The sequence below is a fragment of the Streptomyces sp. MGP-P1 genome (assembly GCF_057766565.1).
In genome coordinates this window covers 1021548-1078235 of record NZ_JBYMEM010000006.1, presented here as the reverse complement: position 1 = coordinate 1078235, position 56688 = coordinate 1021548, and the positions used below count along the sequence as shown (strand labels likewise).

The following is a 56688-nucleotide window of genomic DNA, read 5'->3' as shown; positions in this document are numbered from 1 at the left end:
ATACGGCGTTTTCGCAGGTAGTTGCGTATGCGTCGGCTGCTGTATCCCTTGTCGCCCAGGAGATGGTCGGGCCGGTTGCGTGGTCGGCCCGGGCCCGGACGGCGAACCCTGATCTGCGCGAGGATCTGCTCGAACTGCGTGCAGTCGTTGATGTTGCCGCCTGTGACGACGAAGCCGAGCGGACGGCCGCGGCCGTCGCAGGCGAGGTGAATCTTGGTCGTCAGTCCGCCACGGGATCGTCCGAGGGCGTGAGTGCGTGCCGCTTCTGCAGGGCTTGCCCCTTTTTACGGGCGTCGGCCGCGTGCTGATGAGCGCGGGTGATCGTGGAGTCCACCGACACCAGCCAGTCAACATCCCCAGCCGCTTCCTTTTGAGCCTGAACGGCTTCAAGCATCCGCGTGAACGTGCCATCGAGCGCCCACCTGCGGAAACGTGTGTACAACGTCCGCCAGGACCCGTATCTCTCCGGCGCATCACGCCAGGCCGAACCGGTCCGAAGCTTCCACGCGATCCCGTTCAGAACCACCCGATCGTCCCGCCGGGGCCGCCCCGTGCCCGTTCGCGGAAGCAGCCCCGACAGGACGTCCCACTCTTCGTCTGAGAGCTCATGTCGCCGCACCATGCGTAACATGATGCCCCATCAACAAGCTTTGAAGACAGGCCCTAGGCCCTGTCGTCGAACTCCCGTCGTCGCCCGGAGGGCGGCCCTGGGGGGTCAGGTGCGTGCTCTCGGCGTGCCGGGCGTACGTCCTCGTACTGGGCGTACTCGGGCGTGGGCCCGGTGCGGCGAGAGTGCGTGCATGGCGCCGCGGGGCAGACGGAAGTTCGACGACAGGGCCTAAGGGTGCCGGTCAGACCGCTTCGGCGGTCTCCGGCAGCTGTTCGTGGAGCAGCTCGGTGAGCCGGGCGACGTCGGCGACGTCGCCGAAGTCCCTGGCAGCGGTGTCGACGGTCTTGCGCAGGCGGGTGTTCACCCGCTCGGAGCGGACCTTCTTGGCGATCTTCAGGGCCCGGGCGGCGAGCACCGTGGACTGCTCGGGCTCCCGCTGGAGGAGATGGACGGTGGCCATGCCGATGAGGTTGAGCGCGTACGAGCGCTGGTGCTCGTCGTCCTCGCCGAACAGCTCGACGGCCTTGTCCATGACGGGCTGGGCGAGCGAGGCGTACGTGGGGCTGCGGCCGGCGACATAGGCCAGGTCACGGTAGGAGTGGGCGTTCTCCCCGTTCAGCTCCGCCTCGGAGAAGAAGCGGATCCAGTCGGGCTCCGGCTCGCCGTCGAGACCCGCGTCCAGGAAGGTGTCCTCGGCCATCCGGACGGCACGCTTGCACTTGCTGGGCTGGCCCATGTTGGCGTAGGCGCGGGCCTCCATCGCATACAGCATCGCCTGCGTACGGGAGGTGGCGCAGTCGCGGCTGCCGTACTGCGCGAGGTGGATCAGTTCCAGGGCGTCGTCGGGGCGGCCCAGGTGGATCATCTGGCGGCTCATGCTGGACAGGATGTAGCTGCCGAGCGGCTTGTCCCCGGCTTCCTTGGCGGCGTGCAGGGCGAGCACGAAGTACTTCTGGGCGGTGGGCTGGAGGCCGACGTCGTAGCTCATCCAGCCCGCCAGCTCGGCCAGTTCGGCGGCGCAGCGGAAGAGGCGCTGGGCGGTGGGACCCGGCTGGGGCTCCTGGAGCAGGTCGGTGACCTCGTGCAGCTGCCCGACGACGGCCTTGCGGCGCAGGCCGCCGCCGCACTGGGCGTCCCACTGCCGGAACATCGCGGTGGTGGACTCCAGCAGGTCCAGCTCGGGCCGGGAGAGCCGGGAGGGGCGGTGGGCGGCGGACGGCGGCTCCGGTTCGCCGGGGCTCTGGGCGGGGACGGGCACCAGCCAGCGCTGCATCGGCTCGATGAGGGCGGGCCCCGCGGCCAGCGCCAGCGAGCTGCCGAGGAAGCCGCGCCGGGCCAGCATCAGGTCGCTGCGGGAGAACTCGCTGAGCAGGGCGACGGTCTGGGGGCCGGCCCAGGGCAGGTCGACTCCGGCCACCGAGGGTGACTGGTGGGCGGTGCGCAGCCCGAGCTGTTCGATGGCGACGACGGCGCCGAAACGCTCAGAGAACAGCTCGGAGAGGATGCGCGGGATCGGCTCGCGCGGCTGCTCCCCGTCGAGCCAGCGCCGCACCCGGGAGGTGTCGGTGCTGATGTGGAGGGCGCCCATCTGCCGCGCCCGCCGGTTCACCTGACGTGCCAGCTCGCCCTTGGACCAGCCACTGCGCACGAACCACGACCCCAACTGTCCGTTGGGGCGCTTCCCGGCATCCGTGTCGCCTGCGCCGCTGCCACTCACTGGAACGCCCCCATCCCGCCGAAACCTCATCGCGCGAACCAATATCAGAATGCCGTGCGTCGGTGCTGTCCGTACGGGAGTTGAAACCCCCAGCGACGTCATCGGTATCACCGACATCACCGAACAGAAAATCGGATTGCCCGCGGCATACCCGTGGGTGCACATACTCCCAGGGTTCGTGTACCGACGGTAATCCTACGATCACCCCTCCCGCGAGGGGGATTGAAGAAACGCCACCATTCGCCACCCCTTCGAATGAACCCGACTGCCGCTGGGCGCGCTTGACTTGAGCAACCAGGACCGAGGGCGAGCGGATGGAAGCACTCAGGGGCGCGCACTCCGTGGCGCACTCCCTTTCGCACCACCGCGCACGCCACTCGATCGAGTTTCAGCGACGGAGGGTTACCCGGGCAACGCGGGTCGTAACCACCGGCGAGCCGGACCCGTTGGAGGGTGCATGGGCTTCACGATCGGCGGCATCCGGGAGATGCGTTCCGGTGCGCGGCGACGCCACCGCGGCACCGAGGGCACGTCCGTGGCCGAGTACACGGGGCTGTGGGGCTGGGCGGTGACGCCCGGGGCACGGGCCGAGGCCGGCGCCTGCTCGTGCGGCGAGCCGGCCTGCCCGGCCCCGGGGGCCCACCCGCTGGACTTCGCCCGGGAGGTCCCGGCGGGCACCGGACTGGACCACGCGTCGGACGCCTGGGCCGAGACGCCGGGAGCGGCGATGCTGCTGCCCGTGGGCCGTGCGTTCGACGTCCTGGAGGTCTCGGAGCAGGCAGGGCGGCACGCTCTGGTGCGGATGGAGCGGATGGGGCTGCCGTCGGGGCCCGTCGCCGTCACGCCGACCGGGCGGGCGCAGTTCCTCGTCGCCCCCGGGGCCGCCGCCGAGCTGCCCGAGCTGCTCTACCGGATGGGCTGGGACGACGCGGGCCTCGATCTGCGCGCCCTCGGCCCCGGGGCCCACATCACCGCCCCGCCGTCCGACCTCGGCGGTCTCGGCCCGGTCCGCTGGCTGCGGCCCCCGCTGCTGGACACGGCGGCGGCTCCCCCGCAGGCGCGGCTGCTGCTGGGGACCCTGGCGTACGTCTGCCACCGCTCGTAGCGCTCGCGGCGAGGACGGGAGAACGGCGGACGGGCGGCGGGCTCCTCACAGGAGCCGCCGCCCGTCCGCCGTACCGGAGGTGCGGTGGGTCAGTCGCCGATCAGGGCGTCCACGAAGGCGCCCGGCTCGAACGGGGCCAGGTCGTCCGCCCCCTCGCCGAGGCCGATCAGCTTCACCGGTACGCCCAGCTCGCGCTGGACCGCGATGACGATGCCGCCCTTGGCGGTGCCGTCGAGCTTGGTGAGGACGATGCCGGTGATGTCCACGACCTCCGCGAACACCCGGGCCTGGACGAGGCCGTTCTGTCCGGTGGTGGCGTCCAGGACGAGCAGGATCTCGTCCAGCGGGCCGTGCTTCTCCACGACGCGCTTGACCTTGCCCAGCTCGTCCATGAGGCCGGTCTTGGTGTGCAGCCGGCCCGCGGTGTCGATGAGGACGACGTCCGCGCCCTCGGCGATGCCTTCCTTGACCGCGTCGTAGGCGATCGACGCGGGGTCGCCGCCCTCGGGCCCGCGGACCGTGCGGGCGCCGACCCGCTCGCCCCAGGTCTGGAGCTGGTCGGCGGCGGCGGCGCGGAAGGTGTCGGCCGCGCCGAGCACCACGCTGCGGCCGTCGGCGACGAGCACCCGGGCCAGCTTGCCGGTGGTGGTGGTCTTGCCGGTGCCGTTGACGCCGACGACCATGACGACGCCGGGGGTCTCGGCGCCGCCCTCGGTCCTGACCTCGCGGTCGAAGTCCGGGCCGAGCAGCGCGATCAGCTCTTCTCGGAGCAGGGTGCGCAGGTCCTCGGGGGTGCGGGTGCCGAGCACCCGGACGCGCTCGCGGAGCCGCTCGACGAGTTCCTGGGTGGGGGCGACGCCGACGTCGGCGGTGAGGAGGGTGTCCTCGATCTCCTCCCAGGTGTCCTCGTCGAGGTTGTCGCGGGAGAGCAGGGTGAGGAGCCCCTTGCCCAGCGAGTTCTGCGAGCGGGCGAGCCGGGCCCGCAAACGGACGAGCCGGCCGGCGGTGGGCTCGGGGACCTCCAGCGCGGGCGGCGCGGGGGCCTCGGCCAGCGGGGCCTCCTCCGCGGGCGCGGTGGCGTCCGGGAGGCCGACTTCGTCGATGGTGCGCCGCGCTTCGTCGCGCGGCGTCTCGGCCTCCTCGCCGACCTGCGGTTCGGCGGGAGGAGTGATGGTCGGCGCGCTCGGCGGCGGGGGCGGCAGCTTCTTCTTCTTGCGGCTGCCGACCACGAGCCCGCCGACCAGGCCGACAGCGACCAGGGCGATGACTACAGCGAGGATGACGATTTCGACGAGTTCCATAACCCGTCCAGTATCGGCCACGGCCGTGCCGCGGGCGCGGCCCCTGCTGGCCCCCGGCGATCCATCGCGGCCAAATGCACCTTTTGGCGGTAATTCGAACGGCGCCCCCTACACTTCTGACGCTGAGCCAGCTACGGTGCCGCCGCCCGCCAGATGTCCGCCTGCCCGCACGCACGCTGGGCGGAGTACGGCGAGCACCTGCCGCACGAGGCGCGGACGTACACCTCATGGCAGTCCGAGGACATCCGCTCGGCCGTCCGGGCGGCGACGACGGTGGCGGTGCTGCGGGCGGAGGGGGTGTACCGGATCGTCACGTCGGACGAGCCGAAGGCCCTGGAGGCGGAGAGCCTGGTGCTGCACCCGCTGTGCGGCGGGATGCCGGTGGAGGAGGGATGGCGCGGTCTGCGGCTGTTCTGCGAGGCCCCGGAAAAGCCGGCTGCCCCGGCTCGGTGAGCCGGGGCAGCGCGGTTCGAGGAGAGGGGCAGCGGGGATTCAGCCCATCTCTTCCAACGCCTTGCCCTTGGTCTCCTTCACGAACTTCAGCACGAAGGGGATCGAGAGCACGGCGAAGCAGGCGTAGATGATGTACGTCCCCGAGAGATTCCACTCCGAGAGGCTCGGGAAGCTGGCGGTGATCGCCCAGTTGGCCATCCACTGCGCGAACACGGCGACGCCGAGGGCGGCCGCTCGCAGGCGGTTCGGGAACATCTCGCCCAGGAAGACCCAGACGACGACACCCCACGACAGGGCGAAGAAGAGCACGAAGACGTGGGCGGCGATCAGGGCCACGACGCCCTGCGTTTCGGGGAGTTTGCCGTCGACCAGGTCCGCGGAGAACGCCCATGCCTCGACCGCGAGCGCGACGGCCATGCCGACCGACCCGACGAGGGCGAGCGGCCTGCGGCCCACCCGGTCGACCAGCACCATCGCGATCACCGTGCCGATGATGTTGATGATCGACGTGGTGAACGAGTAGAAGAACGAGTCGGTCGGGTCGATGCCGACGGACTGCCACAGCGTCGCCGAGTAGTAGAACGCGACGTTGATGCCGACGAGCTGCTGGAACATCGACAGGCCGATGCCGACCCAGACGATGGGCAGGAAGAAGAAGCGGTTGCCGAGCAGGTCCTTGAAGGAGGACTTGTGCTCGCGGTGCATGGCGGTCTCGATCTCGGCCACCCGGGCGTCCAGGTCGATGTTCTTGCCCTCGACCTCTTCGAGGATCTTGCGGGCTTCGGCCTTCTTGCCGACCGAGATGAGGAAGCGCGGGGACTCGGGGATGGCGAAGGAGAGCAGCCCGTACAGGATGGCCGGGACGACCATCACGCCGAGCATCCACTGCCAGGCCTCCAGGCCGAGGATCTCGCCGCGCTGGTCGCCGTCGGCGATCTGGAGGACGGCGTAGTTCACCAGCTGGGAGATGGCGATGCCGATGACGATCGCGGCCTGCTGGAAGGAGCCGAGCCGACCGCGGTAGGCGGGCGGGGAGACCTCGGCGATGTAGGCCGGGCCGATCACGGAGGCCATGCCGATGGCGAAGCCGCCGATGATGCGCCACATCGCCAGGTCCCAGAGGGCGAACGGCAGGGCGGAGCCGATCGCGCTGGCGGTGAAGAGCACCGAGGCGATCTGCATGCAGCGGATGCGGCCGATCCGGTCCGCGATCCGGCCGGCGGTGGCGGCGCCGATCGCACAGCCGATCAGCGCGATGGCGATGACCTGGGCGAGCGTGCCGGAGCCGATGTCGTACCGGTCGCGGATCGCCTCGACGGCCCCGTTGATGACGGAGCTGTCGTAGCCGAAGAGGAAGCCTCCCATCGCCGCGGCGGCGGTGATGAAGATGACATGGCCGAGGTGGTCCGGATGGGCCGCCCGGGCCCCGGACTCGGGTCCGTTCGCAGTGCTGGTCACGTGAACTCCTGATGCCTGGCCGCAAGTCAGACGTGGGGGGTGAGCCTTCCCAGTGGGGCACAACATTCGGCCCGCCACCACTTGAAGGCGTAATCAACTTTGCAGAGGTTATGTCTTCAAGAAGCGAAGTCAAACAGCGGGTCGATCCGATCTCGATCCGCGTGTACCCAGGAGTGCGCAAAAGGTGCGTTGGACTTCTGATGATTCGGCAAAAAGTCAGCGCAGCCGTTGGCTGATGACCTTCGAGACCCCGTCGCCCTGCATGGACACGCCGTACAGCGCGTCGGCGACCTCCATCGTCCGCTTCTGGTGGGTGATCACGATCAGCTGGGAGCTCTCCCGGAGCTCCGCCATGATCCGGATCAGCCGCTGCAGGTTGGTGTCGTCGAGCGCGGCCTCGACCTCGTCCATCACATAGAACGGGCTGGGCCGGGCCTTGAAGATCGCGACCAGCAACGCCACCGCCGTCAGGGACCGCTCGCCGCCCGACAGCAGGGAGAGCCGCTTCACCTTCTTGCCCGGCGGACGCGCCTCGACGTCCACCCCGGTGGCGAGCATGTTGCCCGGGTCGGTCAGGACGAGTCGCCCCTCGCCGCCGGGGAAGAGCCGCGAGAAGACCCCCTCGAACTCACGGGCGGTGTCCCGGTAGGCCTCCGTGAAGACCTGCTCGACCCGCTCGTCGACCTCCTTGATCACCTGGAGCAGATCGGCCCGCGTCTTCTTCAGGTCTTCAAGCTGCTCGGAGAGGAACTTGTGCCGTTCCTCCAGCGCCGAGAACTCCTCCAAGGCAAGCGGATTCACCTTCCCGAGTTGCTGGTACGCCCGTTCGGCCGACCGTAGCCGCTTCTCCTGCTCGGCCCGCAGATACGCCTTCGGCCGGTTACGGGGATGCTCCGGGTCCTCCGGCAGCTCCTCGCCCTCGGCGGCGGGCGACGGGGGCACGAGCTGGTCCGGCCCGTACTCGGAGACCAGCCCCGCGGGCTCCACACCCAGCTCCTCCAGGGCCTTCGCCTCCAGCTGTTCGATCCGCAGCCGCTTCTCAGCGCCCAGCACCTCACCCCGGTGGACCGAGTCGGTGAGCTTGTCCAGCTCGCCCTTCAGCCCCCGGCCCCTATCGCGCTCGACGGCCAGCTCACGCTCCCGCTCGCCCTTCGCCGCCTCGGCCGCCGTCCGCTCCTGCTCGGCCCGTACGAGGGAGACCTCGACGTGCGCCAACAGCTGACGGGCGCCCGAGGCCACTGCGGAGGCCACCTCGGCCTCGTACCGCAGCCGGGCCCGGCGCTGTTCGGCACGGGCGCGCGCCTCCCGTTCGACGCGGGCGGCCCGGTCCAGCGCGTCGGCGCGGCCGGCCAGCGCCTTGACCCGCTCCTCGTGGGTACGGGCCTGGAGCCGGGCCTCCATCTCGGTCTGGCGGGCGTTGGCCCCGTCGGCGGCGAGCCGGTCCCGCCGGGACGTGTCGGGCTCCTCCTCGGCCGGGGCCTCCTCGGCGACCAGCAGCCGTTCGGCCAGCTCCTCGGCCTCCTCCGTCGCCCGCTCCAGGGCCTCCTGGGCGCGGGCGGCGGACGCGGTCATGCGCTCGGCCTCGCCGGCCGCGCCCCGCGCCTGCCCGGCGAGCCGCCCGAGCTGCTGGGCGAAGCCGGACTTCTCCCGTTCGGCCGCCCGGCGGCGCTCCCCCAGCTCCTCGACGAGCGCGGTCCACTCCGTGCGCCGCTCCCCCGCCAGCCGCTGGGCCTCGGCGAGCTCCTCGCACCGCACGGCCAGGTCCGCCAGCTCGGCGGCGGCCTCGTCGACGGCGGCCTGCACCTCCAGGAGGCTGGGCGCCCCGGCCGACCCGCCGTGGGCGAAGTGGGCGGAGAGCACGTCGCCCTCAGCGGTCACCGCGGTGACCCCGGGGTGCGCGGCCACCAGTTCCTCGGCCTCCTCCAGCGTCCCGACGACCACCATGTCCCGTACGAGGCCGCGTACGGCTTCGAGCAGCGCGGCGGGCCCGCGCACCAGGTCGGCGACAGCGGGAGCGGCCAGGACGGTGGTCGTCCCGGCACGGCCCGCCGGGTGTGCCGCGGCGTCCGCGCCGCTCCGCGCCGCCGACCCGGGTTCGGTGCCCCCCTGCGCGGGCAGCACGGCGGGGGCGGGCTCCTCCGCGGCCTCCCGCACGGGTGCCTGCTCCGGTACGTGACGGGGCGCGGCGGGGCTGTCCGCGAGGTCCGCGTTTTCCATGCTTTCCGCGCCCAGCAGCATCGCCGCGCGCCCCGCGTCCCGTTCGCGCAGCAGCCGGATCGCCGCGGCGGCCGTGGCCGGGTCCGTGACGGCCACGGCGTCCGCCGCCGTGCCGAGGGCGGCGGCGACCGCGATCTCGTGACCGGGCTCGACGGTCAGCAGTTCGGCGGCCGGGCCGAGGAGTCCGGCCAGCTGGTCCCGGGCCCCGAGCAACGCGCCCGTACCGTCCTTGCGGCGCAGCCCCAGGGCCAGCGCCTCGTGCCGGGCGGCGACCGCCGCCCGCCTGCGCTCGGCGGCGGTCGCCTCGTCGCGCGCCGCGCTGTGGGCGGACCGGGCCTCGGCGAGGGCCTGCCGGGCCTCCTCGTGGCGGACGGTCAGCTCCGCGTCGGCGCCCTCCACCCCCTCGACCTCGACCTTGAGCTGCTCGTACTCCTCCTGGGCGCTCGCCGCGCGCTCCCGCGCCTCGTCGCGTGAGGCGGCCAGCCGGTCGATCTCGGCCTGTGCCGAACCGGCCCGGCCGCGGGCCGCGTTGACCTGGCCGTTGAGCCGGGCGAGCCCTTCGCGCCGGTCCGCGATGGCGCGGGCCGCGTCCTTGAGCCGACGCTCCTCGGCGGCCAGCTCGCGTTCCAGGTCGGCGCGGTGGGCGACGGTGTCCTCCAGCGCGTGTTCGGCCGCCTCCAGGGCCGCCGTCAGCTCCGCCTCCTGCTCACGGATCCGGGCGGCCTCGCGCTCCAGGTCCTCGGGGTCCCGGCCCCGGCGCTCCTCCGGGGGCGCCTCGGAGGCGCTGCGGACCCGGGCGTCGGCCAGCGAGATCGTGCCGCGGACCCGCTCGGCCAGCTGCGACAGCTCGTACCAGGTCTGCTGGGCGCGCTGGAGCCGGGGCGCGAGCCGGCGCACCTCGCCCTCCAGCTCGGCCTCGCGGGCGAGCGCCGTCCTCAGCTCGGCCTCGGCCGCGTCCTTGCGCTTCTTCAGCTCCGCCTCGTCGGCGATCTCGTCGCGCAGCGCGTCCCGCAGGGTCACCAGGTCGTCCGCGAGGAGCCTGAGCCGGGCGTCGCGCAGGTCGGCCTGGATGACGGCGGCCCGACGGGCGACGGCGGCCTGCCGACCGAGCGGCTTGAGCTGGCGGCGCAGTTCGTCGGTGAGGTCCTGGACCCGGGCGAGGTTGGCGCCCATCGCGTCCAGCTTCCGCAGGGCCTTCTCTTTCCGCTTGCGGTGCTTGAGGACGCCCGCGGCCTCCTCGATGAAGGCCCGGCGGCCCATCGGGTCGGCGTGCAGCACGGAGTCCAACTGGCCCTGCCCGACGATGACGTGCATCTCGCGGCCGATGCCGGAGTCGGAGAGGAGTTCCTGGATGTCGAGCAGTCGGCAGGTGTCGCCATTGATCTGGTATTCGCTGCCGCCATTGCGGAACATGATCCGAGTGATCGTCACCTCGGCGTACTCGATGGGCAATGCGGCGTCGGAATTGTCGATGGTCAGCGACACTTCGGCGCGGCCGAGCGGGGGCCGCCCGGTCGTCCCGGCGAAGATCACGTCTTCCATCTTGCCGCCGCGCAGGGATTTGGCGCCCTGTTCCCCCATGACCCAGGAGAGAGCGTCCACCACATTGGATTTGCCGGATCCATTGGGGCCGACGACGCAGGTGATCCCCGGTTCGAACCGCAGGGTGGTGGCGGACGCGAACGATTTGAAACCACGCAGGGTCAGGGCCTTGAGGTGCACGCCGCCGGACTCTACCTTTCGCTCTCGGTTTCGCTGATGAAGGTGCAGGGCACATCAGACGGTAAGCGAAGGCCGGTACGTCCGGGGCGGGGGGCGGGCAAAGAAAAAGGGACGCCGAGGCGTCCCTGTGAATCTTGCTGGTGTCTGCGTCGATCCAGCTGCCGGTCCTGCGCGGTGCATCGCAGAACGACCGGACAACGACGTCCCCGGCGCTGCGGGGACCCCGGTGTTCGGGGACGGCGATCCGTGACGCGAGACGAATCAGAGAGGTTCCGAGGCTACTGAGCGTGCCCGGCCCGACCGGCCCGAGGGGGCCAGGGTGGTCAGGTCAGCGCAGGCTCGCCCTGGGGTACGTCGATGTCGATGCTGTCGAGCAGCGACTCTTGGTGCTGGGCGGCGGCGTTGAGCGCGTCGTTCTCGTCCTGGATCCGGTTGAGCTCGGATTCCAGGTCCTGGACGCGCTGCTGAAGCCGTCGCATCTCGGCGAGGAGTCGCGGGTCGGAACCGCCGACGTAACCGAGAAGCGCCTTTGCCATGATGGATGGTCCTCCACAATGAGTGACCGACCGATGCGGTGTGGGTCGTCTGGGGATCGCACCCGCGGTGCTCGGCAGGGCTCTGTCACCACTGCGGTTCTGCTGCTAATCAGCTCTACCGAACAGCTAAGGTGCGCGGGGTTTTCAGCGTCTCACCAAAAAGTTTGACGGTCAACACGATCACACCCTGTGCACCCGGGCGTCCCGGGGGCGCGCCGCCGGACGATCATGCGGCGCGGCTCTCCTGCGGGACCCCGAGGGGTACGCGGATCTTCGTCAATGCCGCAGCCTCGCACGACATCCCGTATCTGGCAACCATCGGCCGCGGTCGGCTCCCGTCGCAGGTCATTTCGGGTGCGGAGCCGGAGCGGGCGTTCCTGTGACCGTTCGGTACGCGGCGTTCACCGAGCGGATCGGACGGTCCGGCGCGGGGCTCGATCAGCGGATGGCGAATCCGTTGTATCCGCCGCGCGGGGTGTCCCAGATCTCAGTGACTCCATCCACGCGCCCGGGTGTGTCGTCGGACCGCAGCCAGTCCAGCAGACGGTGGCAATTCTCACGCGGCCCTTCGGCCACGATCTGCACCCTGCCATCGTCGAGATTGAGGGCGAACCCGATGAGACCGCCGATCTCCAAAGCATTTGCCCTGGTGAACCAGCGGAAGCCCACTTGCTGTACTCGGCCGCGTACCCAGACGACGAGGCGCGCTTCTTCGTTCATGCCCGAACGCTAACCGGCCAATAGCTCGTGAAGCACGCCGCCCCCTTTCGGCCATGGGCTACAGTCCCGTCGGAACAGCCTCACTCGATCGGGTGAGCATCGGGTGGGTGTCAGGTGTCGACCGAAAAGTCGATCAAGCGGCGACATATTCACCCCCCGCGTGCCACCGAATTCGATCAACGGGGCAGTCGAGCGACGTCGCCAGGGCGTCCGGAGTACCAGAAAGGCACAGCGCATGGGACGCCACCGACGATCCGCCGCAGGCCCCGCCGCTGAAGAACCCGCGGCCGGGGGCGCTTCGCGACGCCGGGGCACGCGCCGCAAGAAGTCCGCCGTGCCGATCCGCACCGGACTCCTCGGCGTCTCGGCGGCCGTGGCCGTCGGCGCGGTCGCCGTCGCCTCGGGTCTGATTCCCGGCGGCGACACCTACACCTCCGGCAACACCACCGCCGCCGACCAGGTGCGCACCGGCGGCGCTCCGGACCTGCTGACACAGGGCGGCAGCTCCACCGCGCCGGCCGACCGGTCCGCCTCTCCGACCGGCCGGGGCTCCGAGCGCCCCGAAGCGCCGAGCGAGGCTCCGTCGAAGACACCGTCCAAGACGCCCTCGAAGACGCCGTCGAAGTCGGCCCCCGCCACGTCGAAGAAGCCGGCGGCCACCCCGTCCGAGAAGTCGAAGGCGCCCACCTCGGCCCCGAAGGCCCCGGAGAAGGGCAGCGCCCCGGCGAGCAAGGCCCCGGCCTCGCCGAAGACCTCCTCCGCCCCGCCGCCCAGCAAGAAGCCGAGCCCCTCCCCCACCGACGCCTCCGCACGCAGCGAGGTGCTGGCGCTGGTGAACGAGGAGCGCGCCAAGGTCGGCTGCTCCCCGCTGAGCACCAGTGCCCCGCTGACCTCGCTCGCCCAGAGCTTCAGCGAGGACATGGCGGCCCGCGGCTTCTTCGACCACACGGACCCGGACGGCGACACTCCCTGGGACCGGGCCGCGCAGGCCGGCGTGCAGGGGCTCGGCGCGGAGAACATCGCCCGGGGCCAGGCCGACGCGCAGGCCGTGATGGAGGGCTGGATGAACAGCGAAGGCCACCGGGCGAACATTCTCAACTGCGACTACAAGACCATCGGCATCGGCGTCCACGAGGGCTCCGGCGGCCCCTGGTGGGTCCAGAACTTCGGCTTCTGACCCACCTCCACGGTCCGCTTGCTCACGCACAGCGCTCCCTCGGGGTGAGCACTGTGCGGGAGTAAGCTTCTGTCATGGCCAGCGATACGGACCGCCTCGCGTTCGACGTCTTCTCCCGGGGGTGCCCCTCGCGCTCCACGCTGGAGCACGCCACCGGGCGCTGGGGCAGCCTGACACTCGGTGCCCTGCACGAGGGAAGCCTCCGGTTCAACGAGTTGCGCCGCCGGGTCGACGGGGTCAGCGAGAAGATGCTCTCCCAGACCCTCCACGCGCTGGAGCGGGACGGGCTCGTCCGCCGGGAGGCCCAGCCGGTCAACCCGCCCCGGGTGGACTACGAGCTCACCCCGTTCGGCCGCGAGGTCACGGAGAAGCTCCTCGGGCTGATCCGGTTCGTCGAGGGGCGGATGGACGACGTGCTGGCCGCCCGTACGCGTTACGACGAGGCGCGCGGCGGTCGCTGACAGCGCGGGCAGTAGTAGCTGGAGCGGTTCATCCAGGCGCGGCGGCGCATCGGGGTGCCGCACCGGTGGCAGGGCTCGCCCTCCCGGCCGTACGCGTCGAGCGACCGGTCGAAGTAGCCGGACTCGCCGTTCACGTTGACGTACAGGCTGTCGAAGCTGGTGCCGCCCTGGGCGAGTGCCGCGTTCATGACGTCGCGCGCGTGACCGAGCAGCTCGGCGGACCTGGGGCGGGTCAGGGTCGCGGTCGGCCGGTCGTAGTGCAGCCTGGCGCGCCAGAGCGCCTCGTCCGCGTAGATGTTGCCGACCCCGCTGATCAGCGACTGGTCGAGCAGGGCGCGCTTGACCGTCGTACGGCGCAGCCGCAGCGCGGTGTGGAACGCGGCGTCGTCGAAGAGCGGGTCGAGGGGGTCCCGGGCGATGTGCGCGATGGTGTCCGGCAGGCCGTCGGCGGTGTTGTCGTGCAGCGAGAGCCCACCGAAGGTGCGCTGGTCGACGAAGCGCAGCTCGGTGCCGAGCGCGTCGTCGAACCGCATCCGGATCCGCAGGTGCTTCTCGTCGGGCGCGTCCGCCGGCCGCACCAGCAGCTGCCCGCTCATGCCGAGGTGTCCCAGCAGCGAGGCGGAGGCCTCGTCGATCGGCACCCAGAGGTACTTGCCGCGGCGCATCGCCGCCCCGAAGCGGGCTCCGCGCAGCCGGGCGGCGAAGTCGGGGCCGCCCGCGAGGTGCCGGCGGACCGCGCGCGGGTGCAGGACCTCGACCTCGCCGACGGTGCGGCCGCTGACCCAGCGTTCGAGGCCCCGGCGGACGACTTCGACCTCGGGCAGCTCAGGCACGATGCACTACTCCAGACACGACGACGGTGGTACGGGAGCGGGTCTTCCGGAGAGACCGCTCCCGGGACAGGGAAAACCCCCCGGTGCGCATGGCACCGAGGGGTTCCCGTTTCGCTTCAGGCCGGAGCGGCGTCCGTGTGCGGCGACGGATCGGCAGGGGTGTCGGCGACCCCTCCGTCGGCCGCGGACTTCTCCGCGGCCAGCCGTGCCTCCGCGGCGGCGCTGATCTCACGCCAGGCGGACTCGGCCGCCTGCTGCTCCGCTTCCTTCTTGCTACGGCCGGTGCCGGTGCCGTACGAGACACCACCGACGCGAGCGGCAGCAGTGAAGGTCTTCTCGTGATCCGGACCGGTCTCCGTGACGAGGTACTCGGGGACTCCGAGGCTCTCGCTCGCGGTGAGCTCCTGGAGGCTGGTCTTCCAGTCCAGGCCGGCACCGAGGTTCGAGGACCTGTCGATCAGCGGGTCGAAGAGCCGGTGGACCAGCTCCGAGGCCGCGCTGAGGCCCTGGTCGAGATAGACCGCGCCGATCACTGCTTCCAGTGTGTCGGCGAGGATGGAAGCCTTGTCCCGGCCCCCCGTGCCCTCTTCACCACGGCCGAGCCGGATGAAGGAGCCGAGTTCGAGGCCGCGGCCCACTTCCGCAAGTGCACGCGAGTTGACCACCGCGGCCCGCAACTTGGCCAGCTGGCCTTCGGGCAGGTCGGGGTGGGTGCGGTACAGCGTGTCCGTGACCACCAGGCCGAGCACCGAATCCCCGAGGAATTCGAGCCGCTCGTTGGTGGGCAGACCGCCGTTCTCGTATGCGTACGAACGGTGGGTCAGCGCACGCACCAGAAGGGCGGACTCGAGGTGATACCCGAGCCGCCCTTCCAGAAGCGTGTGGGACGAGGCTGTGTTGACGTTGTCTGCCTGCTTCTTGGCGCTGGACAACTCAGACATCGGGCCTCTCACCAGCCGCTCAGACCTCGAGGACCTGGCGCTTGTTATAGGTGCCGCAGCTCGGGCACGCAATGTGCTGGAGCTTGGGCTCCTGGCAACGCTCGCACGAAACCAGGGTGGGGACCGCAGCCTTCCACTGCGACCGGCGGTGGCGCGTGTTGCTGCGCGACATCTTCCGCTTCGGAACAGCCACGGCTACTTCTCCTGCTTCTCGTCGACGCCAGGTTCGGCGCCGCCCATGTTGTCCTTCTCGCCGTCCTGAACGGTCTCGGCGAGTCCTTGCAGTGCCGCCCAACGAATGTCGAGGGCGTCGTGGTGGTGGTCCGGATTCTCGTCCAGCCTGATTCCGCATTCGGAACACAGACCGGCGCAGGTCTCCTTGCACACCGGCTGCATGGGCAGTGCGAGCACTACCGCGTCACGCAGCATTGACTCGAGGTCGAACAAGCCGTCCTCGAGGAAGAACCTGTCCTCGTCGTCCTCGGCGTCGTCGGCCGGCTCCGCCGCACTGCTGCGGCCCCGGTCATCGGCGTCAGGGTACGAGAACATCTCCTGGAAATCCGCGTCGACCTCTACGGTCAGCGGCTCCAGACACCTTACGCACTCCCCCTCGGCGGTTGCACGGGCGGTGCCTGTGACAAGCACCCCTTCCATGACCGATTCGAGGCGGAGGTCCAGCTCCACGGGTGCGCCTTCCGGCACGCCGATGACGCCGTCGATGCCCAGGACCGGTGAACCGGGTGCGTCCACCGTGCGGGTCAGCCGCTTCAGGGCACCGGGACGCCGACCCAGCTCGTGCGTATCGAACACGAGAGGATTGCGGTGGTCGAGGTGGCCGTTCAGGGCTTTTCCTGCTTTCGAAATCATGGGTGTCGTACTGCGAAGGAAGGGCCGTCTACGGTCCGGGGACGAACCGTCTCCGTTCCGTGGACGAAACGGGCAGCCGAGATCGCGGACCTATGTGCGACCGAGGATTCAGGATACTGGACGGACCGCTCAGCACCCAATCGGGTCGGCCCGCCCGGAATCAGCGGCCCTGTTCGTACCGGCGCAGCTGTTCCAGGTCGATCATGCTGGTGTCGAAGAGACTGGTCTCGTCCAGCGCGCCCCCGCCCTGCTGGTCGGCCGCCTGCGGCTGGGGCTGCTGGGGCTGGGGCTGGGCCTGCTGGGGCCATCCGTAGTCCGGCTGGGTCCCCGGCTGGGGCGGGTACCCGTTCGGGTCGTAGCCCCCCTGCTGCTGGTACGCCGCGTACGGGTCGGGCTGCTGCTGGTAGCCGTACGCGTCCTGGACGCCCTGCTGGAGCGGCTGCTGCTGCGGCTGCTCCTGATAGCCGTACGCCGCTTGCGCGTAGCTCGGCTCGCTCCGCGGCGGCGCGGGGTACTGGGGCTGGTGGGGCGGCTGGGGCGCCTGGCGCGGTTCCGGGACGAGCTCGGCGAGGCCGGCCAGGTAGTCGGCGTCGCTGGTGTGGCCCTGGTCACCGGCGGCGTCCTGGGCGGCCATGTGCGCGCCGAGGTCGTCGCTGGCGACCCGGCCGTGCAGCTTCTGGCGGCCCCGGCCGACCGCCTCCAGGGTCTTCGCGAGAACGGCCTCGAACGCGCCGAACTTGGCGTCGACATAGGCGTCGGCCCGCTGCCGCAGGGTCTCCGGGTCGGCGCTGCGCTCGGGGGCCTCGGCGAAGTCGGGGTCCTGATAGCCCTGCTCGTCCAGGCCCTGGCCGCGGCCGAGGAGCTTCTCGCGGCCCCGGTCCACGGAACCGATGGTCTTGGTGAGGACGACCTCGAAGTTGGCGAGCTTGCTGTCGACGTAGTCGTCGGCCTCGGCCCGGACCTCCTCGGCCTCGCGGCGGGCCTCGGACAGGATCCGGTCGGACTCGCTCTGCGACTGGCGGGCGATCTCGGTCTCGGAGATCAGCGAGGCGCGCTGGGCGTGGGCCGATTCGATGATCCGCTCGGCCTCCTGCCGGGCCTGCACGGCGAGCTGCTCATGGCCGCCGATCAGCTCCTGCGCCTGGGCGAGGGAGCCGGGCAGGGCCTGGCGCACCTCTTCGAGCATGGCGAGCAGCTCGGCGCGGTTGACCACGCACGAGGCCGACATGGGCATGGATCGGGCGCTCCCGACCGCTTCGACGATCTCGTCGAGCTTCTTCTGCACGTCCACCGTGTGCTCGCCACTCTCTGCTGCTCTGTTGAAGCTGCTGCTCCGTTGGAGACGGACGGGACGACTGTAAGGCCAGTCGGCCGCCGCCCGACACCTGGTGACGGGCCGTCAGCGGCTCAGCGTTCGCCCAGCCGCTTCACGAGCGCCTCGTGCACGGCCGGCGGCAGCAGGTGGGAGACATCGCCGCCCCAGGTAGCCACCTCCTTGACCAGCGAGGACGACAGGAAGCTGTACGTCGGATTGGTGGGCACGAAGAGCGTCTCGACGCCGGAGAGGCCGTTGTTCATCTGGGCCATCTGCAGCTCGTAGTCGAAGTCGCTGACGGCCCGCAGGCCCTTCACGATCGCCGGGATCTCCCGCTGCTTGCAGAAGTCGACCAGCAGGCCGTGGAAGGACTCCACCTCGACGTTGCCGAAGTCGGCGGTGACCTCGCGGATCAGCTCGATCCGCTCGTCCACGGTGAACAGCCCCTTCTTGGACTGGTTGATCATCACCGCCACGTGCACCACGTCGTACAGTTTCGAGGCTCGGCCAATGATGTCGAGATGTCCGTTGGTGATGGGGTCGAACGACCCCGGACAGACGGCGCGGCGCACTGTGATTCCCTCGCTCTCCGGTCCGGTCATCGTGCGTCTTCGCACGTAGCGGCGGCGCGACCGTACCAAAGCGTTCCCTCGCCGTAGCGACGGGACCGCAGTGGCTCGAATCCGGCGGGCCAGCCGAATTCTCCGCCCCGGGTGCTGCGTTCCACGGTGACGAGCACATCGTCGCCGAGCCACCCCTGAGCACGGAGTGTGAGCAGGATCTCGCGAAGATCGTCGTCGGTGACGGCGTACGGCGGGTCCAGGAAGACGATGCCGTACGGGTCGGCGGGCGCCGGTCCTGTCACGATCTGCTCGGCTCTGCCGGTGCGGACCTCGGCGCCGGGGAGGCCCAGGGTGCGGACGTTGTCGCGGACGGTGCGGACGGCCTTCGGGTCGGCCTCGACGAGCAGGGCGTGGACCGCGCCGCGGGAGAGCGCTTCGAGGCCGACGGCGCCGGATCCGGCGTACAGATCGGCGACCCTGGCCCCCTCCAGGGTGCCGAGCAGTGCTTCCCAGGTCGAGAAGAGGCCCTCGCGCGCACGGTCGGAGGTGGGGCGGGTGCCGGTGCCGGGCGGGACGGCCAGGCGGCGTCCGCCGGCCGAGCCGGCGATCACGCGGGTCATGGGTGTCGGGTCCTCGGGGTCGGGGGCGTACGGCGCACGGGCCGTCGACGGGTCGGTATCGGGGTCGGTATCGCGCGCTGTGCGCGTGCCGTGCCTCCACGATAGGCCGGTCGGCCCGCACCGGCCCGACCGGCAGGACGCCCCGCGCCCTCACCCCTTGTCGAGATACTCCTCGCGGTCCTTGTCCAGGAGTGCGGCCAGCACCGTGCGCAGCTCCGGCAGGTGTTCCAGCTCGGGGTCGGCGGCGACGATCCGGGCGGCCTCCTCCCGGGCGGCGACGATCACCTCCTCGTCGTCGATGACGGTGAGCATCCGCAGCGAAGAGCGCACTCCGGACTGGGCCTGGCCCAGCACATCGCCCTCGCGGCGCTGCTCCAGGTCGATGCGGGAGAGCTCGAAGCCGTCGAGGGTGGCGGCGACGGCGGAGAGCCGGGCGCGGGCGGGGCTCGCCTCGTGGGCCTCGCTGACCAGCAGGCAGAGCCCGGGGGCGGAGCCACGGCCGACGCGGCCGCGGAGCTGGTGGAGCTGGGAGACGCCGAAGCGGTCGGCGTCCATGATCACCATGGCGGTGGCGTTGGGGACGTTGACCCCGACCTCGATGACGGTGGTGGCGACCAGGACGTCGACGTCCCCGGCGGCGAAGCGGCGCATGACGTCGTCCTTCTCGTCGGGGTGCATCCTCCCGTGCAGCACCTCGACGCCCAGTCCGGTCAGCGCGCCCTTGCGCAGCTCGTCGGCGATCTCCAGAACGGCGAGCGGCGGGCGCTTGTCCCCGTCCTCCTCGGGTGCCTGCTTCTTGGCCTTCGCCTTCTTCCCGCCCTTCCCCTCCGCCTCTTCCGCGTCGTCGCCGATGCGGGGGCAGACCACGTACGCCTGGTGGCCGTTCTCCACCTCCTCGCGGACGCGTTCCCAGGCGCGGCTGAGGAAGTGCGGCTTGTCCTTGGCGGGAACGACGTGGCTGGCGATCGGGGAGCGGCCGGCCGGGAGCTGGTCCAGGACGGAGGTCTCCAGGTCCCCGAAGACGGTCATCGCGACCGTACGGGGGATGGGGGTGGCGGTCATGACGAGGAGGTGGGGCGGCTGTTTGCCCTTGGAACGGAGAGCGTCGCGCTGTTCCACGCCGAAGCGGTGCTGCTCGTCGACCACGACCAGGCCGAGGTCGTGGAACCGCACCTTGTCCTCGATGAGGGCGTGGGTGCCGATGACGATGCCCGCCTCGCCGGTGACCAGGTCGAGCAGGGCCTGACGGCGGGCCGCCATGCCCATGGACCCGGTGAGCAGGACGACCTTGGTGCCCCGGTCGGAGCTGCCCAGCATGCCGCCCTCGGCCAGCTCGCCCATCATCTCGGTGATCGAGCGGTGGTGCTGCTGGGCGAGGACCTCGGTGGGGGCGAGCATCGCGGCCTGGCCGCCGGCGTCGACCACGGTGAGCATGGCGCGCAGCGCCACCATCGTCTTCCCCGAGCCGACCTCGCCCTGGAGGAGGCGGTGCATCGGGTGCTCGGTGGCCAGGTCGTCGAAGATCTCCTTGCTGACCTTCTCCTGGCCCTCCGTGAGGGTGAAGGGCAGCTTGGCGTCGAAGGCGTCCAGCAGGCCGTCCGCGACGGGCCGTCGGGCGACGGCGGGGAGTTGGGTGTCGGCGTAGCGGCGGCGGGCCAGGGCGACCTGGAGGACGAACGCCTCGTCCCACTTGAGCCGGGCCCTGGCGTCCTCGACGTCCGCCTTCGTCTGCGGGCGGTGCGCCTTCAGCAGCGCCTCGGGCAGTGAGGTGAGGCCCCGGCCCTCTCGCAGGGCGGCGGGCAGCGGGTCCACCGCGTCACGCGCGCTGGGCAGTACGGCGTCGACGGCCTTGGCGATCCGCCAGGAGTCGAGCTGCTTGCAGGCCGGGTAGATCGGCAGCAGCCGCCCCGCGAAGGCGTCCACGGCCTCGGTCGCCTCGTCGGCGTCGGAGGCGTCGAGCAGTTGGTACGTGGGGTGGGCGAGCTGCATCTTGCGGTTGAAGACGGAGACCTTGCCCGCGAACATCGCCTGGCGGCCGGGGAGCAGCTCCTTGTGCGGCTTGTGGACTCCGTGGCCGAAGAAGACCAGCTGGAGGCGGCCGCTGCCGTCGGTCAGGGTGACCTCCAGGCGTTTGCCCCGACCGTTGTTGAACATCAGGATCCTGGCGTCGGCGACCTGGGCGAGCACCGTGACGTGCTCGTCCAGCGGGAGGTCGGCCAGCGCGGTCAGCTTGCCGCGCTCCTCGTACCGCCGCGGGTAGTGGTGCAGCAGATCACCGACCGTGTGCAGGTCGAGGTGTTCGGCCATCACCTTCGCGGTGGCTCCGCCGAGCAGCTTCTTCAGAGGTTCATCGAACGAGGACACGCGATCCATTGCACACCACGGCACTGACAGCTGTCCGCCGGGCGCGGCCCGTGCCGCGGATTCCGGGCTACTCGACGCCGATGAGCAGCGGTGCGCGCTGGTGCCCGCCCCGGTAGACGACGGTGTCCACGGCGAGGTAGCCCTCGCGCACGTGCTCCTCCAGCGCGTCGGCCAGCGCGTCGGGGACGTCCTCGCCGAGGACGAGGGTGACCAGCTCGCCGCCCGCCGCCAGCATCCGGTCGAGGACGGTACGGGCGGTGGCGGGGACGTCGGCGCCGATCACGGCCACGTCGCCGTCGATCAGGCCGAGGATGTCCCCGGCCTGGCAGATCCCGGCCATGGTCCACGACTGGCGCTCCGCAACGGCCAGTTCGGCGTAGCGGGTGGCGCCGGCGGCGGCGGTCATGGCGACCACGTCCTCGTCGAAGCCCCGGTCGGGCTCATGGACGGCGAGGGCGGCGATGCCCTGGACGGCGGCCCGGGTGGGGACGAGGGCGACCCGGACCCCCTCGCTCCTGGCCTGTTCGGCGGCCGCGGCGGCGGTGTGGCGCAGAGCGGCGTCGTTGGGCAGCAGCACCACCTCACGGGCGTGGGCGCGGCGGATGGCGTCGACCAGTTCGCCGCTGGCGGGCGGTTCGCCGGGGCGGGCGATCACCGTGGTGGCGCCGGCCTCGGTGCAGAGCCCGGCCAGTCCGTCGCCGGGGACCACGACGACGACGGCGCGCTGGGTGGGTTCGGCCTGGACGCGGCGGTCGTGGCCGCTCTCGGTGGCGAAGTGGGTGATCCGGATGCGGTACGGCCGCCCGGCCTCGACGCCCGCCTCCACGGCCGCCCCGGCGTCGTCGACGTGGACGTGGACGTGCCAGAGCCCGTCGCCGCCCACCACGACCAGGGAGTCTCCGAGCGCGTCGAGCCGGGTGCGCAGCCGGGCCACCTGCTCGTCACGGGCCTCCAGGAGGTAGATCACCTCGAACGCGGGCCCGGCGCCCCGGCCTCGGGGCAGTCGAGCACCCCCTCCCCCGACGGAGCGTCTCCCTCCACCGGGGTGCCGCCCACCGGCAGGCCCACCACGGAGCCGCCGTCCACGGGCGCGGGCGTCCTCCCGGGCCCGGTGCGGGGCCCCCGTGCCGGAGCCTGCCCGGTCACGGTCTCCACCAGCGCGCCCAGGACCGCGACCAGTCCCCGGCCCCCGGCGTCGACCACACCCGCCCGGCCGAGGACGGCGAGTTGCTCGGGCGTCTTCGCGAGGGCCGCGCGCGCGCCGTCGTACGCGGCGTGCACGACGGTGCGCAGGTCCGGATCCTCGCCCTCGGCGGCCTCGGCGGCAGCGGTGGCGACGGTGAGCACGGTGCCCTCGACGGGGTGGGCGACGGCCCGACGGGCGGCGTCGGCGGCCCGGCTGAGGGCGAGGCGCAGGTGCGCCGCGTCGCCGCCGTCGGCCAGCACCCCGGCCATGCCGCGCAGCAGCTGGGCCAGGATGGTGCCGGAGTTCCCGCGGGCGCCGATCAGGGCGCCGTGCGCCATGGCGCGTACGGCGTCGGCGGTGGCGGGCGCGGTGGCTCCGGTCTCGTACGCGGCGAACACCGCTTCGACGGCCGCGGCGGCGGACTCGACGGTCAGATAGAGATTGGTGCCGGTGTCCCCGTCGGCGATGGGATAGACGTTGATCGCGTCGATCTCCGCGCGCTCCCGGCCCAGGGCCTCCAGGGCCAGTGAGCACCACGTGCGCACCGCGACGGCGTTCAGATCGTCGGGGAGCTGCGGCACCGATGGTCCTCCTCGATCGGCCGTGGCGACGGACTGCACCGCAGGTTAGCCCGCCTGTCGGGGTTCCGGCCCGGACAGGGGGCGGGCGGGGCGGGGGGCCGACCCGTGGTAGTTTCGTATCTCCGAAGCAGTCGTTGTATGCTGCTCCGGTTGCCCGATGAGAGTCGGGCCATTCCTCCGGTACCGCCACTTCAGTCAAATGATTCCGGCGCGCCGGATTTCACTGTAAGTGCATCTGAAGTCTTTGGAGTGACCCGTGGCTGCCAACTGCGACGTTTGCGGCAAGGGGCCGAGCTTCGGCAACAGCATTTCGCACTCGCACCGCCGTACGTCCCGTCGCTGGAATCCCAACATCCAGCGCGTGCGTGCCGTGGTCGGTCGGACGCCGAAGCGGCTCAACGTCTGCACCTCGTGCATCAAGGCCGGCAAGGTCGCGCGCTGACGTCCCCGTCGTAGCGCAGCCTGCCGGTTGCCCAAAAAGCCGGTCCACCTCGGTGGACCGGCTTTTTGCTGTGCTCAGGGGCTGATCAGGGAGCCGGAAGGGCTGCTCAGGAAGCCGGATCGGCGGCCGGGCGGGTCCGCCAGCCGTGGTCGACGGGGCCGATGCCGCCGCCGAGCGGGAAACCGGCCTCGATCGCGCCGGTGACGTACGTCTTCGCGTCCCGTACCGCCGTGGGCACGTCCTTCCCGAGCGCGAGCCCGGAGGCGATGGCCGAGGCCAGGGTGCAGCCGGTGCCGTGGGTGTGGCGGTTGTCGTGCCGGGGGGCGCGCAGCCAGTGTTCCGCGCTCCCGTCGGTGAGCAGGTCCACCGCCTCACCGGGCAGATGGCCGCCCTTGATCACGACCCAGCGCGGCCCGAAGGCGAGGATCTCCTCGGCGGCCCGGCGCATCCCGCTCTCGTCGGTGACCGTGACCCCGGTGAGCTGGGCCACTTCGTCGAGGTTCGGGGTGGCGACGGTGGCGACGGGCAGCAGCTTCGTCCGTACGGAATCGAGGGCTTCGGCGGCGAGCAGCGCGTCGCCGTGCTTGGAGACGCCGACCGGGTCGACGACGACGGGGGCCTCGGTTCCGGCGAGGAGTTCGGCGACGGTCTGCACGAGAGCGGCGGAGGCGAGCATTCCGGTCTTCACGGCCTGGACGCCGATGTCGTCGACGACGCTGCGGTACTGGGCGCGTACGGCTTCTACCGGAAGCTCCCACGCGCCCTGGACGCCGAGGGAGTTCTGTGCGGTGACGGCGGTGAGCACGCTCATGCCGTGCACGCCGAGCGCGAGCATCGTCTTCAGATCGGCCTGGATCCCCGCACCGCCGCCGGAGTCTGATCCGGCGACGGTGAGCACACGGGGCGGTACAGCGGTACGTATGGGCATACGCAGCAATCTAACGCTCACGTGCTCGGCGGGGTGTCCTCGATGGAGCCGAAGTGGTCCCAGCCGCCCTTGCTGGTCCAGGGCGCTCCGTCGACGGTGACCTGGGGCAGGGCGGAGGGGTTGAGGACCTCGCCGATCACCTTCCAGCGGGCGGGCAGCTTCACGTCCGGCGGGAAGGTCGCCACGATCGCGTGGTCCTCCCCCCCGGTCAGCACCCACTGGAGCGGGTCGACGCCGACGGCCTGGCCGATGTCGGACATCTGCGAGGGGATGTCGATGAGGCCGGAGCGCAGGTCGATGCGGACCTTGCTGGACTCCGCGATGTGTCCGAGGTCCGCGACGAGACCGTCGCTGACGTCGGTCATCGCGGTGGCGCCGAGCCCGGCGGCCGCGGGGCCCGCGTGGTACGGCGGTTCGGGGCGGCGGTGGGCCTCGACGAAGGCGCGGGGCGAGCGGAAGCCGCGGGAGAGCACGGCGTATCCGGCGGCGGACCAGCCGAGCCAGCCGGTGACCGCGACGACGTCGCCGGGGCGGGCGCCGCCCCGGGTGACCGGTTCGTGGTTGCGCAGGTCACCGAGGGCGGTGATCGCGACGGTGATCGTGTCACCGCCGACCACATCGCCGCCGACCACGGCGGCGCCCGCCACCTGGCACTCGTCGCGCAGCCCGTCCATCAGCTCGGCGGCCCAGGTGACGGGGAGGTCGGCGGGGACGACGAGGCCGAGGAGCAGCGCGGTGGGCACGGCGCCCATGGCCGCGATGTCGGCGAGGTTCTGGGCGGCGGCCTTGCGGCCGACGTCGTACGCCGTCGACCAGTCGCGCCGGAAGTGCCGGCCTTCCAGCAGGATGTCCGTACTGGCCACGACCCTGCGGTCGGGGGCGGCCACGACCGCGGCGTCGTCGCCGGGCCCCAGCCGTACCGCCGGAGTGGTGGTGAGCCGGGACGTGAGCTCTCTGATGAGCCCGAACTCCCCCAACTCGCCCACGGTTCCCTTCACCGAGTCTCACCTCTCCTTTATCGCCCCGGACACCCGTCCGGGCCCCCGGTCGCGAGCCGTCTGTGCTGTCGGTACCGTCAAGAGATACGTCAACTTCTGCGCCCTGTACGCCACGCTGTGGACGCCATCCGGCCCGTAGGTCTCCCCGTGGCCCGCGGCAACGCGATAACGTGGCGTCCCTTTCCCCCACATGATCCTCGTGGCCGCCCTGGAGGTTCCGTGGTACAGGCGTACATCCTCATCCAGACCGAGGTGGGCAAGGCGTCGATCGTCGCCGAGACCATTTCCAAGATCCCGGGAGTCATCCAGGCAGAGGACGTCACCGGTCCGTACGACGTGATCGTGCGGGCCCAAGCAGACACGGTCGATGAACTCGGCCGCATGGTGGTCGCCAAGGTGCAGCAGGTGGACGGCATCACACGAACCCTGACCTGCCCGGTCGTCCACCTCTGACCCCCGTCTAGGCTGGGCCGGTGACGTCATCCGCCCGCCGTTCCCCCCGCTCGATACTCCTCGGTCCGTCCGCTGCCGTGCTCGTGCTGGCCGCGGCGGGCTGTTCTCCCGGCGACGCGGGGCCCTCGATCACGGTTCCCACGCCGTCCTCCAAGGCCGCGGCGTACTGCGAGGCCCTGCACGAGGAACTGCCGAAGACCATCCTCGAACTGGAACGCAGCGACCCCTCCCCGGCTTCGGAGCTGACCGCCGGCTGGGGGGACGGGGCGATCGTACTGCGCTGCGGGGTCCCCCGGCCCGCCAAGATGGACGACCCCCAGTCACAGGGCGTCGAGGCGGACGGGGTGCAGTGGATGCTGGAGGAACCCGAGGACTCCGGTCCCCGGTTCACCACCACGTACCGCAAGGCGTACGTCGAGGTCACGATGGACTCGACGTACGCCCACGACATCACGCCGCTGGCCTCGTTCGCCGGCCCGGTCTCCAGGACGGTACCGAGCAAGTTCTGAAGGCCGTCGGCCTCGTCAGCGCAGTCCGGTGGAGCGGCTCAACGCGGCCTGGATCAGCCGGTCGACCAGTTCCGGGTAGCTGACGCCGCTCTCCTGCCACATGCGCGGGTACATGGAGATCGGGGTGAAGCCCGGCAGGGTGTTGATCTCGTTGATGACGAAGGAGCCGTCCTCGGTGAGGAAGAAGTCGGCGCGGACCAGACCCTCGCAGGAGACGGCGTCGAAGGCGGCGACGGCGAGCCGCTGGACCTCGGCGGTCTGCTCCTCGGTGAGCGGTGCGGGCACGAGCCCGGCGGCCGAGTCGATGTACTTGGCCTCGAAGTCGTAGAAGTCGTGTGCGGTGACCGGCGGGATCTCGGCGGGCACGCTGGCGCGCGGGCCGTCCTCGAACTCCAGCACCCCGCACTCGATCTCGCGGCCGCGCAGCAGCGACTCGACGAGGAACTTCGGGTCGTGGCGGCGGGCCTCCTCGATCGCCTCGTCGAGTCCTTCGACGGAGTCGACCTTGGTGATGCCCATCGAGGAGCCGCCGCGGGCGGGCTTGATGAACAGCGGCCAGCCGTGCTCGCCGGCGAAGTCCACGATCCGCTTGCGGGCGGCCGCGGGGTCGTTGTCCCACTCGCGAGGGCGGACGACCTCGTACGGTCCGACCGGCAGGCCGAAGGAGAGGAAGACGCGCTTCATGTACTCCTTGTCCTGGCCGACGGCGGAGGCGAGGACACCCGCGCCGACGTAGGGCACACCGGAGAGTTCGAGGAGACCCTGGAGGGTGCCGTCCTCCCCGTACGGGCCGTGCAGCACGGGGAAGACGACGTCGACCTCGCCCAGCGCCTTGGGCACGGAGCCGGGTTCGCTGTAGAGGACCTCGCGGCTGCCGGGGTCCACGGAGAGCACGACGCTGCCCTCGGCGGACTCGGTGAGCCGGTCCACGTCGGGGACCTTGCGGTCGGTGATGGCCATGCGTTCGGGATCGTCGGCGGTGAGCGCCCAGCGGCCGTCCGTCGTGATGCCGATCGGCAGGACGTCGTACGTGGTCCGGTCGATGGCCCTCATGACGGCGCCGGCCGTGACGACCGAGATGCCGTGTTCGGAGCTGCGGCCGCCGAACACGACAGCCACGCGGGGCTTGCGGCGCTGCGGCACAGGGCTCTCGGCGCGCTCAGGGCTCTGGGGGAGGTTCTCGCTGCTCATATCGCGATGAGCGTACCTGCTGGTAAGGGAGACGTCAGCGTCGCTCGGCCTTGGCACTCCGCGACATCAGCTCCTTGACGGCGACGACCGGGGACTTGCCCTCGTGGACGATCGAGACGACGGTCTCGGTGATGGGCATGTCGACCCCGTGCCTGCGGGCCAGGTCGAGGACCGATTCGCAGGACTTGACGCCCTCGGCGGTCTGCTTGGTGACGGCGATCGTCTCCTGGAGCGTCATGCCGCGGCCGAGGTTCGTGCCGAAGGTGTGGTTGCGCGAGAGCGGCGAGGAGCAGGTGGCCACCAGGTCGCCCAGGCCCGCGAGTCCGGAGAACGTCAACGGGTCCGCGCCCATGGCCAGGCCCAGTCGGGTGGTCTCGGCGAGGCCCCGGGTGATGAGGGAGCCCTTCGTGTTGTCGCCGAGGCCCATGCCGTCCGCGATGCCGACGGCGAGGCCGATGACGTTCTTCACGGCGCCGCCGAGCTCGCAGCCGACCACGTCGGTGTTGGTGTACGGCCGGAAGTACGAGGTGTGGCAGGCGGCCTGGAGGCGCTGGGCGACGGACTCGTCGGCGCACGCGACGACGGCCGCGGCGGGGCGTCGCTCGGCGATCTCCTTGGCCAGGTTGGGTCCCGACACGACGGCGATGCGGTCGGCGGAGACCTTGGTGACGTCCGCGATCACCTCGCTCATCAGCTCGGCGGTGCCCAGCTCGACGCCCTTCATCAGGGAGACCAGGACGGTGTCGGGCTCCAGGTGCGGGGCCCAGTCGGCGAGGTTGGCCCGCAGCGTCTGGGAGGGCACGACGAGGAACGCGAACTCCGCGCCGCGCAGGGCCTCGGCGGCGTCGGTGGTGGCTCGGATGGAGTCGGGGAGCGCGATGCCCGGGAGGTAGTCCGGGTTGGTGCGGGTGGTGTTGATGGTCTCGGCGACCTCGGCGCGGCGGCCCCAGAGGGTGACCTCGCAGCCCGCGTCGGCGAGGATCACGGCGAAGGCCGTACCCCATGAGCCGGTTCCGAAGACGGCTGCTTTTACGGGGTGCGTCACGTGGGTCCCTTTCCCTGGGCCCTGCGCCGTTGTTCAGCACGGGCTTTGCGGTGATCGTAGAGCTCGGCGGGCGCTTTCTCGCCGCGCAGGTCCTCCAGCTCGCGGGTGACCGCCGCCATGATGACCTCGGTCACCTCGCGGAGCACCTCGGGGGTCGGCTCCAGACCGTGGAAGCGGCTGAGGTCGACGGGCGGCCCGGCCTGCACCTGGAGCGTCTTGCGGGGGAACAGCCGGAACTTGTTCTCCTTGGCGTAGGGCGGCATCGCGAGGTTGGCGCCCCACTGGGCGACGGGAATGACGGGCGCCTTGGTCATCAGGGCGACCCGGGCGGCCCCGGTCTTGCCGGCCATCGGCCACATGTCGGGGTCACGGGTGAGGGTGCCCTCGGGGTAGAAGGCGACGCACTCACCGCGCTCGATGGCGTCGACGGCGGCCCGGAAGGCGTCCAGGGCGTTGGTGGTCTCGCGGTAGACGGGGATCTGGCCGGTGCCGCGCAGCATCATCCCGACGAACGGGGTGCGGAAGAGGCCGGCCTTCGCCAGGAGCCGCGGCACCCGCCCGGTGTTGTACTGGAAGTGGCCGTAGGAGAGCGGGTCCAGATAGGAGTTGTGATTGACGGCGGTGATGAATCCGCCGTCGGCCGGAATGTGTTCCATCCCCCGCCAGTCGCGCTTGAACAGAACCACCAATGGCGGCTTGGCGATGACCGCCGCCAGGCGGTACCAGAAGCCGATTCTGCGGCGGGACACTCGGACACCTTCCTTAGGGATTCTCGACCTGCAGCCTGGCTACTGGCGGTCAAGTCTCGCCCCAGGCCCCTGCTCTGTCGAGAACACCGTACGCCTCACGTTCGGTAGCGGACCTCCAGGTTGTCGTACCGGCAGGCGAGAATAAGTGCTGACGCGTACGGAGGGGGAGATCGCCACGAACACCGATCCGGCCGGGCCCTGGTCCCTGGTCGTTCCGCTGAAGCCGCTCGCACGGGCCAAGAGCCGCCTGGGGCAAGCGGCGGGCGATGCCGCGCGGCCCCGGCTGGCCCTGGCGTTCGCCCAGGACACGGTGGCCGCGGCGCTGGCCTGCTCCCTGGTGCGGGATGTGGTGGTCGTCACGGACGACGCCGTGGCCGCGGCGGCTCTTTCCGCGCTCGGGGCGCGGATCGTGCCGGACGCTCCGGCGGCCGGGCTCAACGCCGCCCTCGCGCACGGCGCACGCTCCGTGCGGGCCCTGCGGCCCGCCACCGCGGTGGCGGCGCTCAACGCGGATCTGCCGGCACTGCGCACCGAGGAATTGGCGCGGGTGCTCGATTTCGCTTCCGCTTTTCCCAGCGCTTTTCTCCGGGACGCGGCGGGAATCGGAACGACATTTCTGGCCGCCGCGCGCGGTGCGGAATTCCGTCCGGCTTTCGGCGGCCCGTCCGGGGCCCGGCACCTGGCGTCGGGGGCGGCGGAAATAGCGCTGTCCGGCGTCGACTCGGTGCGCCGGGACGTCGATACGGGCGAGGATCTGCGGGTCGCCCTGGCCCTGGGGGTGGGCCCGCACACGGCGCGGATCACGGCCGCGGCCGCCCCCTTCCGTGACCGATAGGCTGCCGCCCATGCAGGCGACCTCGTACACGTACGACCCCGAGACCCGCAGCGGCAGCGTGCTGCTGGACGACGGCACCCCGGTGGACTTCGACGCCCCGGCCTTCGACGCGGGCGGTCTGCTGCTGCTGCGTCCGGGGCAGCGGGTGCGGATCGAGGGCGAGGGCGAGGGAGCGGACCTGCGGATCACCCTGGTGACGCTGCAGACGTTCTGACCCCGCCCCGACCGGAGCGGGACCCCTGGGCCGAACGGGGCCCGCAAAGCCCGCGGGCCGGGCTCCCCCGGAGGGGAGCCCGGCCCGGCGCGTTGTGATGAGCGAGCGGGTGCCCGGTCTCACTTCTTGCGTGCGGTGGCCTTCTTGGCCGTGGTGGTGCGCGCCGTGGTCTTCTTCGCGGGCGCCTTCTTCGCCGTGGTCTTCTTGGCGGGCGCGGTCTTGCTGGGCGAGGCCTTCTTGGCGGTCGTCGCGGCCTTCTTCGCCGGAGTCGCCTTCTTGGCGGCCGCGGAGGCCTTCTTGGCCGTCGCGGTGGTCTTCTTCGCGGTGACCTTCTTGGCTGCGGCGGTGGTCTTCGCCGGAGTCGCCTTCTTGGCGGTGGTCTTCTTCGCGGTGGCCTTCTTGGCGGCCGACTTCTTGGCGGCGGCGGCCTTCACCGTCGTACGGGCGGCGGAGGATCCGCCCGAGAGGCTGCCCTTGGGGGCCTTCTTGACGGCCACGTCGTTCTTGGGGAGCTTCTTCGAGCCGCTCACCAGGTCCTTGAAACCCTGGCCCGCGCGGAAGCGGGGCACCGAGGTCTTCTTGACCCGGACGCGCTCACCCGTCTGCGGGTTGCGGGCGTACCGGGCCGGGCGGTCGACCTTCTCGAACGAGCCGAAGCCGGTGACCGAGACACGGTCCCCGGCGACAACGGCACGGACGATCGCGTCGAGTACCGCGTCGACAGCGTCTGCGGCCTGCTGACGGCCGCCGACCTTGTCGGCAATCGCTTCTACGAGCTGCGCCTTGTTCACGTCTTCCCCTTCGGAGACATTGCCAGAACGAAAGTGTTCAAGCTTTTTCGCACGTTAGGCAGATATATACCGCAAATCAAACACGAAACGGGCTAATCACCCTAGTGCCGCAACGAAGTCGACCGATGCGCAGTTCCACGTGTCAGTCACCTTCGGGGAATCGGCCCTCATCGAGGTCCTTCATCATCCGGTCCAGACGCCTTGCCGCGTCCGGGAGATCGTGCTTCGCCGCGGCCGTGACGACCAGCAGCTTCCGGGTCAGCGCCATCCGTACGCTCTCCGGGACTTGCAGTGCACGCACCTTCGCGTGCGCTTCCTTCAATCGGTCGGCGACTTGGCCATAGAGCTTGAGTTGGCTGTCGCGTTCCATGCACCGATTGTGCCATCTGGGGCGAGTTGTCGCCCGACGGGGTCTCAACAAGCGACTGCGCCCCCTGCCGGGAGGCAGGGGGCGCAGTCCTGGAAAAGCGCTGCTCAGGCGGCAATGGTACGCGGCTTGAAGGCGGGCCTGGCCGCCTCGTACGCGGCGATGTCCGCTTCGTTCTGAAGGGTGAGGCTGATGTCGTCGAGGCCGTTGAGCAGTCGCCAGCGGGCGTTCTCGTCGAGCTCGAAGTCGGCGGTGATGCCCTCGGCGCGTACCTGGCGCGTCTTCAGGTCGACGGTCACCTCGACGGTCGGGTCGGCCTCCGTCAGCTCCCAGAGCGCGTCGACGACGTTCTGCTCCAGGACCACGGTGAGCAGGCCGTTCTTCAGCGAGTTGCCCCGGAAGATGTCGGCGAAGCGGGAGGAGACGACGGCCTTGAAGCCGTAGTTCTGCAGGGCCCAGACCGCGTGTTCGCGGGAGGAGCCCGTACCGAAGTCGGGACCGGCGACCAGGACCGAGGCGCCCTGGCGCTCGGGGCGGTTGAGGACGAAGTTCTCGTCCTTGCGCCAGGCTTCGAAGAGCCCGTCCTCGAACCCGTCGCGGGTGACCTTCTTCAGCCAGTGCGCGGGGATGATCTGGTCGGTGTCGACGTTGCTGCGGCGCAGCGGAACGGCCCGGCCGGTGTGCGTGGTGAATGCTTCCATGGCTATCGGACTCCGGCGGGGGTACGGGCGTCGGACAGGTCGGCGGGCGAGGCCAGATGGCCCAGCACCGCGGTGGCGGCGGCGACCTGGGGCGAGACCAGGTGGGTGCGGCCGCCCTTGCCCTGCCGACCCTCGAAGTTGCGGTTCGAGGTGGAGGCGGAGCGCTCGCCGGGGGCCAGCTGGTCGGGGTTCATGCCGAGGCACATCGAGCAACCCGCGTGCCGCCATTCGGCGCCGGCCTCGGTGAAGACCTTGTCCAGGCCCTCGGAGACGGCCTGGAGCGCGACCCGGACCGAGCCGGGGACGACCAGCATCCTTACACCGTCGGCGACTTTGCGGCCGTCCAGGATCGAGGCCGCGTTACGCAGGTCCTCGATGCGGCCGTTGGTGCACGAACCTACGAAGACGGTGTCGACGTTGATGTCACGCAGTGGCTGCCCGGCGGTCAACCCCATGTACTCCAGGGCCTTTTCGGCGGCGAAGCGCTCCGAGGCGTCCTCGTACGAAGCCGGGTCGGGGACGTTGGCCGACAGGGGCGCGCCCTGGCCGGGGTTGGTGCCCCAGGTGACGAACGGGGCCAGTTCGGTGGCGTCGATGACGACCTCGGCGTCGAACACCGCGTCGTCGTCGGAGCGCAGGGTCTTCCAGTACGCGACGGCGGTGTCCCAGTCCTCGCCCACGGGGGCGTGGTCGCGGCCCTCGAGGTAGTCGAAGGTGGTGGCGTCGGGGGCGATCATGCCCGCGCGGGCGCCGGCCTCGATCGACATGTTGCAGATGGTCATCCGGGCCTCCATCGAGAGCTTCTCGATGGCGGAGCCGCGGTATTCGAGGATGTAGCCCTGGCCGCCGCCGGTGCCGATCCGGGCGATGATCGCCAGGATCAGGTCCTTCGCGGTGACCTCGTCGGGCAGTTCGCCCTCGACCGTGATGGCCATGGTCTTCGGGCGGGCCAGCGGCAGCGTCTGGGTGGCGAGGACGTGCTCCACCTGGCTGGTGCCGATGCCGAACGCCAGTGCGCCGAACGCGCCGTGCGTGGAGGTGTGGGAGTCGCCGCAGACCACGGTGGTGCCGGGCTGGGTCAGACCCAGCTGCGGGCCGACCACGTGCACGACGCCCTGCTCGACGTCGCCCAGCGGGTGCAGCCGGACGCCGAAGTCCGCGCAGTTCTTGCGCAGGGTCTCCAGCTGGATGCGCGAGACCGGGTCGGCGATCGGCTTGTCGATGTCGAGGGTCGGGGTGTTGTGGTCCTCGGTGGCGATGGTGAGGTCGAGGCGCCGCACCGGACGTCCGGCCTTGCGCAGCCCGTCGAAGGCCTGCGGGCTGGTCACCTCGTGCAGCAGGTGCAGATCGATGAAGAGGAGGTCGGGCTCGCCCTCCGCGCGCCGGACGACGTGATCGTCCCAGACCTTCTCCGCGAGTGTCCTACCCATCGCTTTCCCTCCGGCCGGCTTCTTCGCCGGCCCAACTAGAGATTCGGTGCGCCTCCGTCCGGACCCCCGTGCGGGGCGGTGGCTACGAGCCGTTGTGCGGCCGCCCGTACAGGTTCGCAACTTCCGCCGAAAATTGAACTTGCGTTTCACAGAGTGAGACGGGAGTATCGTCGTATGGACAACTCTAGCGGCGTCGGCGTTCTCGACAAGGCAGCTCTGGTATTGAGCGCCCTGGAGTCCGGTCCGGCCACCCTCGCCGGGCTGGTCGCGGCGACCGGGCTCGCACGACCCACGGCCCATCGACTGGCCGTGGCACTGGAACACCACCGGATGGTGGCGAGGGACATGCAGGGCCGGTTCATTCTCGGCCCCCGGCTGTCGGAACTGGCAGCCGCGGCGGGCGAGGACCGCCTGCTGGCCACGGCCGGACCGGTGCTCACCCACCTGCGCGACATCACCGGCGAGAGCGCGCAGCTCTACCGCCGGCAGGGCGACATGCGTATCTGCGTGGCCGCGGCGGAACGGCTGTCCGGACTCCGGGACACGGTGCCGGTCGGCTCGACCCTCACGATGAAGGCGGGTTCCTCCGCCCAGATCCTGATGGCCTGGGAGGAGCCGGAGCGCCTTCACCGGGGGCTCCAGGGCGCCAGGTTCACGGCGACGGCGCTCTCCGGCGTACGGCGACGGGGCTGGGCCCAGTCGATCGGCGAGCGGGAGCCGGGCGTCGCCTCGGTCTCGGCACCGGTGCGCGGCCCGTCGAACCGGGTGGTCGCCGCGGTCTCGGTCTCCGGGCCCATCGAGCGGTTGACCCGCCACCCGGGGCGGATGCACGCCCAGGCGGTCATCGACTCGGCGGCACGGCTGAGCGAGGCCCTGCGCCGCACGGGCTGACGCCGCACACCCACTTCCTCGTGACCGAACTTCCCGAAGGCCGCCCCAGCGTCGTGGCGGCCCTTTTCCTTTTCCGGGACTCCCCCACGGGGCGCAACCACCGTGTAGGGCGGGCGACTTGGCACGGGGCATCCCACTCCGGACAAGCGGGAAGGCCCCCCACCGAGGTGAAGGGCCTTCCCGTACTGCTCTGTTGTACCCCCGACCGGATTCGAACCGGCGCTACTGCCGTGAGAGGGCAGCGTGCTAGGCCGCTACACAACGGGGGCGTGTTCACTGCTGACTTGCGCTGGGCTACCAGGACTCGAACCTAGAATGACGGTACCAGAAACCGTAGTGTTGCCAATTACACCATAGCCCATGGTGTGACAAGTACCCCCGACCGGATTCGAACCGGCGCTACTGCCGTGAGAGGGCAGCGTGCTAGGCCGCTACACAACGGGGGCCCTAGCGATCCTGCATCGAGAGCGATGGGTGCGACCCATGATGTTCTCGCGGGAAGGATCTGTACCCCCGACCGGATTCGAACCGGCGCTACTGCCGTGAGAGGGCAGCGTGCTAGGCCGCTACACAACGGGGGCTTGTCCTGCTGATCTTGCTCGTACTGCTTGGTCTTGCGCTGGGCTACCAGGACTCGAACCTAGAATGACGGTACCAGAAACCGTAGTGTTGCCAATTACACCATAGCCCACTGAAACGCAACCCCTGGAGGGGGTTTCATCTCTGTCTGCGCTTCCCGGCCGGATCTTTCGGCCCGCTCGGGCGGCGCAGAAAGAACATTACCCGAAGGTGTCCGGCGCTCCAAAACGGGTATGGCCCGCCAACAGCCCGGGGAGCTGGTCGAGCCCGGTGATCGTCACGAGATCCGGCCTCCCGCCGCTGCTCCGCCGGTCGAGCCAGATACCGGTCAGCCCGGCGGCGACGGCTCCACCGGCGTCGATGTCGGGCTCGTTGCCGACGTACGCCACCTCGTGCGGCTCCAGCGCGAGCGCCTCGCAGGCCGCGTGGAAGGCGGCGGCCTCCGGCTTGGCGATCCCCAGCTCGACCGCGCAGACCATCGCTTCGAAGCGGTCCCGGATGCCGAGCGCGGTCAGCTTGTGCTGCTGGTGGTCGGTGTTGGCGTTGGAGAGGATTCCGTGGCGGTAGTCACGGGCCAGCAGGTCGAGCACCGGCAGGACGTCCGGGAAGAGCGCCCAGGCGGCCTCGTAGTGGGCGGCGTGGCGGCCGAACCACGCCTCGGCCTCGGCATCCTCCAGATCGCGGGAGAGGAACTCCCGCACCCGGTCCCGCCGCTGTCCTCGGAAGTCGGTCTCACCGGCGGTCATCCGGGTCCAGTGCCGCACGCTCAGCGCCTTCCAGGCGTCGAGGGCCACCTCGACCGAGGCGTACGTCTCGGGCAGCCCCTCACGCTCCAGGTGCTGCCGCATACCGATGCGGTCGGCATTCGCGTAGTCGAAGATCGTGTCGTCGATGTCCCAGAGCACGGCGCGGATCGGCATGGATCTCACGGTAGCCGCAGGCGGTCGGCCGAGAAGGCGGAAAGGCCGAGGAGGGCCGCAGCCGGTCGGCTGCGGCCCTCCTCGGGGGTGTCCTGTCGCTTACGCGGTCAGCTTCGCCAGCGCGGCGTCCACGCGGGCCAGGCTCCTGTCGCGGCCGAGGATCTCCAGGGACTCGAAGAGCGGCAGGCCGACGGTGCGGCCGGTGACGGCGACGCGGACCGGGGCCTGCGCCTTGCCGAGCTTGAGACCGTGGGCCTCGCCGGCGGTGAGGACGGCGTTCTTCAGGGACTCCGGGTCGCTCCAGTCGGCCGCTTCCAGGTTGGCGCGGGCGGTGGTGAGCAGGGCCGCCGGGTCGCCCTTCATCGCCTTGGTCCAGGACGCCTCGTCCTCCACCGGCTCGTCGAGGAAGAGGAAGTCGACGTTGTCGGTGATGTCGGAGAGCACCGTGACCCGGGTCTGGGCGTACGGGGCGATCCGCGTCCACTTCTCGGCGTCGAACGCCTCCGGGGCCCAGGGGGCGAAGGGGGCCCGCAGCCACGGGCCGCAGGCCTCGGTGAAGGCCTTCACGTCCAGCATGCGGATGTGCTCGGCGTTGATGTGCTCGCACTTCTTGAGGTCGAAGCGGGCCGGGTTGGCGTTGACGTCCTTGATGTCGAACGCGGCGACCAGCTCGTCCATCGAGAAGATGTCGCGGTCCTCGGCGATCGACCAGCCCAGCAGCGAGAGGTAGTTCAGCAGCCCCTCGGGGAGGAAGCCGCGCTCGCGGTAGAGGTTGAGCGAGGCCTGCGGGTCACGCTTGGAGAGCTTCTTGTTGCCCTCGCCCATGACGTACGGCAGGTGGCCGAAGGCGGGGGTTTCCTTGGCGATGCCCAGCTCGATGAGCGCCCGGTAGAGGGCGATCTGGCGCGGGGTGGAGGAGAGCAGGTCCTCGCCGCGCAGGACGTGGGTGATCTCCATCAGCGCGTCGTCGACCGGGTTGACCAGCGTGTAGAGCGGGGCCCCGTTGGCGCGGACGATGCCGTAGTCCGGGACGTTCTCCGGCTGGACGGTGATGTCGCCGCGGACCAGGTCGGTGAAGGTGATGGCCTCGTCGGGCATCCGGAAGCGGACGATCGAGCTGCGGCCCTCGGCCTCGTACGCGGTCTTCTGCTCGGCGGTGAGGTCGCGGCAGTGGCCGTCGTAGCCGGACGGCTTCCCGGCGGCGCGGGCGGCGTCGCGGCGGGTGTCCAGCTCCTCGGTGGTGCAGTAGCAGGGGTAGGCGTGTCCGGCGGCGAGCAGCTTCTCGGCGACGTCCTTGTACAGGTCCATCCGCTGCGACTGGCGGTAGGGGGCGTGCGGGCCGCCGATCTCGGGGCCCTCGTCCCAGTCCAGGCCCAGCCAGCGCATCGAGTCGAGCAGCTGCTGGTAGGACTCCTCCGAGTCGCGCGCCGCGTCGGTGTCCTCGATCCGGAAGACCAGGGTGCCCTGGTGGTGCCGGGCGAAGGCCCAGTTGAACAGCGCCGTCCGGACCAGGCCCACGTGGGGGTTGCCGGTCGGGGAGGGACAGAAACGTACGCGATAGGGCCTCCCCTGGTCGAGCGAAGCCGAGAGCTTGGGGAATGGTGCGTTAGCCACGCTTGATCACCTTGTTGGTGAGAGTGCCGATGCCTTCGATGGTGACGGCGACCTCGTCGCCGACGTGCAGGGGGCCGACCCCCGCTGGGGTGCCCGTGAGGATCACGTCGCCCGGGAGCAGCGTCATGGCTTCCGTGATGTGGACGATCAGGTCCTCGATGGAGCGGACCATGTCGCTGGTGCGGCCGAGCTGTCGCTGCTCGCCGTTGACCGTCGCCTGGATGGTGAGGTCGTGGGGGTCCACCTCGGTCTCCACCCAGGGGCCCAGCGGGCAGGAGGTGTCGAAGCCCTTGGCGCGGGCCCACTGCTTCTCGCGCTGCTGCACGTCGCGGGCGGTGACGTCGTTGGCGCAGGTGTAGCCGAGGATGACGTCCTTGACTCGCTCGCGGGGGACCTCGCGGCACATGCGGCCGATGACCACGGCCAGCTCGGCCTCGTGGTGCAGCTCGTTGGAGAAGGAGGGGTACTCGATCGCGTCGCCGGAGCCGATCACCGAGGTGGTGGGCTTGAAGAAGGTGATCGGCGCGTCGGGGACCTCGTGGCCGAGTTCGGCGGCGTGCTCCGCGTAGTTGCGGCCGATGGCCACGACCTTGTTGGGGAGCACGGGAGGCAGCAGCCGGACCTTGTTCAGCGGGACCTTGGTGCCCGAGAGCTCGAAGTCGGCGTACGGAATGCCCTTGATGATGTCGAGGACGAGGTCACCGGATTCCACGGTGCCCTGTCCCTCGACGGCGCCGAAGGCGACATTGCCGTCGATGGAGAACCTGGCGATGCGCACGGGATGCTGTCGCCCCTCACTTGCTGGCTGGCTGAAGACTGACGCTCCAGGCTAGCGCGATGAGAGGGGACAGCCTCGCGTATGAGTGCGCGCGGAAGGCGGTGGCCGGCCGGGCCCTACTGGGCGGCCGTGACCGGGGCTTCCATCAGGATGGTGCGGCGCGGGTTGGCCGTCACGGTCGGGAGGTCGGCGGCGTGCTCCGGCTGGGGGGGCGTCCGCAGCGCTTCGGCGTCCTCGAGGTGCGCCAGCGTGGTGCGCCGGGGGTTGGCAATGTTGCGGAACATCGTCGTCGTCTTCATCTGCCGTCAGGACCCTGTCGGTGAGGGCGTCGCTCGTCGCGGCGCCGGCTTGTCGGATTCGCCATCCCTGTAAAGCGTCAGGCTAAACATCCGATTCCCCGCCGGAGCCGGGATGAGGCGACGATCATCATGTGAGTTTGCTCACGAACTAATCGACAATTGGCCCATTATGGACAGCTGGCCTTGATCCACAAAACGGACAATGCATCACTGAATCCACCATTCCGCTCCTGATCATCGCGTCTGGGACACCCCCCTCCCCTAGGTGAGTCCTCCGCAATAGTCCGCTTTACCCACGATCACTCTCCACTGCTTGTCACTCGCCCATCACAACGTGTCACGCAGGTCACAGCCCGGTACATGGCCCTTGTTGGAGATCCTGCACTGTGCTGGAATTCCACGCACCGCCGCGGGTTTCAGGCCGGCGCGCAGGGGCGCAACGCAGCGCCGAGTGGCGGCGGGAGGGGGAAGTACGCCGGTCACTCATACGACCACCCATGGGGCGCGTCCAGCGCCCCACGACGCCGACACCGTTCTTGTCCGCACACGCGGGCGGGACGCCTGGTCCAGAGGTTGCGACGCTAGTGCAGGGACGTTTCAAGAGGGATGGCAGCGCTCCGGCGGAACAGGAGCCGCGCGGCGGGACCGACCGCGGTTCCTCGCCCCAGCACGCCCAGAACCCCGGGCCGGCCGCTGCCGGCGACAACAGCGACCGCGCGCAGGGCTCGGGCTCCACGACGAGCGGCGGCGCGGAGCCGACCACGCCCGCGCAACCGCGCGGCCCGGTCGACACGGGTTCTCGCGTAGCGCTCCGTAACTGGCGCATCAGCACACGGCTGGTCTCCCTCCTCGCCCTCCCCGTGGTCGCCGCGACCAGCCTGGGCGGTCTGAGGATCAACGAGTCCATGAACGACAGCCAGCAGCTGCAGCACATGCAGCTGCTGACCAAGATGACCAAGCAGGCGACCTCGCTCGCCCAGGCGCTGCAGGTGGAGCGCGACCAGTCGGCCGGTCCGCTGTCCAACAAGTCCAAGCCCACCGACTACAAGGTCACCGGGCCCCGGGACAAGACCGACCGGGCCAAGGACGCCTTCCTCGACGAGACCGACTCGATCGGTGACTCCGAGGGCGACGAGGCGCTCGACAGCATCCACGCGAGCATCTCGCAGATCGCCTCCCAGCTCGGCACCATCCGTACGATCCGCAAGACGGCGTACGAAGAGGGCGCGCCGAGCCTCAACACCATCGACCAGTACAACCAGCTGATCACCTCGCTGCTGAGCCTCTCGCAGGACATGGCGCAGGCGACCAGCAACCCGGACATGATCAAGCGGACCCGGGCCCTGGCGGCGTTCTCCTCCGCCAAGGAGTACGCCTCGGTCCAGCGCGCGGTCATCGCCGCGGCCCTGCCGGGCGGTTCGGTCAAGGAGCCGCACCTCAACCCGAACGACCGGCAGTTCGGCTCCAACGCGCTCGCCAAGGAGTCCCGGGCCCTCACCTCGTTCAAGACGATCTACGGGACGACCGGGGAGAGCGCCGAGGAGCTCATGGCGCCCCTGGACAACGGCAACCCGGAGATCAACGCCGGGAACATGTACGCCAAGCGGATCCTGGACACCACGAACGGCATCGAGGGCAAGCAGGTCCGGTCGTACCTGGACTGGTACGACCAGAGCACCATCAAGATCAAGGCCATGGAGACGATCGAGGCCACCCTCCTCAGCGACATGGAGGCCAAGGCCCGCGAGCTGCGCCAGGCCTCCCAGCGCGAGGCGATCATCAACGGTGCGGTCATCCTCATCGTGCTCGGCGTCTCGCTCGTCGGCGCCTTCGTGGTCGCCCGCTCCATGATCCGTTCGCTGCGGCGTCTGCAGGACACCGCCACCCGGGTCGCCCAGGACCGGCTGCCCGAGCTCGTCAAGCAGCTCTCCGAGACCGACCCGCAGGACGTCGACACCTCCGTCGAGTCGGTCGGCGTGCACTCCCGGGACGAGATCGGCCAGGTGGCCGCGGCCTTCGACGACGTGCACCGCGAGGCCGTCCGCCTCGCCGCCGAGCAGGCCCTCCTCCGGGGCAACGTCAACGCGATGTTCACCAACCTCTCGCGCCGCTCGCAGGGCCTCATCCAGCGCCAGCTCTCGCTCATCTCGGAGCTGGAGTCCCGCGAGGCCGACCCGGACCAGCTGTCCTCGCTCTTCAAGCTCGACCACCTCGCGACCCGTATGCGCCGTAACGGCGAGAACCTCCTCGTCCTCGCGGGCGAGGAGCCGGGACGTCGGTGGACCCGGCCCGTCCCGCTGGTCGACGTGCTCCGCGCCGCCGCCTCCGAGGTGGAGCAGTACGAGCGCATCGAACTGTCCGCGGTGCCCGCCACCGAGGTCGCGGGACGGGTCGTCAACGACCTCGTGCACCTGCTCGCCGAGCTGCTGGAGAACGCGACGTCGTTCTCCTCGCCGCAGACGAAGGTCAAGGTCACCGGTCACGCGCTGCCCGACGGGCGGGTGCTCGTCGAGATCCACGACACCGGCATCGGCCTCTCCCCCGAGGACCTCGCCGCGATCAACGAGCGGCTCGCGCAGCCGCCCACCGTGGACGTCTCCGTCTCCCGCCGCATGGGTCTGTTCGTGGTCGGCCGGCTCTCTCTGCGTCACGGCATCCGGATCCAGCTGCGCCCCTCCGACTCCGGCGGTACGACCGCACTGGTCATGCTGCCCGTCGACGTCGCGCACGGCGGCAAGCAGCCCGCGTCCAAGCAGGGCCCCGGACAGCAGCCCGGCGCCCCGGGCGGTCTGCTCGCGGGCAACGGGAACGGCGCCGGCAACGGTCAGCGCGCGGGCCTGGGCGGCGGACCGGCCGGTCCGGGCGCCAAGAGCCTCGGCGGTGGACCGGGCGCCCAGCGCGGCCAGGTCGGCGCGGGCGCGGGTCCCCGGGCGGCACTGCCGGCCCGGGACACCGGAGCCGACCGTCCGCAGGGCCCTCAGGGCGGCGGCCGGCCGAACACCGGCGGACCGGGCCAGGAATTCCCCGGTCAGGGTCCGGCGCCCCAGCGCCAGGGCGGCGGCCTCTCCGGCGCCTTCGGCAACAGCGCCCGGCTCGGCGCCCGCGGCGGCCAGGGCGGCCCGCAGGGCGAGGCCCCGGGCCGCGGTGACGCGACCAACCTGTTCGGGCACGGCGCTCCGCCCTCCCCCGGGCAGAACGGGCGCCCGGGTCAGTTCGCACCGCCGAACCAGCAGAACCCGTCCGGCTGGCAGAACCAGTCGAACCAGCAGAGCCAGCAGGGCCCCGGAGCGCAGCCCCAGGGCCGTCAGGAGCAGAGCGGCCCCGCACAGGGCGGCTTCCAGCAGTCCGGTGGCCCCGGCCGTCAGCTGCCGCCGCCCGGTGGACCGCGTGCCGAGCTGCCCGGGGGCAACCCGCAGCCGCAGCGCCCGGCGACCACCAGCTGGGGCGCGGACACGCCTCGCGGACACGAGGAGCACGACGCGACCGGGCAGTTCGCCCGTCCGTCGGACCTCGGCCAGGACCGGTCGTTCCAGACCCCGCTGAACCAGGGGCCGTCGGACGACCGCCAGGGCCCCGGCGCCACCTCCGAGTTCGCCCGGCCCGACTTCTCGGCGCCGGGGGCTCCCCAGGACCGGTCGTACCCGCAGGGCGCTCCGCAGGGCCAGGACCCGGCGAGCACCGCGCAGTTCGCGCGGCCCGATTTCGGTGTCCCGCAGCAGCCGGACCAGAACCAGCTGGGCCAGGGGCAGTACGACCAGGGTCAGCAGCTGCCCGCGCCGCGTCAGCGCGGTGCGGAGGGCAATGACTTCGGTGCTCCGCTGCCGTCCGCCTCCCCGGCGGGCGAGGCCCTGCCGTACCGTCCGGCCCAGCAGCCGGAGGCCCTGCCGCCGGCCGGTCCCGGGGACGGCCGTACGCCGCTGTACGACACCCTGGAGACGAACTGGTTCCACGGTCCGGGCCAGGGCGGCCAGCAGCCGCCCGCCGAACCGCAGGCGCCGGCCGCTCCTGACTCCTCCGATGTGCCGGTCCCGCCCATGCCTCGGCGTGGTGCGGCCGACCCCGCGGTCACCAGCTCGTGGCGGGCCTCGCCCAACGACGAGCTCGTACGCCAGGCCGAACGGGTCAAGAAGCCCGCCGCCGGCGGGGTCACCACTTCCGGGCTGCCCCGCCGTGTTCCCCGCGCCAATTTGGTTCCGGGGACCGCACAGCAGCAGAATCACCAGTCCGGACCACAGGTTTCGCGCGCGCCCGATGACGTGCGCGGTCGTCTGACCAATCTCCGCCGGGGCATCCAGCAGGGTCGGCAGGCCAACAACGGCCCGCAGACCGGCAGTATCCATCTCGGCCCCACTCACCAGCAGGAGCGTTAGTTGAGCCCCATGAGTCAGGCCGCGCAGAATCTGAACTGGCTGATCACCAACTTCGTGGACAACACCCCGGGCGTTTCCCACACGGTGGTGGTCTCCGCGGATGGCCTGCTGCTGGCGATGTCCGAAGGTTTCCCGCGCGACCGCGCCGACCAGCTGGCGGCCGTCGCCTCCGGTCTCACCTCGCTGACCGCGGGCGCGTCCCGGATCTTCGAGGGCGGCGCCGTCAGTCAGACGGTTGTGGAGATGGAAAGGGGATTCCTCTTCCTCATGTCCATCTCCGACGGTTCGTCACTGGCCGTTCTGGCCCACCCGGACGCCGACATCGGTCTGGTCGGGTACGAGATGGCCCTCCTGGTCGACCGTGCGGGCACCGTCCTCACGCCCGACCTCCGCGCCGAACTCCAAGGAAGTCTGCTCCACTAGGCGGCCATCCAGCGGATTCACGACACGATCCCCCCAGGTAATGCCCATAACCCTCACCCGTCAGGCCGCTTTAGTCCCCTCACCGGCCCCTTGCAGACGGCAAGCCGAGAACCTGCTGTCACGCCCGGAGGATTCATGACCCCGCCACCCGCCTCACCCGATCCGTACGGCGCACTGCACCACGCGTCGTACGACGGGGAAGGCGACCAGCCGCTGGTTCGTCCTTATGCCATGACCGGCGGCCGGACCCGGCCGCGCTACCAGCTCGCGATAGAGGCACTGGTCAGCACGACGGCAGACCCCGCGCATCTGGGGACCCTGCTCCCCGAGCACCAGCGGATCTGCCACCTCTGCCGTGAGGTCAAGTCGGTGGCGGAGGTGTCGGCGCTGCTGTCGATGCCGCTCGGCGTCGCCCGGATCCTGGTGGCGGACCTGGCGGAAGCCGGCATGGTGGCCATCCACCAGCCGGGCAACGGAGAGGCCGGCGGCGCGCCGGATGTGACACTGCTCGAAAGGGTGCTCAGTGGACTTCGCAAGCTCTAGCGGCGGCACGGGCCGCGCCACCACCTCGGCGAAGATCGTGGTGGCGGGCGGCTTCGGCGTGGGTAAGACCACGTTTGTCGGTGCCGTTTCGGAGATCAATCCGCTGCGCACCGAAGCCGTGATGACGTCCGCCTCGGCGGGCATCGACGATCTGACCCACACCGGGGACAAGACCACCACGACGGTGGCCATGGACTTCGGACGCATCACCCTGGACCAGGACCTGATCCTGTACCTCTTCGGCACACCCGGCCAGGACCGCTTCTGGTTCATGTGGGACGACCTGGTCCGCGGCGCCATCGGCGCCGTCGTCCTCGTCGACACCCGCCGCCTCGCCGACTGCTTCCCCGCCGTCGACTACTTCGAGAACAGCGGGCTCCCCTTCGTCATCGCCCTCAACGGCTTCGACGGACACCAGCCCTACACCCCCGACGAAGTACGCGAAGCACTCCAGATCGGACCCGACGCACCCATCATCACGACGGACGCCCGGCACCGGGCCGACGCCAAGAGCGGCCTGATCACCCTCGTCGAGCACGCCCTGATGGCACGCCTGAAGTAGTTCTTCCACCAGGCACAAGTCGATATCGACATACGGAAGTTGCAGTAGTCACACGGGGGCGGCCTGTGTCGTTTGACACGATCCGCCCCCGTGTTCATAACGTTTCGAGAGAGAATTGACTCCACGCCGCCACCCGACGCATCCACTCGGTGCCACTGCGCTCACATGAGCCCCGCCTTTTGACGGGGCTCGTTCTTTATGCCCGTTTTATCTGAGGTCTGGGCCACTCGGAATCGCTGGTTCCGACTGTTTGGAACGGGACCGGTCCCCGTGCTGCAATTCGACGAACTCCCCAGTAGGACCGCCCTGAACGAATAATCCGGCACAGCGTAGGTGCCGACGCCGAGAGGTTGTTGGTCGAGTGAGGCGAAGCAACGAGGGCTCCGCGGCGCAGCCCGAGCGGGGCAACTTCACCCCGCCGTCGCGCGCTGTGCCGTCCCCCGCGGACGGGCCCGGCACGGAGCCCGCCGGTGACGGCAGCACCAACCGGATGTCCCCGCGCAACTGGCGGGTGGCCACCCGGCTGAACGCGATCCTCCTGATCCCGGTGCTGGTCGGCCTCGTCATGGGCGGCTTCCAGGTGAAGGGCTCCATCGACACCTGGAGCGAGGCGCAGGACGCCGAGAAGATCGCGGTCGTCGTGCGTGCCGCGTCCGACTACGGACAGGCGCTCCTGAACGAGCGGGACCTCACCGCCGAGCCGCTGCTCTCGGGCGAACGTGACGCCGATGTGGTCGAGCAGACCCGGGCCACCACGGACGAGGCCGCGCGGAAGTTCGACGCCGCGGTGCAGGGGATGCCCGCGAAGCCGGGCCTGGAGCGCCGTCTGAAGCTCTTCAAGGCCGAGGAGCCCAAACTCCCCGAGCTGCGCAAGGCCGCCTACGCGGGTGCCCTGGACCCGGTGAAGACCGAAGAGGGTTACACCGAGGTCCAGCACTCGCTCATGCAGTTCGCCAACGAGCTCGGCCTCGGCACCGGCAACGTCACCAGTTACGGCCGTACGGTCTACGCGATCGAGCTGTCCAAGGCTGCAGAATCGCTTCAGCGCTCGATCGGCATGCACCTTCTGGTGCGCCCGAGCAAGAAGCCCGGCACGTACGACGAACAGGTCAAGGCCTTCGGCTCGTACAACTACCTGGAGCAGATCGCGCTGGGCGAGTTCAACTCCGGGGGCACCCAGGACGACGTCGACCGGCTCAAGCAGGTTATGGCCGGCAAGGCCGCCGACGGCGCCAAGCAGCTCAAGGCGGCCAAGGAGCGGGCCGAGGCCGCGGGAGAGCCCTTCGTGGCCCCGCCGAGCATCGACGGCTCGGTCTTCGACGGCATGGCCCGGGAGATCGGCCGGGGACAGGACCCCGAGGAGCTGGCGGCCAAGGGCATCACGCCCGCGACCTGGATGGCCGCGGCGACCGCGAAGTTCGAGGGGTACGCCACCGTCGAGGACGAGCTGGTCGCCAAGGCGGTGGACGAGGCCGCGAGCATCTCCTCGGACGCCAAGACCGACGCCGTCGTCAACGGCCTCATCGTCGTCATCGCGCTGCTGGCCGCCTTCATCCTGGCCGGGCTCATGGCCCGCCAGATGAGCCGCTCCATGCGTCGGCTGCGTACCGCCGCCTTCTCCATCGCCGAGCAGCGGCTGCCCTCCCTCGTCGACCAGCTCTCCCGCACCGACCCGGGCCGGGTCGACACCCGGGTGCAGCCGATCCCGATCACCACGCAGGACGAGATCGGCGAGGTCGCCCGCGCCTTCGACCAGGTGCACCGCGAGGCCGTCCGGCTCGCCGCCGAGCAGGCCATGCTGCGGGGCAACGTCAACGCGATCTTCACGAACCTCTCGCGCCGCAACCAGTCGCTCATCGAGGGCCAGCTGACCCTCATCACCGACCTGGAGAACAACGAGGCCGATCCGGACCAGCTGGAGAGCCTCTTCAAGCTGGACCACCTGGCCACGCGTATGCGCCGCAACGGCGAGAACCTCCTCGTCCTCGCGGGCGAGGAGCCCGGCCGGCGCTGGAACCAGCCGGTTCCCCTGGTGGACGTCCTGCGGGCCGCCTCCTCCGAGGTGGAGTCCTACGAGCGCGTCCAGCTGACGGGCGTGCCGGAGAGCGAGATCCACGGCCAGGCCGTCACCGACCTCGTGCACCTGCTGGCCGAGCTGCTGGAGAACGCCACCACGTTCTCCTCGCCGCAGACGAAGGTCAAGGTCACCGCGACCCGGCTGCCCGACGGCCGTGTCATGGTCGAGATCCACGACAAGGGCATCGGCCTCACCGCCGAGGACTTCGCCGACATCAACCACAAGCTGGCCAACCCGCCGACCGTGGACGCCGCGGTGTCGCAGCGCATGGGCCTGTTCGTGGTCGGCCGACTGGCCGACCGGCACGGGATCCGGGTCCAGCTGCGCCCCTCGGGTGAGCAGGCCGGGACCACCTCGCTGGTCATGCTGCCGGACGCCATCACCCATGGTGGCGGTGGCGAACCGGGCTCCGGTTCGGGCGACTTCACCGTCTCCTCGATCATCCCCGAACAGCAGCAGGCCTTCGAGCCGGCGCCGCAGCAGGCCCCGATGCGCACGGCGGCGGAGCTCGGCTTCGACGACTCGCGCTACGAGGCCCCGGCGGACCCGGGTCAGCTGGACCCGGTCAACCGCTCGCTGATGCGCGAGGAGCGCAGGGCGGCCCTGGAGGCCCAGGCGGGCCCGGGCGGCCCGTTCGGTGACCACTCCCGGGAACAGCAGGGCTACGCGCAGGAGCCGTACGCGGGTGAACCGCACGGCGGTCAGCAGCAACAGGGCTACGCCGACGACCACTACGGCCAGGACCCGTTCGGGCAGCAGCAGGCGCAGCAGCCGTACCAGGAGACGTACCAGCAGCAGTACGGTGCCGGGGACGGTTACGCGCAGCAGCACCCGGGAGCCGGTTATCCGGAATCGGCATATGCCGATCAGCAGGGTCAGCAGGGTCAGTACGCCGACCCGTACGCGGCTTCGCCGGACCAGTCCCACCAGGATGATTGGCCTGTTCAGAGTGGTTTCCAGAACACTTATGAGCCGATCGTTCCCGCCGAATCGGAATCTGTTCCGAGCCCGCCCGCAGAGCCTGCGGAGAGCGTAGGCTTCGACCGTCCGGGGCCCACCCCGAACGTCGGCCACGAGCTGACCGAAGCCGGTCTGCCGCGCCGTGGCGCTCAGCAGCACTGGCAGCCCGGCCCCGGCGGCCGCGGCAACGAGCAGCCCGATCCGACTCCGGGGCCCCCGCCGCAGCAGGAACAGCGGCAGGACCCGCAGGCGGACGGGGACGGCACCGACGACTGGCGCTCGACGAACGACGAGCGCTGGGAGCGGGCCGAGAAGCTCCGTGAGCCGAAGGCCGGTGGAATCACCCCCTCCGGCCTCCCCCGGCGCGTGCCCAAGGCCAACTTGGTCGAGGGCACGGCGGAGCAGACCCAGCAGGGCGGCCCCCAGGTCTCCCGCGCGCCCGAGGACGTCCGCGGCAGGTTGAGCAACCTGCGGCGGGGGGTCCAGCGGGGACGCAGCGAGGGTTCGGACACCAGTACCACCTACCACCAGGAGCGTTAGTGTGAGCCCGATGAGCCAGGCGGCGCAGAATCTCAACTGGTTGATCACCAATTTCGTGGACAACACCCCCGGGGTGTCGCACACGGTGGTGGTCTCCGCCGACGGACTCCTGCTGGCGATGTCCGAGGGTTTCCCGCGCGACCGTGCCGACCAGCTGGCGGCCGTCGCCTCCGGTCTGACGTCGCTGACCGCGGGAGCCTCGCGGATCTTCGAGGGCGGCGCCGTGAATCAGACCGTTGTGGAGATGGAGCGTGGATTCCTCTTCATCATGTCCATCTCCGACGGGTCCTCACTCGCTGTTCTGGCCCACCCGGACGCCGATATCGGTCTGGTTGGGTACGAAATGGCCCTTCTCGTGGACCGCGCGGGCGGTGTCCTGACTCCGGACCTCCGCGCCGAACTCCAGGGAAGTCTTCTTAACTAGCAGACAGACAGTGCGTTTCTCGCCACCGCGCCATAAAGTGCGGTGGCGCGGCCCCACTGGGATCGGTGACCGGCAGTCGGAGGAGGAAACGTGGCAGCACCCACAGGCGGGCACCCATACAACGGTGACCAGAGGGTTCCGGGTGAGCACGGTGACAACCGTTTCGGCTTCCCTGCCGCATCAGGTGGACAGGGCCCAGGCCAGTACCAGCCATATCAGGAGCCGCAGCACCACCAGCATCAGCAGCAGGGTGCTCACGGCGGGCAGGGGTCCGAGTGGCCCCCGCAGCAGCAGCCGGGGGCGGGGTGGCCGCAGCAACCGCAGCAGCCCCACCGGTACGACGCACCCCAGCAGCCGCGTAGTCAGCCGGTGCAGCAGCGGCGGGCTCCCGAGCCCGCCCAGCCCGCCGCGCACAACCCGCTGGTCCGTCCGTACGCCATGACCGGCGGCCGGACCCGACCGCGTTACCAGCTCGCCATCGAGGCGCTGGTCAGCACCACGGCCGATCTGTCCCGGCTGCAAGGGCAGTTGCCCGAGCACCAGCGGATCTGCCGGCTCTGCATCGAGATCAAGTCGGTGGCCGAGATCTCGGCCCTTTGCTCGATCCCCCTCGGCGTTGCCCGGATCCTCGTCGCCGACCTGGCCGAGGCCGGACTCGTCGCTATCCATCAGCCCGGCGGCGACGAGGCCGCCGGCGGCCAGCCAGATGTGACACTGCTCGAAAGGGTGCTCAGTGGACTTCGCAAGCTCTAGCGGCGGAGCGGCCCGCTCCACTACCTCGGCGAAGATCGTGGTGGCAGGGGGCTTCGGCGTGGGTAAGACCACGTTTGTCGGTGCCGTTTCGGAGATCAATCCGCTGCGCACCGAAGCCGTGATGACGTCCGCCTCGGCGGGCATCGACGATCTGACCCACACCGGGGACAAGACCACCACGACGGTGGCCATGGACTTCGGACGCATCACCCTGGACCAGGACCTGATCCTGTACCTCTTCGGCACACCCGGCCAGGACCGCTTCTGGTTCATGTGGGACGACCTGGTCCGCGGCGCCATCGGCGCCGTCGTCCTCGTCGACACCCGCCGCCTCGCCGACTGCTTCCCCGCCGTCGACTACTTCGAGAACAGCGGGCTCCCCTTCGTCATCGCCCTCAACGGCTTCGACGGACACCAGCCCTACACCCCCGACGAAGTACGCGAAGCACTCCAGATCGGACCGGACACCCCGATCCTGACGACGGACGCCCGGCACCGCGCGGACGCCAAGAGCGCGCTCATCACGCTGGTCGAGCACGCCCTGATGGCGCGGCTGCGCTAGGTCCTGTCGTCGAACTCCCGTCGTCGCCCGGAGGGCGGCCCTGGGGGGTCAGGTGCGTGCTCTCGGCGTGCCGGGCTCACGTCCTCGTACTGGACGTACTCGGGCGTGGGCCCGGTGCGGCGAGAGTGCGTGCATGGCGCCGCGGGGCAGACGGGAGTTCGACGACAGGGCCTAGGTCCTGTCGTACGTCGTACGTGGAAGGGCCCCGCACTCCTCTCGGAGTGCGGGGCCCTTCCACGTACGGTCCCGAGGGGGTCAGCCCTGCCAGCTGTGCGGGGCGCGGAAGCCGGGCGTGCGCTCCAGGCGCCGCCAGCCGGCGGTGTCACGGCCGCGGTGGGCGGGGGCGGCGGGCTGGGCGGCGGCGCGGGCCATCAGGACGGCGGTGATGGCCGCCAGCTCCTCGGGGTCGGCGTGACCCTTCTCGACGCGCAGGACGGACTCGGCGGACGTCAGGCTCATGGTGGGGTGTCTCCGTCTTCTCGGCAGGATGTCGTGGACCGTGCGGCGGATCGCGCCGCTGCGGAGGAGGACTACTGCGGGGGGTTGCCGTGCTTGCGGGACGGCAGGTCGGCGTGCTTGTTGCGGAGCATGGCGAGCGAGGCGATGAGCACCTCGCGGGTCTCGGCGGGGTCGATGACGTCGTCGACGAGACCGCGTTCGGCCGCGTAGTAGGGGTGCATCAGCTCGGCCTTGTACTCCTTGACCATGCGGGTGCGCATGGCCTCGGGGTCCTCGGCGTCGGCGATCTGCCGGCGGAAGATGACGTTGGCTGCGCCCTCGGCGCCCATCACCGCGATCTCGTTGGTGGGCCAGGCGTAGGTGAGGTCGGCCCCGATGGACTGGGAGTCCATGACGATGTACGCGCCTCCGTAGGCCTTCCGCAGGATCAGCGAGATCCGCGGCACGGTGGCGTTGCAGTAGGCGTAGAGCAGCTTCGCTCCGTGGCGGATGATCCCACCGTGCTCCTGGTCCACGCCCGGCAGGAAGCCGGGGACGTCCAGAAGAGTGATGATCGGGATGTTGAAAGCGTCGCACATCTGGACGAACCGTGCGGCCTTCTCGGAGGCCTCGATGTCCAGCACGCCCGCCAGCGCCTGCGGCTGGTTGGCGACGATGCCGACGACCTGGCCGTCCAGGCGGGCCATCGCGCAGATGATGTTGCGGGCCCAGCGCTCGTGGATCTCCAGGTAGTCGCCGTCGTCGACGAGCTCCTCGATCACCTTGTGCATGTCGTAGGGGCGGTTGCCGTCGGCCGGGACGAGGTCCAGCAGGACGTCGCCGCGCCGGTCGGCGGGGTCGTCGCTGTCGACGGTCGGCGGGTTCTCGCGGTTGTTGGAGGGCAGCATCCCGATGAGGTAGCGGACCTCGGCGATGCAGGTCTCCTCGTCGTCGTACGCGAAGTGCGCGACGCCCGAGGTCTCGGCGTGCACGTCCGCGCCGCCGAGCCCGTTCTGGGTGATCTCCTCGCCGGTGACCGCCTTGACGACGTCCGGTCCGGTGATGAACATCTGCGAGGTCTCACGGACCATGAACACGAAGTCGGTCAGCGCCGGGCTGTAGGCCGCGCCGCCCGCGCACGGGCCGAGCATCACGCTGATCTGCGGGATCACACCGGACGCGCGGGTGTTGCGCTGGAAGATGCCGCCGTAGCCCGCGAGCGCCGAGACGCCCTCCTGGATACGGGCTCCGGCGCCGTCGTTCAGCGACACCAGCGGAGCACCGGCCGAGATGGCCATGTCCATGATCTTGTGGATCTTCGTGGCGTGCGCCTCGCCCAGCGCCCCGCCGAAGATCCGGAAGTCGTGCGCGTAGACGAAGACCGTGCGGCCCTCGACCGTGCCCCAGCCGGTGATGACACCGTCGGTGTACGGCTTCTTCGCCTCCAGGCCGAAACCGGTCGCCCGGTGCCGGCGCAGCTGCTCGACCTCCTTGAACGAACCCGGGTCCAGCAGCAGCTCGATCCGCTCCCGGGCGGTCAGCTTCCCCTTGGCGTGCTGCGCCTCGGTCGCCCGCTCGCTCGGTCCGCGCCGCGCCTGCTCGCGCAGGGCGAGCAGTTCGGCCACCCGGCCTCGGGCGTCGTTCGGCTCGCCCTTGGTTTCGTCCACAACGGTCATGTACTGACCCTACGAACACCGACCCAGAAATCGTGCCGTCGACTCCGTACAGTCTCCTGCCCGGTTTCGTGGTGGAAGTGAACAGAACCACATCGCCGTGCACGCGATCCACCAGCGAAACGCCGCTTTGGGTTGTGAAGACTCCACAAGAGGAGGGTGTGCCATGGGCCACATGCCCTGAGGGGGCCCGCAAGGGCCCCCTCAGTATGACGCGGCAGCTGCCCCCTGCCGTTCACCGTGCCCGGGGAGCCGGGCGGACGGCGGTCAGCCTCCGCAGTGGAAGCGGGCGTCGCCCCAGTCGGCGTGGTCGTTGCCGTTGCCGTCGCCGCCGTCCTGGACGATCAGCTCGACGTACTTCGCGCCGGTGACGTCGGCGCCGAGCTGCCAGGCGGGGGCGGCCGCCCCCAGCACCGGTGACGCCACCTTCTCCGTGCCGTCCGCGGTGACCGAGAAGCGCACACTGCCCCGGGAGGTCTGGACGTCGTCCACGCCCACCTCGGCGGTGAAGGAGGTGCACTTCCCGCCCAGGTAGTAGCGGATCTTCGCCGGTGCGTGCGTGCCCAGGCCCTTGGCGTAGGCGACGCCGCCGATCTTCAGGGGGCCGCCGTCACCGGCCCCGGACTCCCCGTTGGAGCGGTCGCGTTCGACCGGTCCCCAGCCGTTCTGCGAGGCGGTCCAGTCGAGGTCGCCGGCCCAGCTGTCCGCGGTGGGCGGCGGCGGGAGCGTACGGACGGAGGTTCCCGCGCCGAGCGTCCTGGCCGCTCCCCCGACGGTGTACGTGGCTTTCGCGTCCAGGGCGTACGTGTCGTAGGGGGCGTCGACCGGCGGGGTGACCCGCCAGCTGCCGGTGGCCTTCGCGCCCGGGGCGACCGAGTCGAAGGCGACCGCGCCCACGGGTTCGGCCTTCCAGCCCTCGGGCACGGTGAGTGCGAGCTCCACGCCGGTGGCGGCGCTCGCCTCGTCGTTGCCGAAGGTCGCCCTGACCGTGTTCGGGGCTCCCGGCTCCAGGGTCTCGGCGGCGGGGGCCACGTCGAGCGTGCCGCAGACCGCCTCCTGTCCGGCGGGGGCCGGTCCGAGGTCGGTCACGGTGAAGCCGTCGAGCACGAAGTCCGCGCCCTCGGGTGCTCCGGGCAGCTTGCGCAGCCCGGTCCAGGTGTCGCCGCAGCCCGCGGTGAGCGTCCGGCTGAACTTCCCGGTGGTGCGCTGCTGCCCGATCGGGGTGGCCCGGGTCTCGGTCGAGGAGGCCTTGCCGTCGGCGGCCCGGTCGTAGCCCTCCACCCAGCTGTAGGCCCCGGCGTGGCTGGACTGGTAGTCGAACGCGACCTCGTAACGGTGTCCGTCCTTCATCGGGACGGTCCAGGGGGCGGTGCGGTAGACGAGCCCGGTGTTCTCCTCGTGGGCCTTGAGGGACTCCTTCCCGCCGAGGACGTCGTCGACTCGCTTCCCGTTCCAGCCGGACTGGGTGTACGGGGCGTGGAGCTGCGAGATGCTGGTGCGGGGGTCGGTGGAGCCGCCCGCGTCGCCCTTGAGGAAGGGGCCCCAGCCCTGGTCGACGGCCTCGAAGTCCTCGTACGCCACCGTGCCGGTGCGGGTCGCGGGGGCGTTCTCGACGATCCGTACGTCATCGGCGCGGACCTTCGCCGCGGAGCCCGCGGCCGCCTCGATGCGCAGGGGGGTGCGACCGTTCGCGGGGGCGGTGAAGTTGACCTTGGCGCGCTGGAAGTAGGTGCCGTGCCAGTCGGAAGCGGCGACGAAGTCCTTTGCCGTGGAGCGCTCGACGGTCACGGTCTTCCCGCCCGCGCTCAACACCGTGCGCCGGCTCGCGCCGGGCTCGACCTCGATCAGGGCCGAGGCGGTGTAGCGCCTGCCGGGCTTGAGTCCGGTGACGTTCTGGGAGAGCGCGGCCGGCCCCGAGCCGGAGAGCTCGGCGCTGTTGCGGCCCTGCTCGTCGGTGTCGCGGGCCGCGGTGCCGGTCTTCGTCCAGCCCTTCAGGTCACGGTCGTTGAAGCCGGGGTCCTTCAGCCCGGTCCCCTTCCCCCAGGCGGCCGCCTTCTCCTTCTGCGCACGCTCGGGGTAGAGGACGTAGGCCTGTCCGGCGGTGGCGGTGAGGGTGATCCTCCCGTTCTCCGGGCGGACGGTGGCGACCTTCTTCCGGCCGTTGTCGGACAGCTCGTAGACGGTGTACGGGCCCTTGCCGGGCACCTCCCAGCTGCTGGTCCCGCCGGTCCCGCTGTAGTGGTAGAGCTTCTTGCCGCCGTCCCACGGCAGCAGGTAGTCGGTGCCGCTGAGCACCTTGCGGCCCTGGTCGTAGAAGGTCCGCTTCCCGTCCTCGACCGTGCCGCGCACCCCGCCGGTGAAGGTGATGTCGTTGCCGTCCCAGCGGGTGATCCGCTGCTGCTGGAGGTACTTCGCGGGCAGGTTCTTCTGCCAGATGTTGGCGGTGAAGGCGTTCCAGTCGGTCTCGCCGGTCCAGCCCTCGAAGTCCTCCAGGGCACTCTGGCCGAGTACCGGGTGGTTGTTCCAGATGTCCTTCTCGCCGTTGCGGATGAATCGGATGATCTGCGAGTTCAGACCCTTGTTGGTGGCCCCGCCGTAGTCGAGGTCGTTGGCCCAGTGCGACCAGAGCGAGGCGCGCTCGAACTTGTCGGCCCACTCGGTGCCTACGGTCCAGCCCTGCTTCTGTACGGCCTGGATCGTCTTGTCGGCGATCCAGCCGTGGCTGTAGTAGACGTCGATGTAGAGAAAGTCGAGGTTCTCGTCGGTCTCGTCGCGCAGTTGCTGGAAGCGCTTGGCCAGGTCGCCGCTGTTGATGTCGCGGCGCTGGTCGATGTAGTAGCTCTGGTTGAGCCAGTTCCAGCCGGGCTTGGTCTTGTCGACGAGCTGCTCGGAGAAGGCGTTGGCCTCCGGGTAGGACTCGGTGGCGTTCACGTGGACGCCGAAGTCGGCGCCCACTTCTCGCCGTCCTCGAGCAGGGTGTTGAGGTCCTTCAGCCCGCCGGCCCGCTTGTTGTAGTTGCCGCCGTAGTCCGGGTGGGCGGAGTCGTGGCCCTCGGAGCCGTACCCCTTGAGGACGGCGAGCTGGCCGAGGCCGTCGGTGGTCTTCGAGATCCGCTTGACGTCGTCGAGGGTGCGCAGGAACGGGTGGGTGGCCTGGCTGGCGAAGTTGAACGGGATGTGGGTGACGACCCGCTTCGCGGTGTCCTCGCTGCCCGGCGCGGTGACGCCGATGGTGCGGAAGGCGACGGCCCCGTCCTGCCAGTCGACGGCCTTGTCGCCGTTGGCGTCGGGGGTGACGACGACCTTGGCCCACGGCAGGTTCTCGCCGCTCTCGGGCTTCGGCGCGCCCTCGCCCCGGTAGGTCCACTGGCCGGACCAGACGCCGACCCGGACGCCGCCGCCCTCCTCGGTGCGCGCCTGGTGCCAGAAGCGGGCGTCGTCGCCGCCGGTGGCCCCGGCGGGCTTGTCGTACGAGGAGTTGGACTCGATCGCCGCGGCGAGTGAGCCGTTGTCGAGGATCGCGTAACTTGCCCCGACGGGCACGGAGTCGGGCTTGGTCTCCCCGGTGATCCTCGCGAAGACGTCGGCGGTGCGGGTGGAGTCCGGGTCGAGCTTCGTGAACGCGGTGGCGGCCCCGGCCTCGGCGGAGCCGACCGAGATCAGGTCGTGGCCGGGAATGTCGATGGTCCCGACCCGGAACGCCGCCGTGTCGCGGACTGCGGTCACCCTGAACGTGGTGACCCGTCCGGAGACGGTGAGCGAGGCGTCGATCTCGACGCCGGGCAGGGAGCCGAAGGCGAGCGTGTAGCGGGCAGCGGAGCGGGTGATCTTCGGCTTGCCCTTGAGCTGCACCGGACGGGCGGTCCCGTTGAGGGTGACGGCGGTGACCGGCCGGACGCTGCCGAGCAGCCGCTCGCCGCTCGCCCGGTCGGTGTACGACAGAACGCGCGGGAAGTCGTCGGCGACGGCGACGGCGAGCCGTTCGGATCCGATGACGGCGGAGCCCGCGGACTCCGCCGCCCCGGCCGGGGCGGGGGACGTATCGGCGGCTGCGGCGGGGAGGGCGGCCCCGGTGAGCGCCAGGACGGCTGCTGAGGCCGCGGCGACCAGGCCGGGGCGAGGGAATCTTGGCGACATGGCCCCTGAGTAGTCGCCGTGTCCGGACATCGTCAACGAACTTCGGCTCCAGGAGCCGACTCCGTCCAACAACCCCGGTGCGTTAGTCCAAGTCAGGACGGTGCGGGGCGGACAGGAGCCTCGTTCACCTCTTGGCCGTCGGCGCCCACGGGCGGTCACGGTTCGCACCCGCTCGGTTCCGGCAAGTACCCCTTCGGGGCGTCGAGTTGTGAAGACCCGGAGTTTTTGAGAGCGCTCTCAGTCACAAGTCTTGACGCTCGATCCGCTCCTCGCGAGAGTGGTGCGCACCGCAGGCACCCCCACGGTCCCGCACCTCCCCGCACCACCCCCCACCACCCGCCTGCGGCCCCCCACCACTTCGGGAGTCCCCTCGTGATCTCACGCCGAATGTTCCTGACCGGCGCCGCCGCCTCGGCCGCGGCGCTCACGTACCCCGCCTGGGGCACCGCGCTGAGCCCCCGCGCCTCCGCGGCCCCCGCGACCTGCGAACTGGCCCTGGAGAACAAGTCGTTGCCGGGCACGGTGCACGCGTATGTGACCGGCCACGAGCTGGGCACCGACCGCTGGGTGCTGCTCAAGCCGGACGGCGGCGTCTACCGCCCCGACTCCCCCGGCGCCCCTCGGACCCCGCTGCCCGTCGACTGCGCGATCCCGCTCAAGGGCGCGGGCGCGGGCCCGGTCGTGCTGACCCTGCCGCAGATGTACGGGGCGCGGGTCTACTTCGTCCGCGACGACAAGCTGGACTT

47 protein-coding genes, 5 tRNA genes and 4 pseudogenes (2 of these 56 running past the window's edge) are annotated in these 56688 nt (G+C 70.6%); 19 read left to right on the top strand and 37 right to left on the bottom strand.

The features are described 5' to 3' along the window. Together AC3CH1_RS20575 and nsdA are read right to left on the bottom strand one after the other, a co-directional pair. Positions 1-622, bottom strand: a pseudogene (locus tag AC3CH1_RS20575) (IS5 family transposase); it reaches 229 nt to the left of the window's first position. Between the two features lie 229 nt (positions 623-851). Continuing rightward, entirely contained in the window at positions 852-2327 is a 1476-nt protein-coding gene (gene nsdA / locus AC3CH1_RS20570) for a transcriptional repressor NsdA (protein ID WP_488464246.1), read from the bottom strand. Between the two features lie 457 nt (positions 2328-2784). Between nsdA and AC3CH1_RS20565 the strand changes: the two genes are divergently transcribed. Further along, entirely contained in the window at positions 2785-3432 is a 648-nt protein-coding gene (locus tag AC3CH1_RS20565; protein WP_488464245.1) for a bifunctional DNA primase/polymerase, read from the top strand. 89 nt (positions 3433-3521) lie between these two features. Here the strand turns inward: AC3CH1_RS20565 and ftsY are convergent, their stop codons facing one another. Continuing rightward, entirely contained in the window at positions 3522-4733 is a 1212-nt protein-coding gene (ftsY, locus tag AC3CH1_RS20560) for a signal recognition particle-docking protein FtsY (RefSeq protein ID WP_488464244.1), read from the bottom strand. A 171-nt stretch (positions 4734-4904) separates the two neighbouring features. Here ftsY and AC3CH1_RS20555 point away from each other — a divergent pair. Further along, positions 4905-5186 (top strand): annotated as a pseudogene (locus AC3CH1_RS20555) (LLM class flavin-dependent oxidoreductase); the annotation flags it as partial. A gap of 39 nt (positions 5187-5225) precedes the next feature. Here AC3CH1_RS20555 and AC3CH1_RS20550 read toward each other — a convergent pair. The 4 genes from AC3CH1_RS20550 to AC3CH1_RS20535 form a co-directional block, all read right to left on the bottom strand. Further along, positions 5226-6644, bottom strand: coding sequence for a sugar porter family MFS transporter (locus AC3CH1_RS20550; protein ID WP_488464243.1), 1419 nt, complete (start codon positions 6642-6644; stop codon positions 5226-5228). 216 nt (positions 6645-6860) lie between these two features. Further along, positions 6861-10583, bottom strand: a complete 3723-nt coding sequence (locus AC3CH1_RS20545) for an AAA family ATPase (protein WP_488464242.1) — start codon at positions 10581-10583, stop codon at positions 6861-6863. A gap of 323 nt (positions 10584-10906) precedes the next feature. Then, positions 10907-11119, bottom strand: coding sequence for a hypothetical protein (locus AC3CH1_RS20540; protein ID WP_003965973.1), 213 nt, complete (start codon positions 11117-11119; stop codon positions 10907-10909). A 438-nt stretch (positions 11120-11557) separates the two neighbouring features. After that, positions 11558-11839, bottom strand: coding sequence for an acylphosphatase (locus AC3CH1_RS20535; protein ID WP_488464241.1), 282 nt, complete (start codon positions 11837-11839; stop codon positions 11558-11560). Positions 11840-12074: 235 nt separating this feature from the next. On the opposite strand from AC3CH1_RS20535, the gene AC3CH1_RS20530 reads away from it, so the two are divergent. Together AC3CH1_RS20530 and AC3CH1_RS20525 are read left to right on the top strand one after the other, a co-directional pair. After that, the gene (locus AC3CH1_RS20530) at positions 12075-13016 is read left to right on the top strand and encodes a CAP domain-containing protein (protein WP_488464240.1); all 942 of its coding nucleotides are present in this window, start codon (positions 12075-12077) and stop codon (positions 13014-13016) included. A 74-nt stretch (positions 13017-13090) separates the two neighbouring features. Next, the gene (locus AC3CH1_RS20525; RefSeq protein WP_488464239.1) at positions 13091-13477 is read left to right on the top strand and encodes a winged helix-turn-helix transcriptional regulator; all 387 of its coding nucleotides are present in this window, start codon (positions 13091-13093) and stop codon (positions 13475-13477) included. Here AC3CH1_RS20525 and mutM read toward each other — a convergent pair. The 9 genes and pseudogenes from mutM to AC3CH1_RS20480 all read right to left on the bottom strand — a co-directional run bounded on the left by mutM (position 13450) and on the right by AC3CH1_RS20480 (position 22747). Next, complete coding sequence (mutM, locus tag AC3CH1_RS20520) at positions 13450-14310, bottom strand: bifunctional DNA-formamidopyrimidine glycosylase/DNA-(apurinic or apyrimidinic site) lyase (RefSeq protein WP_488464238.1); 861 nt, start codon at positions 14308-14310, stop codon at positions 13450-13452. The genes AC3CH1_RS20525 and mutM overlap by 28 nt on opposite strands. A 116-nt stretch (positions 14311-14426) precedes the next feature. Next, positions 14427-15251 (bottom strand): ribonuclease III, encoded by an 825-nt coding sequence (gene rnc / locus AC3CH1_RS20515; protein ID WP_488464237.1) that lies wholly within the window; start codon positions 15249-15251, stop codon positions 14427-14429. Between the two features lie 19 nt (positions 15252-15270). After that, positions 15271-15444, bottom strand: coding sequence for a 50S ribosomal protein L32 (gene rpmF, locus AC3CH1_RS20510; protein WP_003965982.1), 174 nt, complete (start codon positions 15442-15444; stop codon positions 15271-15273). Positions 15445-15446: 2 nt separating this feature from the next. After that, on the bottom strand, positions 15447-16118 hold the full coding sequence (locus tag AC3CH1_RS20505; protein ID WP_050358610.1) for a YceD family protein: 672 nt from the start codon (positions 16116-16118) through the stop codon (positions 15447-15449). Positions 16119-16278: 160 nt separating this feature from the next. Further along, positions 16279-17409, bottom strand: coding sequence for a F0F1 ATP synthase subunit B (locus AC3CH1_RS20500; protein ID WP_488464236.1), 1131 nt, complete (start codon positions 17407-17409; stop codon positions 16279-16281). A 116-nt stretch (positions 17410-17525) separates the two neighbouring features. Then, positions 17526-18005, bottom strand: coding sequence for a pantetheine-phosphate adenylyltransferase (gene coaD, locus AC3CH1_RS20495; protein ID WP_032787127.1), 480 nt, complete (start codon positions 18003-18005; stop codon positions 17526-17528). Positions 18006-18031: 26 nt separating this feature from the next. Beyond that, positions 18032-18616: a 16S rRNA (guanine(966)-N(2))-methyltransferase RsmD gene (rsmD, locus tag AC3CH1_RS20490; protein ID WP_488464235.1), complete on the bottom strand. Its 585-nt coding sequence runs from the start codon at positions 18614-18616 to the stop codon at positions 18032-18034. Between the two features lie 150 nt (positions 18617-18766). Further along, positions 18767-20989 (bottom strand): ATP-dependent DNA helicase RecG, encoded by a 2223-nt coding sequence (recG, locus tag AC3CH1_RS20485; RefSeq protein ID WP_488464234.1) that lies wholly within the window; start codon positions 20987-20989, stop codon positions 18767-18769. Between the two features lie 58 nt (positions 20990-21047). Then, positions 21048-22747, bottom strand: a pseudogene (locus tag AC3CH1_RS20480) (DAK2 domain-containing protein). 256 nt (positions 22748-23003) lie between these two features. On the opposite strand from AC3CH1_RS20480, the gene rpmB reads away from it, so the two are divergent. Further along, positions 23004-23189 (top strand): 50S ribosomal protein L28, encoded by a 186-nt coding sequence (rpmB, locus tag AC3CH1_RS20475; RefSeq protein ID WP_003965989.1) that lies wholly within the window; start codon positions 23004-23006, stop codon positions 23187-23189. Between the two features lie 106 nt (positions 23190-23295). Here rpmB and thiD read toward each other — a convergent pair whose 3' ends face one another. Beyond that, positions 23296-24117 (bottom strand): bifunctional hydroxymethylpyrimidine kinase/phosphomethylpyrimidine kinase, encoded by an 822-nt coding sequence (gene thiD / locus AC3CH1_RS20470; protein ID WP_488464233.1) that lies wholly within the window; start codon positions 24115-24117, stop codon positions 23296-23298. Between the two features lie 17 nt (positions 24118-24134). Then, complete coding sequence (locus AC3CH1_RS20465) at positions 24135-25115, bottom strand: thiamine-phosphate kinase (protein WP_488464232.1); 981 nt, start codon at positions 25113-25115, stop codon at positions 24135-24137. 219 nt (positions 25116-25334) lie between these two features. On the opposite strand from AC3CH1_RS20465, the gene AC3CH1_RS20460 reads away from it, so the two are divergent. Both AC3CH1_RS20460 and AC3CH1_RS20455 read left to right on the top strand, forming a co-directional pair. Continuing rightward, entirely contained in the window at positions 25335-25568 is a 234-nt protein-coding gene (locus AC3CH1_RS20460) for an Lrp/AsnC family transcriptional regulator (RefSeq protein ID WP_006127869.1), read from the top strand. 20 nt (positions 25569-25588) lie between these two features. Further along, complete coding sequence (locus AC3CH1_RS20455) at positions 25589-26077, top strand: DUF3515 domain-containing protein (RefSeq protein ID WP_488464231.1); 489 nt, start codon at positions 25589-25591, stop codon at positions 26075-26077. Between the two features lie 15 nt (positions 26078-26092). Here AC3CH1_RS20455 and AC3CH1_RS20450 read toward each other — a convergent pair whose 3' ends face one another. Genes AC3CH1_RS20450 through AC3CH1_RS20440 form a run of 3 tightly spaced genes read right to left on the bottom strand, consistent with a single transcriptional unit; the run spans position 26093 to position 29062 of the window. Then, the gene (locus AC3CH1_RS20450; protein WP_488464230.1) at positions 26093-27268 is read right to left on the bottom strand and encodes a D-alanine--D-alanine ligase family protein; all 1176 of its coding nucleotides are present in this window, start codon (positions 27266-27268) and stop codon (positions 26093-26095) included. A 34-nt stretch (positions 27269-27302) separates the two neighbouring features. Then, positions 27303-28313, bottom strand: coding sequence for an NAD(P)H-dependent glycerol-3-phosphate dehydrogenase (locus tag AC3CH1_RS20445; protein WP_097867896.1), 1011 nt, complete (start codon positions 28311-28313; stop codon positions 27303-27305). Next, a complete protein-coding gene (locus tag AC3CH1_RS20440; protein WP_069756515.1) occupies positions 28310-29062 on the bottom strand; it encodes a lysophospholipid acyltransferase family protein in 753 nt (250 codons plus the stop codon). The genes AC3CH1_RS20445 and AC3CH1_RS20440 overlap by 4 nt, the downstream gene beginning before the upstream one ends. A gap of 148 nt (positions 29063-29210) precedes the next feature. Between AC3CH1_RS20440 and cofC the strand changes: the two genes are divergently transcribed. Together cofC and AC3CH1_RS20430 are read left to right on the top strand one after the other, a co-directional pair. Beyond that, positions 29211-29897 carry a 2-phospho-L-lactate guanylyltransferase gene (gene cofC / locus AC3CH1_RS20435; RefSeq protein WP_488464454.1) on the top strand — a complete coding sequence of 229 codons (687 nt, stop codon included), beginning with the start codon at positions 29211-29213 and terminating at the stop codon, positions 29895-29897. Positions 29898-29907: 10 nt separating this feature from the next. Further along, positions 29908-30111 (top strand): hypothetical protein, encoded by a 204-nt coding sequence (locus AC3CH1_RS20430; protein WP_398063083.1) that lies wholly within the window; start codon positions 29908-29910, stop codon positions 30109-30111. Positions 30112-30230: 119 nt separating this feature from the next. On the opposite strand, the gene AC3CH1_RS20425 is transcribed toward AC3CH1_RS20430, so the two are convergent. The 4 genes from AC3CH1_RS20425 to leuC all read right to left on the bottom strand — a co-directional run bounded on the left by AC3CH1_RS20425 (position 30231) and on the right by leuC (position 33400). After that, complete coding sequence (locus AC3CH1_RS20425; RefSeq protein WP_265599086.1) at positions 30231-30902, bottom strand: HU family DNA-binding protein; 672 nt, start codon at positions 30900-30902, stop codon at positions 30231-30233. Between the two features lie 142 nt (positions 30903-31044). Continuing rightward, on the bottom strand, positions 31045-31272 hold the full coding sequence (locus tag AC3CH1_RS20420; protein WP_026291031.1) for an SCO5555 family protein: 228 nt from the start codon (positions 31270-31272) through the stop codon (positions 31045-31047). Positions 31273-31376: 104 nt separating this feature from the next. Beyond that, complete coding sequence (gene leuD, locus AC3CH1_RS20415) at positions 31377-31970, bottom strand: 3-isopropylmalate dehydratase small subunit (RefSeq protein WP_488464229.1); 594 nt, start codon at positions 31968-31970, stop codon at positions 31377-31379. A gap of 2 nt (positions 31971-31972) precedes the next feature. Continuing rightward, positions 31973-33400, bottom strand: coding sequence for a 3-isopropylmalate dehydratase large subunit (gene leuC, locus AC3CH1_RS20410; RefSeq protein ID WP_488464228.1), 1428 nt, complete (start codon positions 33398-33400; stop codon positions 31973-31975). A 174-nt stretch (positions 33401-33574) separates the two neighbouring features. Between leuC and ndgR the strand changes: the two genes are divergently transcribed. Continuing rightward, complete coding sequence (ndgR, locus tag AC3CH1_RS20405; protein ID WP_003966003.1) at positions 33575-34291, top strand: IclR family transcriptional regulator NdgR; 717 nt, start codon at positions 33575-33577, stop codon at positions 34289-34291. A 196-nt stretch (positions 34292-34487) separates the two neighbouring features. Here the strand turns inward: ndgR and AC3CH1_RS20400 are convergent. The 9 genes from AC3CH1_RS20400 to AC3CH1_RS20360 form a co-directional block, all read right to left on the bottom strand. Next, positions 34488-34560, bottom strand: a tRNA-Glu gene (locus AC3CH1_RS20400). A gap of 20 nt (positions 34561-34580) precedes the next feature. After that, positions 34581-34652, bottom strand: a tRNA-Gln gene (locus tag AC3CH1_RS20395). Positions 34653-34664: 12 nt separating this feature from the next. After that, a tRNA-Glu gene (locus AC3CH1_RS20390) sits at positions 34665-34737 on the bottom strand. A 62-nt stretch (positions 34738-34799) separates the two neighbouring features. Beyond that, positions 34800-34872: transfer RNA gene (locus AC3CH1_RS20385), tRNA-Glu, on the bottom strand. Positions 34873-34910: 38 nt separating this feature from the next. Next, a tRNA-Gln gene (locus AC3CH1_RS20380) sits at positions 34911-34982 on the bottom strand. Between the two features lie 88 nt (positions 34983-35070). Next, positions 35071-35790: an HAD family hydrolase gene (locus tag AC3CH1_RS20375; protein ID WP_488464227.1), complete on the bottom strand. Its 720-nt coding sequence runs from the start codon at positions 35788-35790 to the stop codon at positions 35071-35073. Between the two features lie 99 nt (positions 35791-35889). Next, positions 35890-37404, bottom strand: coding sequence for a glutamate--tRNA ligase (gene gltX / locus AC3CH1_RS20370; protein WP_488464226.1), 1515 nt, complete (start codon positions 37402-37404; stop codon positions 35890-35892). Continuing rightward, positions 37397-38182: a fumarylacetoacetate hydrolase family protein gene (locus AC3CH1_RS20365; protein WP_215104283.1), complete on the bottom strand. Its 786-nt coding sequence runs from the start codon at positions 38180-38182 to the stop codon at positions 37397-37399. The genes gltX and AC3CH1_RS20365 overlap by 8 nt, the downstream gene beginning before the upstream one ends. A 116-nt stretch (positions 38183-38298) precedes the next feature. Next, a complete protein-coding gene (locus AC3CH1_RS20360) occupies positions 38299-38481 on the bottom strand; it encodes a hypothetical protein (RefSeq protein ID WP_488464225.1) in 183 nt (60 codons plus the stop codon). Between the two features lie 584 nt (positions 38482-39065). On the opposite strand from AC3CH1_RS20360, the gene AC3CH1_RS20355 reads away from it, so the two are divergent. From AC3CH1_RS20355 to AC3CH1_RS20320, 8 genes are all read left to right on the top strand, one after another. Continuing rightward, on the top strand, positions 39066-42851 hold the full coding sequence (locus AC3CH1_RS20355; RefSeq protein ID WP_488464224.1) for a sensor histidine kinase: 3786 nt from the start codon (positions 39066-39068) through the stop codon (positions 42849-42851). 9 nt (positions 42852-42860) lie between these two features. Beyond that, entirely contained in the window at positions 42861-43274 is a 414-nt protein-coding gene (locus tag AC3CH1_RS20350) for a roadblock/LC7 domain-containing protein (protein WP_006127850.1), read from the top strand. Between the two features lie 135 nt (positions 43275-43409). Then, positions 43410-43817 (top strand): DUF742 domain-containing protein, encoded by a 408-nt coding sequence (locus AC3CH1_RS20345; protein ID WP_003966010.1) that lies wholly within the window; start codon positions 43410-43412, stop codon positions 43815-43817. Beyond that, positions 43798-44379, top strand: coding sequence for a GTP-binding protein (locus tag AC3CH1_RS20340; protein ID WP_003966011.1), 582 nt, complete (start codon positions 43798-43800; stop codon positions 44377-44379). The genes AC3CH1_RS20345 and AC3CH1_RS20340 overlap by 20 nt, the downstream gene beginning before the upstream one ends. A gap of 361 nt (positions 44380-44740) precedes the next feature. Beyond that, on the top strand, positions 44741-47956 hold the full coding sequence (locus AC3CH1_RS20335; protein ID WP_488464223.1) for a sensor histidine kinase: 3216 nt from the start codon (positions 44741-44743) through the stop codon (positions 47954-47956). Between the two features lie 10 nt (positions 47957-47966). After that, positions 47967-48380, top strand: a complete 414-nt coding sequence (locus tag AC3CH1_RS20330) for a roadblock/LC7 domain-containing protein (RefSeq protein WP_073771622.1) — start codon at positions 47967-47969, stop codon at positions 48378-48380. A 90-nt stretch (positions 48381-48470) separates the two neighbouring features. After that, a complete protein-coding gene (locus AC3CH1_RS20325; RefSeq protein WP_488464222.1) occupies positions 48471-49133 on the top strand; it encodes a DUF742 domain-containing protein in 663 nt (220 codons plus the stop codon). Continuing rightward, entirely contained in the window at positions 49114-49695 is a 582-nt protein-coding gene (locus AC3CH1_RS20320) for a GTP-binding protein (protein WP_014048542.1), read from the top strand. The genes AC3CH1_RS20325 and AC3CH1_RS20320 overlap by 20 nt, the downstream gene beginning before the upstream one ends. A 255-nt stretch (positions 49696-49950) precedes the next feature. On the opposite strand, the gene AC3CH1_RS20315 is transcribed toward AC3CH1_RS20320, so the two are convergent. From AC3CH1_RS20315 to AC3CH1_RS20305, 3 genes and pseudogenes are all read right to left on the bottom strand, one after another. Then, positions 49951-50154 carry an acyl-CoA carboxylase subunit epsilon gene (locus AC3CH1_RS20315; protein ID WP_030076048.1) on the bottom strand — a complete coding sequence of 68 codons (204 nt, stop codon included), beginning with the start codon at positions 50152-50154 and terminating at the stop codon, positions 49951-49953. Between the two features lie 71 nt (positions 50155-50225). Beyond that, the gene (locus tag AC3CH1_RS20310) at positions 50226-51809 is read right to left on the bottom strand and encodes an acyl-CoA carboxylase subunit beta (RefSeq protein WP_488464221.1); all 1584 of its coding nucleotides are present in this window, start codon (positions 51807-51809) and stop codon (positions 50226-50228) included. A 264-nt stretch (positions 51810-52073) separates the two neighbouring features. Beyond that, a pseudogene (locus AC3CH1_RS20305) lies at positions 52074-55942 on the bottom strand (endo-alpha-N-acetylgalactosaminidase family protein). A 387-nt stretch (positions 55943-56329) separates the two neighbouring features. Between AC3CH1_RS20305 and AC3CH1_RS20300 the strand changes: the two are divergent. After that, a protein-coding gene (locus AC3CH1_RS20300; RefSeq protein WP_488464453.1) for a glycoside hydrolase family 64 protein crosses the window boundary here: on the top strand, positions 56330-56688 show its 5' end (the start). Its footprint extends 853 nt past the window's final position; only the first 359 of its 1212 coding nucleotides appear in the window; its start codon is at positions 56330-56332; its stop codon lies beyond the right edge, outside the window.

Bases quoted from the DNA above. Each gene is read 5' to 3' on its own strand.
- AC3CH1_RS20565 (WP_488464245.1), top strand. From the start codon at position 2,785: ATGGGCTTCACGATCGGCGGCATCCGGGAGATGCGTTCCGGTGCGCGG.
- ftsY (WP_488464244.1), bottom strand. From the start codon at position 4,733: ATGGAACTCGTCGAAATCGTCATCCTCGCTGTAGTCATCGCCCTGGTC.
- AC3CH1_RS20540 (WP_003965973.1), bottom strand. From the start codon at position 11,119: ATGGCAAAGGCGCTTCTCGGTTACGTCGGCGGTTCCGACCCGCGACTC.
- AC3CH1_RS20535 (WP_488464241.1), bottom strand. From the start codon at position 11,839: ATGAACGAAGAAGCGCGCCTCGTCGTCTGGGTACGCGGCCGAGTACAG.
- AC3CH1_RS20530 (WP_488464240.1), top strand. From the start codon at position 12,075: ATGGGACGCCACCGACGATCCGCCGCAGGCCCCGCCGCTGAAGAACCC.
- AC3CH1_RS20525 (WP_488464239.1), top strand. From the start codon at position 13,091: ATGGCCAGCGATACGGACCGCCTCGCGTTCGACGTCTTCTCCCGGGGG.
- rnc (WP_488464237.1), bottom strand. From the start codon at position 15,251: ATGTCTGAGTTGTCCAGCGCCAAGAAGCAGGCAGACAACGTCAACACA.
- AC3CH1_RS20505 (WP_050358610.1), bottom strand. From the start codon at position 16,118: ATGATTTCGAAAGCAGGAAAAGCCCTGAACGGCCACCTCGACCACCGC.
- rsmD (WP_488464235.1), bottom strand. From the start codon at position 18,616: ATGACCCGCGTGATCGCCGGCTCGGCCGGCGGACGCCGCCTGGCCGTC.
- recG (WP_488464234.1), bottom strand. From the start codon at position 20,989: ATGGATCGCGTGTCCTCGTTCGATGAACCTCTGAAGAAGCTGCTCGGC.
- thiD (WP_488464233.1), bottom strand. From the start codon at position 24,117: ATGCCCATACGTACCGCTGTACCGCCCCGTGTGCTCACCGTCGCCGGA.
- AC3CH1_RS20450 (WP_488464230.1), bottom strand. From the start codon at position 27,268: ATGAGCAGCGAGAACCTCCCCCAGAGCCCTGAGCGCGCCGAGAGCCCT.
- AC3CH1_RS20430 (WP_398063083.1), top strand. From the start codon at position 29,908: ATGCAGGCGACCTCGTACACGTACGACCCCGAGACCCGCAGCGGCAGC.
- AC3CH1_RS20420 (WP_026291031.1), bottom strand. From the start codon at position 31,272: ATGGAACGCGACAGCCAACTCAAGCTCTATGGCCAAGTCGCCGACCGA.
- leuD (WP_488464229.1), bottom strand. From the start codon at position 31,970: ATGGAAGCATTCACCACGCACACCGGCCGGGCCGTTCCGCTGCGCCGC.
- leuC (WP_488464228.1), bottom strand. From the start codon at position 33,400: ATGGGTAGGACACTCGCGGAGAAGGTCTGGGACGATCACGTCGTCCGG.
- ndgR (WP_003966003.1), top strand. From the start codon at position 33,575: ATGGACAACTCTAGCGGCGTCGGCGTTCTCGACAAGGCAGCTCTGGTA.
- AC3CH1_RS20375 (WP_488464227.1), bottom strand. From the start codon at position 35,790: ATGCCGATCCGCGCCGTGCTCTGGGACATCGACGACACGATCTTCGAC.
- AC3CH1_RS20360 (WP_488464225.1), bottom strand. From the start codon at position 38,481: ATGAAGACGACGACGATGTTCCGCAACATTGCCAACCCCCGGCGCACC.
- AC3CH1_RS20350 (WP_006127850.1), top strand. From the start codon at position 42,861: ATGAGTCAGGCCGCGCAGAATCTGAACTGGCTGATCACCAACTTCGTG.
- AC3CH1_RS20345 (WP_003966010.1), top strand. From the start codon at position 43,410: ATGACCCCGCCACCCGCCTCACCCGATCCGTACGGCGCACTGCACCAC.
- AC3CH1_RS20330 (WP_073771622.1), top strand. From the start codon at position 47,967: ATGAGCCAGGCGGCGCAGAATCTCAACTGGTTGATCACCAATTTCGTG.
- AC3CH1_RS20315 (WP_030076048.1), bottom strand. From the start codon at position 50,154: ATGAGCCTGACGTCCGCCGAGTCCGTCCTGCGCGTCGAGAAGGGTCAC.
- AC3CH1_RS20310 (WP_488464221.1), bottom strand. From the start codon at position 51,809: ATGACCGTTGTGGACGAAACCAAGGGCGAGCCGAACGACGCCCGAGGC.